This is a genomic window from Nocardia fusca NBRC 14340, from assembly GCF_001618425.1.
GTDB classification, from domain to species: Bacteria; Actinomycetota; Actinomycetes; order Mycobacteriales; family Mycobacteriaceae; genus Nocardia; species Nocardia fusca.
Genome location: NZ_BDCU01000038.1, coordinates 114,879 through 172,549, shown reverse-complemented (window position 1 = coordinate 172,549; position 57,671 = coordinate 114,879). Strand labels below are relative to the sequence as shown.

At 64.2% G+C, this 57,671-nt stretch carries 54 protein-coding genes and 2 pseudogenes (2 of these 56 cut by a window edge); 40 read left to right on the top strand and 16 right to left on the bottom strand.

Going from position 1 to position 57,671, the window contains the following annotated elements:
* The 3 genes in view from NF4_RS24905 to NF4_RS24895 are tightly spaced (at most 30 nt apart) and all read right to left on the bottom strand, a layout consistent with a single transcriptional unit that may run on beyond the window.
* On the bottom strand, positions 1-151 hold the 5' end (the start) of the coding sequence (locus tag NF4_RS24905) for a dihydrolipoyl dehydrogenase family protein (protein ID WP_063129792.1). Its footprint begins 1,262 nt before the window's first position; 151 of the gene's 1,413 nt are visible here — the first part of the coding sequence; its start codon is at positions 149-151; its stop codon lies off the left edge, out of view.
* Positions 151-726: a hypothetical protein gene (locus NF4_RS24900; RefSeq protein ID WP_063129791.1), complete on the bottom strand. Its 576-nt coding sequence runs from the start codon at positions 724-726 to the stop codon at positions 151-153. Before NF4_RS24900 ends, NF4_RS24905 begins: the two co-directional genes overlap by 1 nt.
* Before the next feature lie 30 nt (positions 727-756).
* Positions 757-1,188 carry an Ohr family peroxiredoxin gene (locus NF4_RS24895; RefSeq protein ID WP_063129790.1) on the bottom strand — a complete coding sequence of 144 codons (432 nt, stop codon included), beginning with the start codon at positions 1,186-1,188 and terminating at the stop codon, positions 757-759.
* Between the two features lie 130 nt (positions 1,189-1,318).
* Here NF4_RS24895 and NF4_RS24890 point away from each other — a divergent pair, with 130 nt between their 5' ends.
* Together NF4_RS24890 and NF4_RS24885 are read left to right on the top strand one after the other, a co-directional pair.
* A complete protein-coding gene (locus NF4_RS24890) occupies positions 1,319-1,957 on the top strand; it encodes a TetR/AcrR family transcriptional regulator (protein ID WP_084533431.1) in 639 nt (212 codons plus the stop codon).
* A 354-nt stretch (positions 1,958-2,311) separates the two neighbouring features.
* Positions 2,312-2,614 (top strand): helix-turn-helix domain-containing protein, encoded by a 303-nt coding sequence (locus NF4_RS24885; RefSeq protein ID WP_232330634.1) that lies wholly within the window; start codon positions 2,312-2,314, stop codon positions 2,612-2,614.
* Here the strand turns inward: NF4_RS24885 and NF4_RS24880 are convergent.
* On the bottom strand, positions 2,582-4,228 hold the full coding sequence (locus NF4_RS24880; RefSeq protein ID WP_084533437.1) for an IS1182 family transposase: 1,647 nt from the start codon (positions 4,226-4,228) through the stop codon (positions 2,582-2,584). The genes NF4_RS24885 and NF4_RS24880 overlap by 33 nt on opposite strands.
* Positions 4,229-4,266: 38 nt before the next feature.
* On the opposite strand from NF4_RS24880, the gene NF4_RS24875 reads away from it, so the two are divergent.
* Complete coding sequence (locus tag NF4_RS24875; protein WP_198165467.1) at positions 4,267-5,169, top strand: IS630 family transposase; 903 nt, start codon at positions 4,267-4,269, stop codon at positions 5,167-5,169.
* A gap of 7 nt (positions 5,170-5,176) precedes the next feature.
* Here NF4_RS24875 and NF4_RS24870 read toward each other — a convergent pair whose 3' ends face one another.
* Entirely contained in the window at positions 5,177-5,740 is a 564-nt protein-coding gene (locus tag NF4_RS24870) for a TetR/AcrR family transcriptional regulator (RefSeq protein WP_063129789.1), read from the bottom strand.
* Between the two features lie 139 nt (positions 5,741-5,879).
* Here NF4_RS24870 and NF4_RS24865 point away from each other — a divergent pair, with 139 nt between their 5' ends.
* The 8 genes and pseudogenes from NF4_RS24865 (at position 5,880) to NF4_RS24830 (ending at position 12,663) form a co-directional block, all read left to right on the top strand.
* Positions 5,880-6,605: an SDR family NAD(P)-dependent oxidoreductase gene (locus NF4_RS24865; protein WP_063129788.1), complete on the top strand. Its 726-nt coding sequence runs from the start codon at positions 5,880-5,882 to the stop codon at positions 6,603-6,605.
* Positions 6,606-6,673: 68 nt separating this feature from the next.
* The gene (locus tag NF4_RS24860; protein WP_063129787.1) at positions 6,674-7,738 is read left to right on the top strand and encodes an aldo/keto reductase; all 1,065 of its coding nucleotides are present in this window, start codon (positions 6,674-6,676) and stop codon (positions 7,736-7,738) included.
* Between the two features lie 174 nt (positions 7,739-7,912).
* Positions 7,913-9,079: an acyl-CoA dehydrogenase family protein gene (locus tag NF4_RS24855; protein WP_063129786.1), complete on the top strand. Its 1,167-nt coding sequence runs from the start codon at positions 7,913-7,915 to the stop codon at positions 9,077-9,079.
* Between the two features lie 139 nt (positions 9,080-9,218).
* Entirely contained in the window at positions 9,219-10,001 is a 783-nt protein-coding gene (locus NF4_RS24850; protein ID WP_063129815.1) for an SAM-dependent methyltransferase, read from the top strand.
* A gap of 85 nt (positions 10,002-10,086) precedes the next feature.
* Positions 10,087-10,317: a hypothetical protein gene (locus NF4_RS24845; protein WP_063129785.1), complete on the top strand. Its 231-nt coding sequence runs from the start codon at positions 10,087-10,089 to the stop codon at positions 10,315-10,317.
* A 169-nt stretch (positions 10,318-10,486) separates the two neighbouring features.
* The gene (locus NF4_RS24840) at positions 10,487-11,020 is read left to right on the top strand and encodes a chorismate mutase (RefSeq protein ID WP_198165466.1); all 534 of its coding nucleotides are present in this window, start codon (positions 10,487-10,489) and stop codon (positions 11,018-11,020) included.
* A 323-nt stretch (positions 11,021-11,343) separates the two neighbouring features.
* Positions 11,344-11,628 (top strand): annotated as a pseudogene (locus tag NF4_RS24835) (integrase core domain-containing protein); the annotation flags it as partial.
* 345 nt (positions 11,629-11,973) lie between these two features.
* Entirely contained in the window at positions 11,974-12,663 is a 690-nt protein-coding gene (locus tag NF4_RS24830) for an acyl-CoA dehydrogenase family protein (RefSeq protein ID WP_198165465.1), read from the top strand.
* Positions 12,664-12,941: 278 nt separating this feature from the next.
* Here NF4_RS24830 and NF4_RS24825 read toward each other — a convergent pair whose 3' ends face one another.
* The 3 genes from NF4_RS24825 to NF4_RS24815 all read right to left on the bottom strand — a co-directional run bounded on the left by NF4_RS24825 (position 12,942) and on the right by NF4_RS24815 (position 15,708).
* Complete coding sequence (locus tag NF4_RS24825) at positions 12,942-13,697, bottom strand: FadR/GntR family transcriptional regulator (RefSeq protein WP_063129783.1); 756 nt, start codon at positions 13,695-13,697, stop codon at positions 12,942-12,944.
* A gap of 62 nt (positions 13,698-13,759) precedes the next feature.
* Complete coding sequence (locus NF4_RS24820; protein WP_369690950.1) at positions 13,760-14,590, bottom strand: alpha/beta fold hydrolase; 831 nt, start codon at positions 14,588-14,590, stop codon at positions 13,760-13,762.
* Between the two features lie 203 nt (positions 14,591-14,793).
* Entirely contained in the window at positions 14,794-15,708 is a 915-nt protein-coding gene (locus tag NF4_RS24815) for a catechol 2,3-dioxygenase (RefSeq protein WP_063129782.1), read from the bottom strand.
* A 227-nt stretch (positions 15,709-15,935) separates the two neighbouring features.
* Here NF4_RS24815 and NF4_RS24810 point away from each other — a divergent pair, with 227 nt between their 5' ends.
* From NF4_RS24810 to NF4_RS24795, 4 genes are all read left to right on the top strand, one after another.
* Complete coding sequence (locus tag NF4_RS24810; protein WP_063129781.1) at positions 15,936-16,286, top strand: 2Fe-2S iron-sulfur cluster-binding protein; 351 nt, start codon at positions 15,936-15,938, stop codon at positions 16,284-16,286.
* Positions 16,287-16,334: 48 nt separating this feature from the next.
* The gene (locus NF4_RS24805) at positions 16,335-18,452 is read left to right on the top strand and encodes a hydantoinase/oxoprolinase family protein (RefSeq protein WP_063129780.1); all 2,118 of its coding nucleotides are present in this window, start codon (positions 16,335-16,337) and stop codon (positions 18,450-18,452) included.
* Positions 18,449-20,743, top strand: coding sequence for a hydantoinase B/oxoprolinase family protein (locus NF4_RS24800; protein ID WP_063129779.1), 2,295 nt, complete (start codon positions 18,449-18,451; stop codon positions 20,741-20,743). The genes NF4_RS24805 and NF4_RS24800 overlap by 4 nt, the downstream gene beginning before the upstream one ends.
* A gap of 188 nt (positions 20,744-20,931) precedes the next feature.
* Positions 20,932-22,608, top strand: a complete 1,677-nt coding sequence (locus tag NF4_RS24795; protein ID WP_063129778.1) for an FAD-dependent oxidoreductase — start codon at positions 20,932-20,934, stop codon at positions 22,606-22,608.
* Between the two features lie 634 nt (positions 22,609-23,242).
* On the opposite strand, the pseudogene NF4_RS24790 reads toward NF4_RS24795, so the two are convergent.
* From NF4_RS24790 to NF4_RS24775, 4 genes and pseudogenes are all read right to left on the bottom strand, one after another.
* Positions 23,243-24,156 (bottom strand): annotated as a pseudogene (locus NF4_RS24790) (glycerate kinase).
* Positions 24,157-24,166: 10 nt separating this feature from the next.
* The gene (locus NF4_RS24785; RefSeq protein WP_198165464.1) at positions 24,167-25,171 is read right to left on the bottom strand and encodes a 2-hydroxyacid dehydrogenase; all 1,005 of its coding nucleotides are present in this window, start codon (positions 25,169-25,171) and stop codon (positions 24,167-24,169) included.
* Positions 25,168-25,479 carry a beta/alpha barrel domain-containing protein gene (locus tag NF4_RS24780; protein ID WP_063129776.1) on the bottom strand — a complete coding sequence of 104 codons (312 nt, stop codon included), beginning with the start codon at positions 25,477-25,479 and terminating at the stop codon, positions 25,168-25,170. The genes NF4_RS24785 and NF4_RS24780 overlap by 4 nt, the downstream gene beginning before the upstream one ends.
* Positions 25,480-25,973: 494 nt before the next feature.
* Positions 25,974-27,149, bottom strand: a complete 1,176-nt coding sequence (locus NF4_RS24775; RefSeq protein ID WP_063129775.1) for an amidohydrolase family protein — start codon at positions 27,147-27,149, stop codon at positions 25,974-25,976.
* Positions 27,150-27,293: 144 nt separating this feature from the next.
* Here NF4_RS24775 and NF4_RS24770 point away from each other — a divergent pair, with 144 nt between their 5' ends.
* From NF4_RS24770 to NF4_RS24715, 12 genes are all read left to right on the top strand, one after another.
* Positions 27,294-27,605 (top strand): hypothetical protein, encoded by a 312-nt coding sequence (locus tag NF4_RS24770; RefSeq protein ID WP_157120561.1) that lies wholly within the window; start codon positions 27,294-27,296, stop codon positions 27,603-27,605.
* Between the two features lie 99 nt (positions 27,606-27,704).
* Positions 27,705-28,454 (top strand): crotonase/enoyl-CoA hydratase family protein, encoded by a 750-nt coding sequence (locus NF4_RS24765; RefSeq protein ID WP_198165463.1) that lies wholly within the window; start codon positions 27,705-27,707, stop codon positions 28,452-28,454.
* Positions 28,455-28,492: 38 nt separating this feature from the next.
* Entirely contained in the window at positions 28,493-29,257 is a 765-nt protein-coding gene (locus NF4_RS24760) for an SDR family NAD(P)-dependent oxidoreductase (protein ID WP_063129773.1), read from the top strand.
* Positions 29,258-29,265: 8 nt separating this feature from the next.
* Complete coding sequence (locus NF4_RS24755) at positions 29,266-30,411, top strand: acyl-CoA dehydrogenase family protein (RefSeq protein WP_063129772.1); 1,146 nt, start codon at positions 29,266-29,268, stop codon at positions 30,409-30,411.
* Positions 30,412-30,415: 4 nt separating this feature from the next.
* On the top strand, positions 30,416-31,465 hold the full coding sequence (locus tag NF4_RS24750) for an acyl-CoA dehydrogenase family protein (RefSeq protein ID WP_063129771.1): 1,050 nt from the start codon (positions 30,416-30,418) through the stop codon (positions 31,463-31,465).
* 241 nt (positions 31,466-31,706) lie between these two features.
* Positions 31,707-32,525 (top strand): mycofactocin-coupled SDR family oxidoreductase, encoded by an 819-nt coding sequence (locus tag NF4_RS24745; RefSeq protein ID WP_063129770.1) that lies wholly within the window; start codon positions 31,707-31,709, stop codon positions 32,523-32,525.
* A gap of 250 nt (positions 32,526-32,775) precedes the next feature.
* Positions 32,776-33,807 carry an LLM class F420-dependent oxidoreductase gene (locus tag NF4_RS24740; protein ID WP_063129769.1) on the top strand — a complete coding sequence of 344 codons (1,032 nt, stop codon included), beginning with the start codon at positions 32,776-32,778 and terminating at the stop codon, positions 33,805-33,807.
* 113 nt (positions 33,808-33,920) lie between these two features.
* Positions 33,921-34,670, top strand: a complete 750-nt coding sequence (locus tag NF4_RS24735) for a GntR family transcriptional regulator (RefSeq protein WP_063129768.1) — start codon at positions 33,921-33,923, stop codon at positions 34,668-34,670.
* A 205-nt stretch (positions 34,671-34,875) separates the two neighbouring features.
* Positions 34,876-35,748, top strand: a complete 873-nt coding sequence (locus NF4_RS24730; protein ID WP_063129767.1) for an enoyl-CoA hydratase — start codon at positions 34,876-34,878, stop codon at positions 35,746-35,748.
* 118 nt (positions 35,749-35,866) lie between these two features.
* Positions 35,867-36,175, top strand: a complete 309-nt coding sequence (locus NF4_RS24725; RefSeq protein ID WP_063129766.1) for a hypothetical protein — start codon at positions 35,867-35,869, stop codon at positions 36,173-36,175.
* Positions 36,176-36,190: 15 nt separating this feature from the next.
* Positions 36,191-37,696 carry a class I adenylate-forming enzyme family protein gene (locus NF4_RS24720; protein ID WP_063129765.1) on the top strand — a complete coding sequence of 502 codons (1,506 nt, stop codon included), beginning with the start codon at positions 36,191-36,193 and terminating at the stop codon, positions 37,694-37,696.
* Between the two features lie 171 nt (positions 37,697-37,867).
* Positions 37,868-39,073: a CaiB/BaiF CoA transferase family protein gene (locus NF4_RS24715; RefSeq protein WP_063129764.1), complete on the top strand. Its 1,206-nt coding sequence runs from the start codon at positions 37,868-37,870 to the stop codon at positions 39,071-39,073.
* A gap of 155 nt (positions 39,074-39,228) precedes the next feature.
* Here NF4_RS24715 and NF4_RS36830 read toward each other — a convergent pair whose 3' ends face one another.
* Complete coding sequence (locus NF4_RS36830; protein ID WP_198165462.1) at positions 39,229-39,792, bottom strand: TetR/AcrR family transcriptional regulator; 564 nt, start codon at positions 39,790-39,792, stop codon at positions 39,229-39,231.
* Positions 39,793-40,248: 456 nt separating this feature from the next.
* Between NF4_RS36830 and NF4_RS24705 the strand changes: the two genes are divergently transcribed.
* The 5 genes from NF4_RS24705 to ribA all read left to right on the top strand — a co-directional run bounded on the left by NF4_RS24705 (position 40,249) and on the right by ribA (position 45,200).
* The gene (locus tag NF4_RS24705; RefSeq protein ID WP_063129762.1) at positions 40,249-41,577 is read left to right on the top strand and encodes an LLM class flavin-dependent oxidoreductase; all 1,329 of its coding nucleotides are present in this window, start codon (positions 40,249-40,251) and stop codon (positions 41,575-41,577) included.
* A gap of 58 nt (positions 41,578-41,635) precedes the next feature.
* Positions 41,636-42,199: a cysteine hydrolase family protein gene (locus NF4_RS24700; RefSeq protein WP_063129761.1), complete on the top strand. Its 564-nt coding sequence runs from the start codon at positions 41,636-41,638 to the stop codon at positions 42,197-42,199.
* Between the two features lie 113 nt (positions 42,200-42,312).
* Positions 42,313-42,840, top strand: coding sequence for a flavin reductase family protein (locus NF4_RS24695; RefSeq protein WP_439956773.1), 528 nt, complete (start codon positions 42,313-42,315; stop codon positions 42,838-42,840).
* 63 nt (positions 42,841-42,903) lie between these two features.
* Positions 42,904-43,827, top strand: a complete 924-nt coding sequence (locus tag NF4_RS24690) for an isocitrate lyase/PEP mutase family protein (protein ID WP_084533424.1) — start codon at positions 42,904-42,906, stop codon at positions 43,825-43,827.
* A gap of 86 nt (positions 43,828-43,913) precedes the next feature.
* The gene (gene ribA / locus NF4_RS24685; RefSeq protein ID WP_084533423.1) at positions 43,914-45,200 is read left to right on the top strand and encodes a GTP cyclohydrolase II; all 1,287 of its coding nucleotides are present in this window, start codon (positions 43,914-43,916) and stop codon (positions 45,198-45,200) included.
* Between the two features lie 80 nt (positions 45,201-45,280).
* Here the strand turns inward: ribA and NF4_RS24680 are convergent, their stop codons facing one another.
* Both NF4_RS24680 and NF4_RS24675 read right to left on the bottom strand, forming a co-directional pair.
* Entirely contained in the window at positions 45,281-45,850 is a 570-nt protein-coding gene (locus tag NF4_RS24680; RefSeq protein ID WP_063129758.1) for a nuclear transport factor 2 family protein, read from the bottom strand.
* A 289-nt stretch (positions 45,851-46,139) separates the two neighbouring features.
* Positions 46,140-47,288 carry an acyl-CoA dehydrogenase family protein gene (locus NF4_RS24675; RefSeq protein ID WP_063129757.1) on the bottom strand — a complete coding sequence of 383 codons (1,149 nt, stop codon included), beginning with the start codon at positions 47,286-47,288 and terminating at the stop codon, positions 46,140-46,142.
* 320 nt (positions 47,289-47,608) lie between these two features.
* On the opposite strand from NF4_RS24675, the gene NF4_RS24670 reads away from it, so the two are divergent.
* The 4 genes from NF4_RS24670 (at position 47,609) to NF4_RS24655 (ending at position 52,358) form a co-directional block, all read left to right on the top strand.
* Positions 47,609-49,444, top strand: a complete 1,836-nt coding sequence (locus NF4_RS24670; RefSeq protein WP_063814697.1) for a flavin-containing monooxygenase — start codon at positions 47,609-47,611, stop codon at positions 49,442-49,444.
* 120 nt (positions 49,445-49,564) lie between these two features.
* The gene (locus NF4_RS24665) at positions 49,565-50,635 is read left to right on the top strand and encodes an ABC transporter substrate-binding protein (protein ID WP_084533422.1); all 1,071 of its coding nucleotides are present in this window, start codon (positions 49,565-49,567) and stop codon (positions 50,633-50,635) included.
* 116 nt (positions 50,636-50,751) lie between these two features.
* The gene (locus NF4_RS24660) at positions 50,752-51,477 is read left to right on the top strand and encodes an ABC transporter ATP-binding protein (protein ID WP_232330633.1); all 726 of its coding nucleotides are present in this window, start codon (positions 50,752-50,754) and stop codon (positions 51,475-51,477) included.
* The gene (locus tag NF4_RS24655) at positions 51,477-52,358 is read left to right on the top strand and encodes an ABC transporter permease (RefSeq protein WP_063129754.1); all 882 of its coding nucleotides are present in this window, start codon (positions 51,477-51,479) and stop codon (positions 52,356-52,358) included. The genes NF4_RS24660 and NF4_RS24655 overlap by 1 nt, the downstream gene beginning before the upstream one ends.
* Before the next feature lie 456 nt (positions 52,359-52,814).
* Here NF4_RS24655 and NF4_RS24650 read toward each other — a convergent pair whose 3' ends face one another.
* Positions 52,815-54,236 carry an aldehyde dehydrogenase family protein gene (locus NF4_RS24650; RefSeq protein WP_063129753.1) on the bottom strand — a complete coding sequence of 474 codons (1,422 nt, stop codon included), beginning with the start codon at positions 54,234-54,236 and terminating at the stop codon, positions 52,815-52,817.
* A 297-nt stretch (positions 54,237-54,533) separates the two neighbouring features.
* On the opposite strand from NF4_RS24650, the gene NF4_RS24645 reads away from it, so the two are divergent.
* The 4 genes in view from NF4_RS24645 to NF4_RS24630 are tightly spaced (each overlapping or abutting the next) and all read left to right on the top strand, a layout consistent with a single transcriptional unit that may run on beyond the window.
* Positions 54,534-55,445, top strand: coding sequence for a TIGR03619 family F420-dependent LLM class oxidoreductase (locus NF4_RS24645; RefSeq protein ID WP_063129752.1), 912 nt, complete (start codon positions 54,534-54,536; stop codon positions 55,443-55,445).
* Complete coding sequence (locus tag NF4_RS24640; protein ID WP_198165461.1) at positions 55,445-56,746, top strand: acyl-CoA dehydrogenase family protein; 1,302 nt, start codon at positions 55,445-55,447, stop codon at positions 56,744-56,746. Before NF4_RS24645 ends, NF4_RS24640 begins: the two co-directional genes overlap by 1 nt.
* A complete protein-coding gene (locus NF4_RS24635) occupies positions 56,743-57,516 on the top strand; it encodes an SDR family NAD(P)-dependent oxidoreductase (protein WP_063129751.1) in 774 nt (257 codons plus the stop codon). The genes NF4_RS24640 and NF4_RS24635 overlap by 4 nt, the downstream gene beginning before the upstream one ends.
* Positions 57,516-57,671, top strand: partial view of a phosphotransferase family protein gene (locus NF4_RS24630; protein ID WP_063129750.1) — the 5' end (the start) only. 879 nt of this gene lie beyond the right edge of the window; only the first 156 of its 1,035 coding nucleotides appear in the window; its start codon is at positions 57,516-57,518; the stop codon falls past the right edge of the window. Before NF4_RS24635 ends, NF4_RS24630 begins: the two co-directional genes overlap by 1 nt.

Here is a 57,671-nt window from a genome sequence, read left to right as displayed (position 1 = left end):
CCCAGTAGGAGCACTCGCCTCCGACGAGCTCGGCCTCGACGATCGCGGCCCGGACCCCGCGCTTGGTGGCGTAGTCGGCGACGTTCTCGCCGACGGGCCCGCCGCCGATGACGATCAGGTCGTAGTCGTATGTCGTGTTCTCCTCGGACATCAGACGGCCCGTTTCCGCAGCATGATGCTCAGCCGGATCGCCGAGACAAGGAAGAAGATCGCGCCGAGCGCCGCGTAGCCGGCCGCACCCGAGATCGCGCCGTTGCCCTGCAGCCCCTGGATCAGGAACCCGCTGCCGGCGAACACCGAGATGCCGCCCGACAGCATCTGTGCGACCTGGCCTCCGGACTTCCGGTTGCGGATGGCGGCGATGAGCTGCGGGATGCCGGAGATGATCGCCCAGACGCCCCAGACTGCGAGGGCTGCGGGGATCGCGATCGAGGAGGAGACGCCGACGGCGACGGCGACGGCGACGCTGACGACGACGTTGATCCATTCAGCGGTCTTGGAGCGCTGCTTGTCGGGGTCGGCGCGCAGCTGCCATAGCACTGCCCCGGCGTCGAAGAGGGGGTAGACGATCAGCAGAACCGTCAGGAGGGCGTTCGGTTCGGTCGCCTTTGCCGCTGCGGAGAACATGATCCCCACCCAGATGATGGCGAAGACGAATCGGACGAAGTAGAGGGTGCGCAGCGATCGGCTGTAGGTGAGTGCCGGGGTGGTTTCTGTGATGGGCATGGTGTCTCTCCGAGGTGATTCGTTCGACGGTCAGGCGACGGTGGTCGTGAGCGTGACGGGGACGTTGCCGCGGGTCGCGACCGAATAGGGGCATACGGTGTGCGCTGCGGCGACGAGGTTCTCGGCGGCCGCCTGATCGATGCCACCGCCGATATGCACGCGAAGTGCGCCGCCCAGTGCGAGGCCGCCGCTCTCGGTCTTGGTGATCCACACCTCGGCGGATACCGCGGAGTCTGTGAGCTTCGTCTTGCTCTGTGCGGCAACCATCTTCAGTGCGGAGTGGAAGCACGAGGACCAACCGGCGGCGAAGAGCTGCTCGGGGTTGGTCGCGCCGCCCGGTCCGCCCATCGAGCGCGGGATCGCCAGCGTCACATCGAGCAGGCCGTCGTCGGTGACGGCGCGACCTCCCGCGCGGCCGTCGCCGGTCGAGGTGGCGGTGGTGGTGTAGAGGGTGTCGGACATGAGAGTTCTCCCTTGGTGGGGCCGGTCTACGGACTGGCTGCTATGTGGGGGTACTAGTACGTCTACAAAGAGGAATGTAGACTAGTTAGTACACCAGCGCAAGTGGGTTGAATCGCGATTGAGAGGGAACATGGGTGACGACGGGGTGACAGGTATCCAGGCGAGCACGGGGCAGCAGGGTAGGGGCGGTGCGCAGACGCGCGCGCGCATCCTCGAAGCCGCGAGCGAGCTGTTCTATGCCGAGGGAATCCGGGCCGTCAGCGCCGACCGCATCATCGAGCGCGTCGGAATCACCAAGGTGACCTTCTACCGACACTTCCGTACCAAGAGCGACCTCGTCGTCGCCTACCTCGCGGTGCAGTCGGAGGCCGAGAAACAATGGGTGCGGAGCCGTCGGCGGCCGGGCGATCCCAGCGGTTCCCTGCGCGCGCTGGCCGACGACATCGGTGCTCACAGCTGCCGGCCCGGCTTCCGTGGGTGCGCCTTCATCAACGCCGCCGCAGAATTCTCCGACCCCGCTGACCCGGTCCGGGTCTCCGTCCATGCGCACCGGCAGTCGATGCTCGACGAGTTCGCCGCCATCGCAGAGGACGCCGGCGCAGCCGACGTCACGAGTGTGGCGAAGCAGCTGATGATCCTCCGCGACGGAGCGATGGTCAACGGCTACCTCGGCACGTCGGCCGACATCTCAGCCGCGCTCGGCGCCGCCTTCGACGGCGTCCTCGCGGCCTCCACGGCCCCGGAGGTCGGGGCCGTGCCTGCTCGCTGAGTCATCGCAGGATCCGGTCCTGCGCGGCTTCCCGGTTGCCGCCTCGTCCTGGGCGGCCTGGAATGGGCCGGCTTCGCGGCGCTCTTGCCGCGCCTCGGTGTGCGGGAGAGGCGCTCGAGGCCGGGCTATCCGGGTGATGGCACACTGCGGTCTGGTAACCGTCCTACCGGGTGGTGATGCGCCGTCCCGACGGCTGGTGGCCTATCCGCTCCAGTCGTTCCGCAGTCATACGGGCAACAATTCTCGACAGCTAGTGCCTCGTCCAGAAGAGTTGGCCGCGTAATCGGGCCAACGTGCGCGCCGGGTTGATCTGCGATCCGGGGCCAGCGATGCTGCTCGCGGAGGTGGTGTCGGGTGGCGAGAAAACCCGGAGTGTTCGTTCGGCCGGTGACCCCGGAAGAGGGGCGCAAGCTGGCAAGGATCGCCAAGACCAGCAAAGTGCCGGTGCGGATGCGGCGCGCGATCGTGGTGATGGCCTCGGCTCAACGCCAACCGGTCCCGTTGATAGCCAAGTTGATGCAGGTCAGCGAGGACTACGTGCGCGAGGTCATCCACGCATTCAACGAGAAGGGATTCGCGGCCCTGGACCCAAAATGGACACCGTTGGCGAATCCTGTAGGGCAGTCAGGCGACTGGTCTGAGCACACCGAAGTGTGATGTTCGGGTGGGAGCGAACGCTGCGGTCTCCCACCAGGCGTTGAGTCGGTTGAGGTTGAGTCCCGCGGAGGTGAGCACGTGCTGGAGACGAGTCTTGTCCAGCCCGCGGTAGCGGGATCGGCGCAGGCCGCAGGATCGGATGCCCTGGGCGATCGTGCCTTCGATTCCTGCGCGATGCCGATAGCGTTGTTGCCAGTGTTCGGTCTGCTGCTCGACCCGAGCGTGCTGGAGGGCCTCGTGCTGGTCGCGGTGACGCAAAGTGAGTCGTCGTCCTGCTCTGGAGCGGGTGCATTGCTCGCGGGCGAGACAGGACTGACATGCCGAGCTGGGGAACCGGACCCTGACGACCGGGATCCCGTCTTGGGATCGGTCGGCCTTCCACGATCGGGACTCGACACCTTGTGGGCAGGTGACCTGCTCATTGTCCCAGTCGATGGTGAAATCGGTCAAGGTGTAGCCATCTCCGGCAGTAGCTTGCCATCCGGTGGCGGCCTTGGCCGGGCCGAGTAGTTCGATCCCGTGGTCTCGGCCAGCAGCGATGAGCAGGTCGGCATCGACGTAACCGGCATCGACGAGATGGATGTCGGGCAGCAGATCCCGCTCGGCCAGGCTGGTGTGGATTGAGGCGGTCATCGCCATGTCCGGAACCGGGGCAGGGGTGGTGGCGACCTGAGTGATCAGGTGCGGAGCGTCGGGCTCGCAGGTTTCGGTGAGATGGACCTTGTAACCGTTCCAGGAAGCGTCGCGTTTGGTGCCGGTGCGAGCCTGGTCGTCATAGGGCGAGCAGTACCGAATCGCTGCAGGTGGTAGATCCTTCTTGTCTCTCCAGTTCACCACGCCATCAGTGACCTGATACTGCTGAATCCAGATCTTTCGCAGCAATTCCACCGCGGGTAGTTCCCGCAGCCACGACGGCGCACCGGTAGCGGTGGCCTCGGTCAGCACGGTCATTCCGTCGGCACCGATCTGGTTCGCATGGGTCGTGCGGGCCGCCCAGCGGCTGGGGAACCGGGTATCTTCCGAGCGGGCGCTATAACGGTCGAACCACTCGGGTTCAGCGACGCCAGCCAACCATTCCGGCGCCGCAGCAGCAAGCATGTTCAGTGCGGCTCGCAGCGTCTCGGTGACGAACTGCAACCGGTTCAGATCCCGCACCGCCGCCAGCACATGCGTGGCATCGGTGCGCTGCCGCCCACCAGCCTTCAGCAGCCCAGCCTGACGTATCGCATCCAACATCGCATCCAACACGCGGTGTTCCAGGCCGCCGGTGATCAGCCGGGACCGGAACTCGCTGAGCACCGAGTAGTCGAACCCGGGATCGGTCAGTTCCAGCCCCAGCGCATACTTCCAATCGATGCGAGCACGAACCGCTTGCGCCGCTTGACGGTCAGAAAGACCCTCCGCGTATTGCAGCACCGACACCAACGCCAGCAAGGCTGGCGAGATTGCCGGCTGACCACGCCGGGAGAACATGTCCGCGAACTCGGCATCGGTAAAGATCGGTCCCAGAACATCCCGCATCCGTACTGCCGGGCAACCGTCCGGGAACACTACCCGGGCGACCCGTTCCGTCTCAGCCGGAACCACTACCCACCCGCGCGGACGCAACGACACAGCAACTCCCATCAACACCCATACCCAGAACACCAGCGTTGATCTTGCCGAACCGCCTCCCCTTCAACCGAATTCGCCAACGGTGTCCAAAATGGAGCGGGGGCAGGCCGAGCAAGACTGATCGGGGCACGCGTGAACGGATCGCCCAGATCGCTCGGTGCTGCCCCCGCAACCTGGGCTGGCCGTTCTCGACCTGGAGTTTGTCGAAACTTCAGGAAGTGTTGCGCACCAACGGTATTGCTGATCTGAGCCGGGAAACGATACGGCAGATCTCGAAGGCCGCGGGGGTGTCGTGGCAAGCGACCAAGACGTGGAAGGCCAGCAACGACCCCGAGTTCGCCGAGAAGATGGCCCGGATCCTCGATCTCTACGACAATCCGCCCGCCGATGGTCGGGTGATCTGCGCTGATGAGTTCGGGCCGTTGAACTTGCTTCCTCGTGCGGGTCGGGGATGGTTCCCCGCACGCCGTCCGAGACGGTTGCGGGCCACCTATAACCGCACCCAGGGTGTGCGGCACATGTTCGGTGCGCTGGATCTGGCTACCGGCCAGATGCACTACCGGATCCGAGACCGGAAGCGGTGGACGGAATTTCTCGCGTTCCTCAAGTCGCTGCGCGCACGCTGGCCAGGGCAGAAACTGTATGTGATCGTGGATAACTACTCGGTCCACAAGCGTCGCGAGGTGCGGAAATGGGCTGCCGACAACGCCGTTGAACTGGTGTTCACTCCGACCTGTTCATCGTGGTTGAACTGGATCGAGTCCGAGTTCGCGGCGCTGCGCTACTTCGCGCTCAACGGCACCGATCACCGCAGCCATGGTGGGCAAGACGCCGCGATGGCGCTTACATCCGCTGGCGCAACCAGCACGCCGAGCCCCAAACGCGAGTTCGCCGTCAACTCCAAGATCCGGCTACCCGATTACCTGGCCAACGTTGCCTGACGAGGCACTAGCGCGCCCTCAGGCCATCGACGACGACGGTGAGCATGCGGTCGAGTTGGTCGCGTTGCTCGCGCGCGCCGGCTACGGAGAGCACGCCTGCGAGGATGCCGCCGATGTCGACCGGGTCGATATCGCTGCGCAGTACCCCTTCTTCGGCCCCGGCCTCGAGCATCATGCCCAGGATCTGCTGGACCTCATCGCAGACCGGTCCGGTGCCGAAGCGTCCGGAAGCGCTCATGGCGACCAGGGCTTCGCAGATGCCGCGCCGCTCACTCGCCCACTCGGCGAAGCGGCACATCCACATATGGAGAGCTCGTGCGGGTCGCTCGGCGGCCAGGAGGGCCTGTGCGTCCTCGCGCAAAGGGCGGATCTGGTCGCGGTAGACCTCCTCGACCAGGTCCTCCCGGGTGGGGAAATGTCGATAGAGGGTGCCGCTTCCCACGCCCGCGCGCTTGGCGATCGTATCGAACGAGATCGCTCGCCCGGAGGTGAAAGCCTCGGTGGCCGTGACGATCAGGCGTTCGCGGTTGCGTTGGGCATCGGCGCGCAGGCCGTTCCGTGGAGGTGTCATGGTCTTCGCGATCGGGAGTGTCGGGGGCGAGGTAGGGAAGGAATCGGGGATGTCTCCGGTTAGTGTACCTTGGCGAAAGCGGCGACCTCTCCGGTTACCGGTGTAGCCCCGATCCTCCCCGTTCGACGAAAGGCCCCCAATGCCCGCAGCGCTCATCACCGGCGGCACGACCGGAATCGGCAGAGCGACCGCCGAACTGCTGCACGCCTGTGGATACCGGGTCGCTGTCACCGGACAGAACCCGGATTCCCTCGCGCGGGCACGGCTCGAACTTCCCGACGACGTACTGGCCGTCCGGTCCGATCTTCGAGTTCCGGCCGATACCGACGCTCTGTTGGCGACGGTGTCCGAACGTTTCGGATCGCTCGACCTGCTGTTCCTCAACGCCGGAATCTTCCGCCCTGCACCGATTGCCGATGTGACGGAGGAGGCGTTCGATGAGCAGGTCGACATCAACTTCAAGGGCCAGTACTTCACCCTCCAGAAGGCCCTTCCGCTCATGAACGACAGCGGATCGATCGTCTTCACCGTGGGCGTCGGATCCCGTCGCGGCAGCCCTGGCGCCACGCTGGGGGCAGCGACGCGCGGTGCACTACTGGCAATGCTGCCCTCGCTCGCGCTCGAACTGGCTCCGCGCGGAATCCGTGTCAATGCCGTTAGTCCCGGGCCGATCGAAACCCCGCTGTTCGACAAGCTGGGAGTTCCCGGGAGCGGTCGGGATGCCATGCGCGCGAAGATCCCGTTCGAGCGCTTCGGATCCAGTCGAGAGGTCGCGGAAGTCGTCGCCTTCCTCGCCTCGGACGCCGCCGGTTACGTCACCGGACAGGACATCGCCGTGGCCGGCGGCTACGGGCTCGGCGTCTGAAACCCGGGCGAGCCGGCCACCGATTCGCGCCCACGAGTACTACGAACCACAACCACAGGAGAAACACGATGTCACTCACTCTCGACACCTACCGGCAACTCGGGCGTTCCGGCCTGCGGGTCTCGCCGCTCGCGCTCGGGACGGCCACCTTCGGCAACGACTGGGGCTGGGGCGCGGAGCAGGACGAGGCGCGCAAGTTGTTCGACCAGTACGTCGAACGCGGCGGGAACTTCATCGACACAGCGGTCACCTACACCAACGGCACATCGGAGCGCATGCTCGGTGAGTTCGCCCGGGACAGACGAGACAGCTTGGTCCTGGCCACGAAGTACACGACCCTGCGCCGGCCCGGCGACCCCAACTCCGGTGGCGCGAGCCGAAAAAGCCTCTTCGGGGCGGTCGAGACCAGCCTGCGGCAGTTGAACACCGACTACATCGACCTGCTCTACCTGCACGTGTGGGACCCCACCACCCCTGTGGAGGAGATCCTTCGCGGTCTGGACGACCTCGTTCGGCAGGGCAAGGTCCTCTACGTGGCCATCTCCAACACCCCGGCCTGGCAGATCTCACGCATGCAGACGATCGCCGACCTGCGCGGCTGGTCACCGCTGGTGGCACTCCAGCTGGAGTACAACCTGATCGAGCGCACCGGAGAGCGTGACCTCATCCCGATGGCGAACGAGCTGGGCCTGGGAACCGTCTTGTGGTCACCGCTGGCGGGAGGGGTGCTCACCGGCAAGTACAGCCGACAGGACCTGAACACGCCGCCCTCCGGCCAGAGCGAGAGCGTCCGCAAGAGCTTCAACGTGGCCCTCGGCGGAGTAACCGAACGCGCCCTCGCCATCGTGGACGTAGTCAAGGAGGTCGCCGACGAGCTGGGCCACACACCGGCCCAGGTGGGGCTCGCCTGGACCCTGCAGAACCCAGGGGTGACAGCGCCGATCATCGGGGCTCGAACCGCCGAGCAACTGCAGGAGAACCTGGGAGCCCTGGAGGTCGACCTCACTCCGTCCCACCTGGCGCGTCTTGACGAGGTCAGCGAGATCGACCTCGGATTCCCCCACGCACTACTCGCGAGCGACCACATCCGCGTCCAGACCCGCGGCGACCTGAAGATCCAGGCCCGCCGCTGACGACGCGGCGGCCGCCGCGCCGACCCATCATCGAGCGAACCGATGGGTCAACCCGGATGCAGGGACCGTGACATGCGACATATTTGCTTGCCGTGGTCGACCCCGTGGTGGGACAGTACGCTGATATGTAGACGTACTAGTTCGTATACCAAGAGGTGGAGCGAAAGGATATTTATGACCACGACGGAGATCCAGCCCGCCGACGTCGAGAACCTGGTGGCGGCGGCCCGGTCGGCGGTGCCGGTACTCGCCGCGAACGCGGGCCGCGCCGAGCGCGACCGGCGGCTGCCCGCCGGGAGCACCGCGGCGCTGCGGGATGCGGGTGCGTTCGCGCTGGCCACACCCGCCCGGTTCGGTGGTCTCGACGCCGACCTCCCGACCACCGTTCGCGTGATCTCCGAGCTGGGCCGCGGTTGCTCGTCGTCGGCCTGGCTGGTCGCGGTGAGCGCCGAGGCGCAGCGGGCCTTCGCTCCGCTCATGTCCGAGGAGGTGCTCGCGGAGTTCTACGCCGACCTCGACACGCGGCTGTGCGGTGCCGGCAAACCCCCCGGCAGGGCACGGCGGGTCGCCAAGGGGCTCCATATCTCCGGACGTTGGCCCTACGCCTCGGGCTGCGAGGACGCGCCGTGGGCCATCATCCCGGCCATGGTGGGCGATGGTGACGGGCCTGCTGAGTTCGTCCTCGTGCTCGCGCCGACCTCGGATCTGGATATCGAGCGCACCTGGGACACGGCCGGAATGCGCGGCACCGGTAGCCATACGCTGGTGGCCGACGACGTGTTCGTGCCCCGCGCCCGCGTACTGTCCGTGCCCACGGGTCCGAACGGTGCACCGGACTTGTTCTCCGGCCGGCCTGCCGGCCAGCTCGGCGGTGGTGTGACGCTGCTCGCCTCGCTGGTCGGAGCCGCTCGTGGAGCCCTGGATGTGGTCGGTTCCACGCTCCATGAGCGCAAGCCCCCGATGACGCAGTACGACAGTCTCGCAGCCTCGCCCGGCGCCCGGCACTGGTTCGCCCAAGCCACCCACCTGATCGAGAGCGCCCAGCGTGACCTGGTCGTGCTCGCGGCCGAGATCGACCAGCTCGCGGCCGAGCCGGCACTCGCCGACCGGGACGGCACGGCGCTGCGCATGCGACTGAACTCGGTCGTACAGCGGTGCCAAGAAGGGGTGAACCTGCTGCTGGACCTGCACGGAGCCGCCGGATTCGCCGCCGGCAACGCACTGCAGCGGTTCTGGCGTGACCTGCACGTCGGCAGCCGGCACGTGCAGTTCAACACTTACCTCGCAGTGGAGAACCACGCCGGCATCCTCGCGACCACCCCTGACTCGCAGGAGACATGATGATCGAGAAGCGATAACGGGCCATCTCGGGCCCGCGGCTCGTCGCCGTTCCCGCCACCGACGGATGCCGACCGTGGGCGGCGGTACTCGAGGGGTGACGAACACGGCGCCCGAAATTCACAACAGGAAGGAGTTTCCGGTGCTTACCGGTGATTCCCGTGTCGACATCGACACCAGCAAGCCCCACCCCGCACGTGTATACGACTGGCTGCTGGGCGGTAGCACCAATTACCCGGTCGACGAGAAGGTCGGCGCGGCACTTCCCGAGGAAACGCGCGGCAACGCGGCCCGGAACCGGGCGTTCATCCACCGGGCCACCGGCTGGCTGGCGAAGAACGGCATTGCCCAGTATCTCGACATCGGCACCGGAATCCCCACCGAGCCCAATATCCACCAGGTCGTGCAGGCCATCGCGCCCGACGCCCGGGTCGTCTACGCGGACAACGATCCGATCGTCCTGCAGCACTCGGAAGCGCTGCTGACCAGTACCCGTGAGGGCGTCACCCGTTTCCTGCACGCGGACGTGCGACAGCCGGCGTCGATCCTGGAACATGCCGGTGAGGTATTGGACTTCGACCGCCCCGTCGCGCTATCGCTGTTCGCTCTTCTGCACTTCTTGCCGGACGACGAGGCATACGGCATCGTGCGAGCACTCGTGGAAGCCCTTCCATCGGGCAGCTTCCTGCTGCTTTCGCACGGGACGGTCGACGAGCATCCCGAGTGGGAGGGAAAGGTCGAGGCCGCGTACGAGCAGGCCGCGATCCCGCTGCGGTTGCGCACTCGTAGTGAAGTCGTGCCTTTCTTCAAGGGGCTGGAACTCGTTGCTCCGGGGCTGGTGTCCGCCACCGAGTGGTACCAGGAGGATCCGGCACCGGCACTCGAGCGCAGCGGATTTCATGTCGGCGTCGCCCAGGTCCCGTAGTGGCTACGGCCCCACCGGTCCGTCTCGGCCGGCGACTGTGCGACCCGGTCCCCGTACAAGTGGACATCTGTCCTGGCCGGTTGCGATGCCGTCGTTCACGCGGCCCGATATCGCCTACAGCCGCGTCGAACTCGCCACCGAACAGGCACTACTGCCGCGGGATACACCCACGATGCACACCGTGATACTGCGCCCGCCGTTCGTCTGGGGCGCCGGGACGACCACAACGATCGAGATGGCCGAGCTTGCGCGATCCGGCGGATGGACCTGGATCGATCGAGGTCGCCACATCATGTACGTCATTGAACCTGAATAGGGGCTCACCGAAATGACTCCCGCACACAAATCGCACGGCTCTCCCATGGAAGCGAGGTCAGCAGTTGAGCACGAGCAAGAGGGTGGCGCGCGGAATCGCAGCCACCGCTGTAACGGTGGCCGGCACGATGTCACTGGCAACCCCTATGGCCGTGGCCACCCCTTCCCCCGTGACGTCCGATTCGCCGAGTGCCGCGGTCACGGCGAACGCGTCGTTCGGCAGGCTCGGCGGGCTGATCGACCTCGCCGTGGAGCGCCTCCGCGTCAGCAACGACGTCGCAGCGTCCAAGTTCGGCACCGGCTCAGCTGTCGACGACCCCGTCCGCGAACAACAGGTGCTCGACCGAGTACGGAGCCAGGCCGCCGCGATCGGGCTGGACCCGAATACGGCCGCGGCCTTCTTCCAGGACCAGATCACCGCGAGCAAGGTCGTACAGAACGGACTACTTGCCCACTGGAAGGCACATCCGGACCAAGCTCCCGATACGCGCCCGGACCTGGCCCGGATCCGCGTACAGCTCGACCAGCTGACCGGCTCCCTGCTCGAACAACTCAGGGCCACTGTGGATGTGCGCACCACGCCCGCCTGGTGCGCCATCGAACTCCCCCTGGCCGCCGGATCAGCGGCACTCCTGGATGGACTGGACATCCTGCACCAGCAGGCGCTCGGCACGGCGGTGCGCTCCGTGTGCAGCACAGGCTGAAACCCGGTTCGATGACTACAGGTCCGCTTTCCGGACATTGCCCGGAAAGCGGGCTCGTCCACGGACACGCAGAGCCCGGGAGAGCAGCGTTCATCGACGCCGGGGCGGAATTCGCCGATCCCGGCGATCCTGCGCGAAAGACCGTTACCGAGCATCGCCGCTGGATGCACGGGCAATTCGCCGAGATCGCCACGGAGGCAGGGGTCGGCGATATCCGTTCGACCGCAAGGCAGCTGATGGTTCTCCACGATGGAGCGATGGTGAACGGGGTACCTCGGAGACCCGGCGCCGGTCGCTGATTCTTGCCACCGGTTGAACCTGAGCAATTTCGTTCTCGGAAGTTCGTGAACGCGCTGTCGGTCAAAGGGTTACGAGGCTCGATGGGCAGGGGCGGAGCCTGTGGTGACAACGCGGCGATGGAGTCGTTCTTCGAGCTGCTGCAGAAGAACGTGCTCGACCGGAAACGGTGGGCGACCCGCGACGAGTTCCGCCTGGCGATCGTGGTGTGGATCGAGAAAACCTACCACCGCATCCGCCGGCAACGCCGACTCGGCCGGCTCACCCCGATCGAGTTCGAGGCAATGAACCGGCCCGCACTCGCGGCCTGAAAGACCAAACCCGCGAGTCAACCGAACTCGGGGCAGTCCCATCTACATCGCCATGATCGCCACGCTTTCGAGACGACTCACCCGCAAGTGACCCGGAGTTCTCAGACGCGCTCTTAGCACTGCGGACACCGAGTGAGTATGGCGGCGGGTGGGCGAGCACGGAAACGGTCTCCCGATGCCTGACCCGTCTGGGCCGAGCGTGTCCGTCCACCGCGTGGGTGGCCGGGACGTGCTCGACCGCCAAGAACATCGCCGTGCGGTGCCACCTGGAGTCCGTGGACCTCTCCTCGGACCCGGACTGGATCGGGAATTCCGGGGGGACGGGGTGAACGAGGGCCCGGTGGGGTGCGGATCAGCGATCGCTGGCCGAACGTGTCCGGATGCGAGGACGCCCTCTGGGCGGTGCTTGGCCTGGTGGTGGACGGCGTGTACTCGTTCGCCGTCATCCTCGTGGCCGATCTCGGCATCGAGGGGACCTGGCACATGGCCGGCATGCGCGGCACGGGCAGCCGGACCGTGGTCGCCGACGATGTCCTGGTGCCGGCCGGGCGGGTCGCGGCGACATCGCCCTTCACGACCGCGGACCGGATGTTGTACTCGATGACGGTACTGAGCCCGGTGGTGGGCGCGGCGCTGGGCGCGCTGGACGCGGTCGGCGCGATGTTCGCGTCGGACCGGAAGCCGTTCATGACCACGTACAACCGGATGGGTGAGTCCGCAGGTGTCCGACAGTGGCTGGCGGAGGCTACTCAACTGGTGCACCGCGCCGAGACAACCATGCTTGCGGTCGCCCACGAGGCCTATACGACCGAAGTATCGGAGAACGAGGGTCCTCGCCTGCACATGGATCTCGCCGACGCTGCCCGTGACTGCCGGTCTGCCCTGGAACGCATGCTCGACCTGCACGGCGCGAGCGGCGTCAACACCGCAAACGTCCTGCAGCGGAACTGGCGGGACGTCGCTGTCGGCAGCCGGCATCCCCACCTGAATCCGTACTTCGCGGTCGAGCGGTACGGCACGGTCCTGGCCGGTTGATATTGCAGGGGGCCACCGGGACCCGGTGCGAGGCATGACGTCGGGCATGCCTCGCGTCGCGGTCGGAGATGACGCGGTCGGGTGACTTCAGTGGGTCGCGCCGCGCGTCCCGCACCATCGAGCCGACGAGTTCCCGCGCTGCGGCCAGACCTCGAACATGTTGGGGCGCGGCGTGCTCGGCGCGGAGCAGCGTGTGAAGTGCTGCACGATGGTCCGGTTCTCTGCCCGGTTGCCAGGGGATCGGGATGCAGAGCGCGGTCCTTGGATGAGCGGACCGCTCACAGTGGTTGTTCCGCTTCCTGCGTGGCGAGCTTCAGTTGCTCGTCGTTTTCAGGTGTGTGCGGGGCGAGGTGGGTTTCTCGTAGTTCCATTTCGTTGTGAACACGGCAAGCTCGCCGAAGGGCATCAGGGTCCCTGGACTTGATGGCCTCGAGCAGACGCCCGTGCACAACGACACTTTGGTCCGCTGGGCGTTCGTGGTCTTCGATGAAGCGGGCTTTGACGATGGTGTTGGCGAGAAGAGTGGACAGCGTCGCGTACAAATCGGACACGTAGGGTATCCGGGCAGCTCTGGCGATCGCGATATGGAAGCGCAAGATGGCGCCGAAGAACAGTTTGGGATCATCTCGGGAACCGTGTAGTTCGTCGAGTGCCCACGCCATCATTTGAACGTCTTCGGGTGTTGCCCGGTGAAGGGCGGTCTCGCTGAGCAGGTCCTCGAGTGATCGCCGTGCCTCGAACAGGTGGCGAGCATCGGCCAAACCGTCGAACCAGATGTCCACTACGCCGATACGCAGCTGGGGCGGGATGTCATTGACGAAAATACCACCGGTGGCACCTCGTTTGACGAGGACCCGGCCCCGCTCCCGCAAGATTTGCAGCGCCTCGTTCATCACACTGGGGCTGACGCCGTACCGCTCGATCAGCTCGGTCCGGAAGCCCAGGCGTTCGCCCGGCTGCGGCCGGGTGTCGAGGATGTCCCGTTCGATCTCGGTGGCAAGCTGCTCGGCTCTGGAATTCGGGGTCCTGGGCACGTACCACTCCTCTGTAGGCATTCGAGCTGCGGCACCGTTCGCCGCAGCATGCCTCGAGTGTGTCATTGGTGGAGGACGCTGTCGGCGACTCCGGTGTGGTGTGAAGGCGTCGGGGCTCCACCGGTAACTGCGGCGGATGAAGTGTCCGTGAGGTCGGTGCCAAGGAAGTCGGATACGAGTGTGCGGAACTCGTCGGCCTTCTCGATCTGCACCCAGTGACCACATTCGGAAATGATGTGCAGCCGAGCGTGTGGCAGGAGCTCGGCCAGCCGACGTGACACATCGACCGGGACGATCCGGTCGTCCCACCCGTGGATGAGCAGAGTTTCGCAGGTGATATTGCCGAACGCGGTCTCGGGCAGGGCCAAAGCGTCGATCGAGTGTTGCCTGGGCGGCGGGAACATCGCCGAATAGGCCTCCTGTACCCCTGGCCGCATCGATGCCTGGTAGCGGTCTTCGACGAGCTCGTCACCCACGAGGTCGTTGCGGAACGCGAACAGGCGCAGCATCTCTCGCATCGCGTCACGGGACGGTTCATAGCCCCATACCGCGTCCAGGCCCGGCGTGAGCGGGAAGGAGATGCCGGAGCTGCCCATCAATACGACGCGCCGTACCCGTTCGGGTTGACGAGCCGTCAGGTGCAGCGCGACGGCGCCGCCGAAACTGTTGCCGACGATCGCGCACTCTTCGATGTCGAGTGCGTCGAGGAAACCGGTGAGATGCGACAGCCAGGTGTCCATGGTGAACGTCATATCGTCGGGTATGGCGGTATACCCGAATCCGAGCATGTCCGGCGCGATGACCCGGAAGTTCTGGCTCAGCGCTGGAAAGATGGGCCGCCAGTTTGCGTGCGCGGTGACTCCGGGACCGGAACCATGGATAAGCAGAACCACCGGTCCGTTGCCGGCGTCATGGTAGTGAGTGGGTATTCCGTGAACGTCAACGGTTCGGCCGGTTTCGCTCATCTCTTTCATAGTCTCCCTCTCGTGTCGGGCACTGCTCGATCACAGGTCCCGATGTGCGCATGTGGCGTGTGGAATGCCATCAATCGGCCGGTGAAAGCCGGGCGGCGGGTGAAAGCCGGGCGGCGGCGCGGTCAGGTGACGGTATTGAGGAACCGCTCGCTCAATTCGTTTCCGACGTAGAAAACGCCCTTGGTCAGCTGGTCCGAAGTCCAGGTGATGGTCTTGAAATCCGGAAAAGTGGCGTAGCCGCCCGCGAAGACCTCATTCCGATTGCCGGCCGGGTCGAACATGTAGATCGTCATGCCGCGGGTGATGCCGTGCTGCTTGGGACCTTCGTCGATCGGTACGTCGTAGTCACCGAGGACCTGCCCGGCGCGCAAGATTGCCGACCAGTCTTCGAGGTGGAATGCGAAGTGGTGCAGTTTTCCGTTGGGGCCGGGCATGATCGCGATGTCGTGGGGGGAGTTCCCGCAGAACATGAACGAGCCGATCAGGTTCTGATCCTCGACGTTGTCGATGATTCGCTCGGATGCGTGGAAACCCAGACACTCGGCGAAGAGTCGTTCGACCGTGGCGGCGTCGGTCGTCGTGATCACGGCATGTTCGAGCCGGGGAACCGATGCGCCGATCGGGTGGCGTGGCGCCACCGCGGGATTGAGCAACCCCAGCTCGTTGCCGACGTACTCGGCCTCCGAGTAGAGTTCGAGGACATGTTCCGACGGTAGTACGACGCGGACTCCGTCACCGATGCCGGCGTTGTCTCCGGCGCTCATTCGCTCCATGGTGCAGCCGAACTGCGTGAGCCGCTTTTCGAAGACCGCGAGATCGTCGGATGTTGCGCACTTGTAGCCGAGCTTCACCAGCCCGACGCCCCCGTCCTCCAGCACCACCGAGTGATGGTCGTACTCGTCCCACGCTTTCAGATAGACGCGGCCCTGCTCGTCTGTGTGCATGACCTTCATCCCGAGTGTGTCGGTGTAGTACTCCACCCCCTTCGCCAGATCGGTCTGCCGCGCATGGACGTACCCCAGACGCATCACACCCATAGCCAACTCTTCTCAGTTGATGCGGTTTCCCGCATGTTTGAATCTGTTTCTACACACAATATGACTGTAGGGATGAGCTGTCAATTGGCACCTGTAAGTGCATATACGTCCATTTTTCAGCGGAGATGGTTCTTAAAAATTTCTAAACTGCTTGATTCTTACTGAACTTTGCTGCAGTCTGTGTGAGGGGCGAAGTGATGGACATCACGCGACGAAGGTGACGAACAATGATCCGAGTACTGCCGGAGAACGTGGTGTTTGCCGCGCGGCCCGACGAGCGCGTGGTCGACGCGGTTCGCCGCGCTGGGTATCGGCTGCCGTATACGTGTCGCAGGGGAGGTTGCGGGGCTTGTCTGGCATGGCTGGAAGCCGGCGCGGTCGACTACCCCAGCGCTGTCGCCGAGGAACTGCTCGACACCGCGCACTCGGGGCCCGGTAGCACCGGCCGCCCCTGTCTGCCCTGCCAGGCGGTGCCGCGCGGGGATGTCACGATCCGGCTCGGCGCGGGCGGCCGACTCGTTCGCATCTTCGGCGGTGGCACCGGTTCGGCGGCGAGCGGCGGAACCGATGGTTACTAGGTTTCGCCCGATTTCAACCATGTGGATTCAACGGAGAAAGGCACAGGCATGTCCTACGTGATCGGTATCGACGTAGGAGGGACATTCACGGATGCGGTGGCCGCGCGAGACGACGGCGCCATGTTTTCGACGAAGACCCCCTCTACCCCACCGAACTACGCCGAAGGCGTGATGCAGGTCCTGCAGGAGCTCGCCGCGCATATCGGCATCACCCGCGAGGGCATGCTCGCAGAGACCTCGCATATCGCCCATGGCACGACCTCCGCGTTGAACGCGCTGGTCATCGGTGATGTCGGGGAGGTCGGCTGGCTCACCACGATCGGCCACCGTGACTCGATCTACATCATGAACGTGGCCGGGCGATATGCCGGGAACAGTCCCGAACAGATTCAGAACATCTTGACGACGCGCAAGCCGGCGCCGTTGGTCCCCAAGCGGCGCGCGCTGGAGATCGTGGAGCGGATCGACTACAAGGGCGCGGTTGTGGTGCCGCTCGACGAGGATCAGGCGCGCAACGCCATCACACGGCTACTCGAGCAGGATGTCGAAGCGATCGCGGTGTCGCTGCTGTGGTCGTTCCGCAATCCGGCGCACGAACTGCGCCTGCGGGAGCTGATCCACGAACAGGCCCCGGACATGTACGTGACCCTGTCGAGCGAACTGTCACCGCGCATCCGTGAATTCTCACGCAACGCCACCACGATCATGAGCACTCAGGTCGGGCCGACGCTGGCGCGATACCTGGAGCCACTCGAGCGCGACCTTCGCGATCACGGCCTGCGCGGGCCGTTGCTGATCATGCAGGGCGCCGGCACCACCGTGGCCGCAAGTCAGGCGCCGAATGCCGCGATCACCACGGTCGGCTCGGTGCTGTCCGGCGGTGTCGCGGGAGCGGGCCGGCTCGCCGAGCAGCTCGGGCATCGCAACGTCATCTGCACCGATGTGGGCGGCACCACCTTCCTGGTCGGCATCATCATCGACGGCAAGCCGGTCGAAGCCACAAGGGCGATCATCAACCAGCACGAGATCGACGTGCCGATGCTGAAAGTGCAGATCATCGGCAGCGGCGGTGGCGCGATCGCGCATATCGACCCGGGCGGAAATCTCCGGGTGGGCCCACGCAGTGCCCAAGCCGTCCCTGGACCGGCCTGCTATGACCAGGGCGGTTCCGAGCCGACGGTCACCGATGCCGATCTCGTATTGGGAATCCTGAATCCCGGAAACTTCCTGGGCGGCCGCAAGAAACTCTCGCTGGAGCGCGCACGGGAGGCCATCAAGGAGAAGATCGCCGACCCCCTCGGCATGACCGTCGAGGACGCGGCCGCGGCGATTTTCGCCGTGCAGAACGCACAAACCGCGGACCTCGTGCGCAAGGTCGTCATCGAATCCGGCGAAGACCCACGGGATTTCGTGGTCTACGCCTTCGGCGGCGCTGGACCGGTGCACTGCTTCGCCTACGGCGCCGACTTGGGCGTGCAGTCCACCGTGGTGCCGCTCGGGCCGTCGGCGGCGGCGTTCTCGGCGTACGGATTGGCGTCCAGCAATGTCGGCACCGTCAAGGAATTGTCCGACCCGGCAACGTATCCGGTTCCCGCTGAGCACGTCGCGAAGATTTTCGACACGCTGGAGGACTCCGCTCGGACAGCGCTGCAAGACCAAGAGGTCGATCTGATCGATATCGTGATCCGGCGCGAGATCGACATCCGCTACAGCATGCAACTGGCCGAACTCCCCACCCCGGTTCCCGCGGGCGCGATCATCGACGAAACCCTGGCCGAGGCTGTCGCGGACTTCGAACACCGCTACAGCCGAATGTTCGGAGAAGGGACCGGTTACGCGGACGCCGGCTTCCAATTCATCACCTACCGTGTCCATGCCACCGGTGTCCTGCCCTCGCAGGTCACTCTCCCCGAAATGGCTGGAGGCACCTGTGACTCCGTCGATGCCGCCATTACCGAGCACCGCCCGGTGCTCCTCGATCCGCGTCGCGGTTTCGAGAACACACCGATCTACGACTATCGCAGGCTCGTGCCCGGCCATACCCTCCATGGTCCCGCTGTGGTCGAGGTGCCGACGACCACCGTCGCGGTGGGCCCCACCGACTCCGCGGAGATCGACCGGCTCGGCAATCTCGTCATTCATCACAACCCAGAGGAGCGACCGTGAGTCCGATTCCTGGCGCCGACGTGTTCAACAGCCGGCCCGTCGACCCTGAAACATTGCGAGCAGGTGTGCCGGAAGGGTTGCGCCTGCACACAGTCGGCGACGACGTGATCGAAAATCTCGATCCCCTCACCTACGAGGTAGTCCGTCACCGGCTGGCATCGATCACCGACGAGATGGGCGAAACGCTCAAGCGGATGTCGGGGTCCATCGTTGTCACCGAAGCCAACGACTTCGACTTCGCCCTGTGCGACGAACTCGGTCAGGAAGTGCAGATCGGTCTCTACAACACCTTCCTCGCCGCATCCCTCGACCTCGCCGTCTACTGGACCTTGCAGAACCGCGCGGAGAATCCGGGTATCTGCGAGGGTGACATGTTCCTGTGCAACGACCCGTGGGTGGGCGGGGGCCTGCACCAGAACGATGCCACCGTTTTCGCGCCCTTCTTCTTCGAAGGGCAGCTGTTCGGATGGTCCTCCGCCGTAGCTCACGAACTCGACCTCGGTGGTGTCGCCCCGGGCTCGTGGACACCCCGGGCACAGGACGTGTTCTGGGAATCGCTGCCCACCCCGCCGGTGAAAGTGGTGCGCGACAGTGTGCTCCAACGCGATATCGCCGATCTCTGGATTCGGCGGTCGCGGACACCCAGGCAGGTCGAACTCGACCTGCGCGCGAAGATCGGTGCCAACTTCACTGCTCAGACCCGGATGCGCCGCCTGCTCGAGGCCTACGGCATGGACACGGTCAAGGCGGTCATGAAGCGGATGATGTCCGATGCCGAGCAACGACTGCGCGCCAAGCTGCGCGAGCTGCCCGACGGCACCTGGCACGCCACCGGCTACCAGGAACACTCCGGGCAGGACGACCGCGGCCTCTACCGGATCACTCTCGCCATGACCAAGCGCGAGGATCACCTCGTATTCGATTTCCGCGGCACCGCTGAACAGACCGGCATGATCAACTGCCCCTATTCCGGGGTGCGCGCGGGCATCATGTCGTCGTTGCTCCCCGTGCTTGCCGGTGATATCCCCTGGGCCGCAGGCGGACTCATGCGCTGCTTCGAGATCATCGTCGAAGAGGGGAGCATGATCAACGCGCAATTCCCCGCCGCCGTCGGCAAAGGCCCGGTCGGACCGGCGTGGGCGGTCGGCAACCTCGTCAACGAGTGTTTCGCGAAGATGCTCGACTTGCGGCCTGCGCACCGCCAATCAGTGCAGTCGGTCTGTGGCGGCACCTTCGACATGGTTGCCCTGGCGGGTATCGATCAACGTCAAGATCCATTCGTGGCATTGGTAATGGACACGATGGCGGGGGGTTACGGTGCCGGAGTAGATCGCGACGGTGTGGACACGGGCGGGATGTTCGTCATCCCGATGGGTCGTGCGCCCGATGCGGAGATGACCGAGTTCACTTCGCCGGTGATGCTGCTGTGGCGGCGCGAGGAGACCGACTCCGGCGGCCCCGGCCGCCAGCGTGGAGGTCTGAGCGGATCGGTCTGCCTGATTCCGCACGACACTGGCACACCGCTGGCTTCGGTGTTCTCCGGGTCGGGCAAGGCGACATCCATGAATGCCGGTCTCGCTGGCGGGTATCCGGGCAATACCCAGCTCGATATCGTCCTGCGTGGGGCCGAGGTGAAAGCAACACTGGCCTCCGGACGGATTCCCCAAAGCCTCGCGGAGGTCGGTGGTGAGCAGGACGTGATGGCCAGCGAGGTCGAAACCGTTATCGGACTCGGTGATGCGGTCTTTGTGCATTGGCAGAGCGGCGGTGGCTACGGCGACCCGCTACTTCGTGACCCGGGCGAGGTGGCCGAAGATGTGCGGGAGACGAAGGTCTCCGCATCGGCTGCCAGAGATTTGTACGGCGTCGTGCTGGACTCCGAGGGCAACCCCGATTCGGGCGCCACAGAACGCCGGCGCGAGCAGTTGCGATCCGAACGCCGGGCCGTTGCGGGTATTTCGCCTGCTGATCCGCCCGGTCCCGTCACTGCGGGTGAGCCCCTCGACGACAACACGATCATTGTTGGGGAGTCGGCGGTGTCGTGCAGACATTGCGGCACAGAGCTGGGCACGCTCGGCGAACCGTATCTTTCCGCGCTGCCCCGAATCGAGACAGACCCTGCGGCAGCGGGCCCTCACGTCTGGGCTGATCCGGCGACCTATGTCGACGAACCCGTCGTCTTCCGGCAAGTCCTCTGTCCGGGATGTGCGACAGCGCTGATCAGCCAGGTCGTACCAGCCGACCATCCGATCAGGGCCGACGCCCTCGTCAACACGCACAGCCACGGCTGACGGCATCGGGTAGGTCGTTCAGCCGCCCACCGCCTCCGAGTGGTGCGGGCAACCTTCCCGCCCACTCGGGGGTAACGGACATGGGGCTCCCATCGTCCGCAGCAGCACCACCCGATGCGCTACTCGCATCACCACGATCGGTCTCGGACTCCGGGAGGGGCCGGACAGCGAAAGGAACGTATACCGTCATGACGGTCGAGAAGCAGACCACTGCACACGGCGACGTATTGATTATCGGTGCCGGTCCTGTCGGCATGACGCTCGCACTTGACCTGGCACGCCGTGGCATCGACGTGATCATCGTCGAAAAGCAGCGCGCCGACGCGGCACCCCGGACACGATGCAACCACATTTCGGCACGCTCGCTCGAGTACTATCGAAGTCTGGGCATCGCCACAGAGATCCGCAATGCCGGATTGCCCAGGAGTCATCCTCACGATGTCGCATACGTGACGTCGCTGACCGGTCACGAACTCACGCGGATTCGTATCCCGGCGAGCGAAAATACTTATGGCAGTGTCGGTTACGCCGACTCCGGTTGGCCGACACCGGAACCGCCGCACCGATGCAATCAGCTCTACTGGGAACCGATTCTTCGCGAACACCTGCGCACTACTCCCAATATCCGGACTTTCTACGGCACCGAGATCACCGATATCGAGCAGGACCTGGCTCAGGTCACCGCACGAGGCGTGAACGGCGCCGGTGAGTCTGTACAGTTCAACGCCACCTATCTCGTGGGATGCGACGGCGGCACCTCACGCGTCCGCAAGTCGATCGGCGCGGAATTCGAAGGAACAGAGGTGATCTCCGGAACACGAGGCGTGTACGTCCGTTCACGCGACCTTGCTGTGAAACGTCGCGTCGACCCCGCGTGGATGACCTGGTTTCTCAATGAATACTCCTACGGCTGCGTCGTGGCTCTCGACGGCACCGAATTGTGGTCCATTCAATTCTTCCTTCCTGCCGGTCGCACAGATTTCGACAGCATCGACCCTCATGAGGGCATCAAGGCCGCGGTCGGCGCCGAGATCGACTACGAAATCATCTCCGTCGACGACTGGTACGGGCGGCGGTTGGTCGCCGACCGGTTCCGTGACCGACGAGTCTTCATCTGCGGCGACGCCGGTCATCTCTGGATCCCGATGGCCGGATACGGCATGAACGCAGGTATCGCCTCCGCGATGACCTTGTCGTGGCAACTCGCCGGCGTCCTGAGTGGTTGGGCAGAGCCCGGTCTGCTCGATGCCTACGAAGCCGAACGCAAACCGGTCACAGACCAGGTATCCGAACATGCAATGGCTCTCGGCCTGGCAAATCTCGACACCGACCTCGTGCGCAATGTACCGCCCATGCTGCTCGCCGAAGGATCCGAGGCCGACGCCTTCCGCGCCGAAGTCGGCCGGGAGCTATACGACGTGAACCTCGGACAATTCGCGTGCGCCGGACTCAATTTCGGCTCCTACTACGACGCCTCGCCGGTCATCTCCTATGACACCGAATCGGCGCCTGCGTACGACCTCGCGACGTACACTCCGTCGACGGTTCCCGGCTGCCGAACCCCACATATCTGGTTGAACGACGGCCGTTCGCTGTACGACGCGATGGAAACCGGTTTCACACTGCTGCGAATGGACCCAGCTCTTGATGTATCCGACCTTTGTCTGGCGGCAGGAAAGCACAACGTGCCGCTGCAGGTAATCGATCTCAGCGTCGCCGAGGCCGGTGATATCTACCAGCACAAGCTTGTGCTTTCCCGCCCCGACCAACATGTCGCTTGGCGCGGCAACACGCCGCCTGAAGACGCCTCTGCGCTCATCGACCTCATACGCGGCGCCGGCAACCTGTCAGCAGAGCGACAGTGACGGGAGGTGCGGTTTCCCGAGTGGCGATAACGACGATCGATCGATGAGGTCTTCGGTCACCGGAATCGATCGGTAAGCTACTCGCCGCCACCGGCGCCCACCATGCCCTTTGGCATCGAGATAGCCAACTGGCTCACCAGGTTGCCGTAATGCCGAAAGGATCCCGCATGACCGGCTATCCACCGGACATCGCTGTGCGTGGGAACATACAGGCCAGCGTGCCCGAGGTCCCGCTGACACGGCCAGCGCGGTGACCTCGATGCCGCCCGCGCGTCCTTCGGGCACGCGCTCACCCTGCTCGAACCGCTGCCATTGCGCTACGACCGCGCGCGAGTGCACTTCGCCTTCGGTCAGGCCTTGCGCCGGGCCGGGCGCCGCGCAGAGGCGGACGCGGTGATCTCGACAGCCCGGGACGCCTATCTCGCGCTCGGGGCCTAACCAAGCGGCATTGGCACTAACCCCCGGTTTGAACGGGAAACGATGGGAACCAACCGGAAGCGACGGGACGGACTGCCGCCGCCGCGTTCCCGCAGTTCACGGGATGTTTCGGGAAGCAATGGGAACCACGAGGCATTTGGAACCCCTGAGTAGGGGTCAGGGGTTCGAGTCCCCTTAGCTCCACAGAAATAGCAGGTCAGGTCCGGTCTATGACCTCGGCGAATTGCGAGCGGTAGTCACCCAGGTCCGCGCCCACCGACCCGACCACCGCGTACACCGGCGTGCTACCTGCCCGCGCGAGAATCGCGGAGATGATCTTCCCGTCCCGGGTCTGCCCGTCGACCCGGCCCTCGCCGACCACGACTGCCGCCGCCTGCGCGGCCAGCGCGTCGAACCCGGCCGCATCCAGCACATGCTCCGCTCCAGACCGCAATTCGGCGCCGTACTGTGCCCACATTCCACCGGAGAACCCACCGGCCGCGCCGTTGCCATCCACGCTGGCGGGGTCGCGTGGCAGGTGGCGCGCGGTCTCGGCCAACCGCCGGGTCAGCTTGTCGACAGTGGCTGGATCGGCGCCCTTCTGTGGCGCGAAAACGCGGGCCGCATCGACGTAACGCGTGGTGACATCGGTGAGTACGGTGATCGACGCATCGCCCAGCCCGCCGCCGTCCTCGATCGCCGAAATCGCACCGAGTCCGCCGTCGGTGGTGGCCGAGCCACCGGCCGCGACCACGATCCGCCGCGCTCCGCGCCGGACGGCCGCGGCGATGAGCATGCCGGTGCCGTAGGTATCGGCGGTCACTGGATCGCGCGGGCCGTCGTGTGGTGTGGTGATTCCGCTGGCGGCGGCGATCTCCACGACGGCGATTCCGTCGTCGGAGAGCCCGAATGTCGCCGCATACGGCAGGCCCCAGGGGTTGCTGCTTCGGCTGTCTCGAGGCGCAGGCCAAGCGGTTCTACGAGTACGTCCAGGGTGCCTTCACCGCTGTCGGCGACCGGCCGCCGCACCGCGCGGCCCCCGGCCTCCTCCGCACCCCGCCCGATCGCCTCGGCAACCTCCGTCGCGCTGTAGGTTCCTTTGAAGCTGTCTGGGGCGACGAGCACCGTCATGGTCGCCATATTATCGGGCTGCTGTGCGCGGTGCCTCGGGGTTGACCGGGTACGGCGGCAATTCACCACGTGCCATCGCGATCGCGTTCTCCGCACAGCGGCGAGCCATTTCGGCGCGCACCGGCACGGTTGCACTGCCGACATGGGGTAGCAGCACGGTATTCGGCAGTTCGGCCAGCCCGGGGGCGAGTCGCGGCTCGTCCTCGAATACGTCGAGTCCGGCACCGGCGATGGTTCCGTCCCGCAGGGCTGTCACCAGTGCGCGCTCGTCGACGATCGGCCCGCGGGCGGTGTTGATCAGGATCGCTGAGGGTTTCATCGCCTTCAGGACGGCGGCGTCCACGAGGTGACGGGTCTGGTCGTTCAGCGGTACGTGCACGGAAAGGTAGTCACTGGCCGCGACCAGTTCGGTCCAGGAGACGTGGCGGACCCGGCCGGCGAATTCGCCCAGCTCTTCCTCGCTCACCTCGCGATCACTCGGCGGCCGCGGGCAGAACGCGACCGTCATCCCGAACGCGAGGGCCCGCCGAGCGGTGGCGCGGGCGATGCGGCCGAAACCGGCCAGGCCCAGCGTTTTCCCGCTCACATCGTGGCCCAGCAGCAATTCCGGCTCCCAGCCGTGGAATTTTCCGGCGCGGACGAATGCATCGGCCTCGACACATCGGCGCGCGACCGCCAGCATCAGCAGTACGGCGATATCCGCGGTGGCGTCGGTGAGCACCCCGGGGGTGTTGCCGACGAGGACGGAGTTCGCGGTGGCTGCCGTGACGTCGATATTGTTGTACCCCACGGCGAAATTGCTGATCCCGGCGATTTTCGCGCGGTCCAGCAGGGCAGCGTCGAACTCGTCGCGCAATTGCGCCACGACCACGGTGTAGTTGCCCGAGGCACACGCGTCCGCCAATTCGGCGTGCGTCATCCCGTTTTCGGCCACCGTCACTGTTCCAGCGGCCTCGAGCAGTTGCATACCGGGAGCGGGCAGCGGGGTGGTGACGAAGAAATCGATAGCGGTCACGCGATCACCCATTCGAAGGCGCGGGCTTCCGAACGTGCGCCCTGAGCGGTTTCGGACCGGTGAGGTTCGCTGATGACTACGCGCGAATCGGCTATTCCCAACCCCCGGGTGCCATGGCACTTGTAGGCGTTGCGCCGATCCGGGGTAGTGGTAGCGACCGCCTGGATCAGGTGCCGGACCTGTGCCGGAACGGCCTGGTCCAGGGTGTTGCCGATGACGATTTCGGCAGCGCTGTGGGTACGCTGGTCGCTGGCGATGTCCAAGACATGCGCGGGGACGTCGCACAGCGTCGTGTAGGTGAAAGTCATACCGTGACCTCTGTATAGGAAGTGCCTGTGAGAGTGTCGGTTTCGTCGTCGGCGCGACCCGCAATCGACGCAACTACCTCGCGCGTGTGTTCGCCCGGCTCCGGACCGGGTGTACGGATATGCAACGAGGCGCCACCGATTACCGGGACCATGCCGGGAGCAGACGGTGGTAGGTCCGGCGGCGCCGGCATCCACAGGGAACCGCTGGATGATGTTGCTGTACTGTTCGCCGACGCAATATCGGCGGCGGTGCAGATCGGGCCTGATGGAACTTCCCGGCCGCGTCGAGGATCTTCGAGGCTTCCGCGCGGGTGTGTTGGCCGGTCCGCTCGAGGATCGCCGCATCGAGTTGCTTGCCCCGGTACCGACTACCGAACGGGCGTGCTGAGAAAACCGTGATGCTGAAGACGGATTCCGAGTATGGATAGGTTCGGTTCGACGAGCGCATCCGCTGACGGATCGCTCGTCGATCCGGTAATCGAATACGCCAGACCTCAGACCCGCGGAAAGCGGTACAGCCGACGTGCGTTGTCCTCGACTATCGCGCGGGCCTCGACATCAGGAACCGCATGGAACATCTCGGTCACAACTTTTCGGGTGTTGGGCCAGAAAGAATCCGAATGTGGATAGTCGCATTCCCACGTGATGTTGTCGAGACCAATATGGTGTCGGTTGTCCACACCGTATTGGTCGGTAATGAAGCAGCCGTAGATGTGCTTGGCGAACAATTCTGATGGGCGCACAGTCTGATTGATGTTCTGGTAGAACCGGTGACGTTCCCACGTGGTGTCGGCCCGTTCGAGAAGCCACGGCACCCAACCGATCCCGCCTTCGGCAACCGAGACCTTCAGATTTGGGTGCCGGTGGAAGGTGGGAGAAAACAGCAGGTCGCCGACACTCCGCATGGAGTTCAGGCCCATCAGTGAGATGAACACGGCCATCGGGGCCTCGGGTGCGGTCGGGATGACCTGCCCGGAGGTGCCGAAATGCATCGCCACCACGATTTGGCGCTCCTCGAACACGTCGAAGAGCCGGTCCCAGTGATCGGTGTGAAAAGACGGGAAACCCAGCGGGACAGGGTTCTCGGGGAAGGAGACTGCCCGGATGTCTCGATCGTGCAATCGGTCCAATTCGGCCAGTGATGCATCGACGTCCCAGTACGGCAGGATGATCATCGGGATGAATCGACCGGGATAGGCGTCGCACCACTCGTCGAGTACGTAGTCGTTCCATGCCGATGTGCACAGGCGGGCCAGTTCCTTGTCCTGCACGTTCTGGAACATGGTGCCGGCAAACTTCGGGAACGACGGGAAGAGTGTCTCGGTCTGGACACCATCGATGTCCATATCCTTCACCCGTGCTGCTGGATCGTAGCAGCCGGGGATCATATCGGTGAATCGCAGCGGTTCGGTGCCCAGCTCCTCGGGCTTCTTTCCGGCGACGGCGTTGAGTCCGAGCTGACCGTAAACCTTTCCGTCCAGTTGCCAGACCTGACTTCCCTTGGGCACTTTCTGCCCAAAACCATACTGATCAGTTTCGTTTCCGGTTGCTTCGATGATGCGAGGCCCGGCCTCGAGGTACTTACGGGGCAGTCGTGACTGCCAGACCGACGGCGTCTCTATCAAATGATCGTCGACCGAAACCAGCTGCATATCCGCTGTTAGTGGCATCCTTCTTCGTCTCCATCTGTACCTGGACTCACATTCGTATCCAGGATACACTCGCACCCGTTGCGGTCAACGGGCTCCGGAAGATCGGGGTGTGGCGAGGTAGGTGACCAGCGGTCGCCGGGAATTAGGCGTGGAGGTTATGTGGTGGACCGGGTAGTCGAGATAATCGGCGAGAGCGACTGGGAAGACCAGGATTTATTGACCCACGACGAGGCCGGGGAGCGGCTACGCGCGGAGGTCGCCGACAGTGAAGCGCGGATCGCGGCGCTCGAGAATGCGGACGCCGTCGATACTGCTGAACTGGAGCGCGAACGGGTGCGCCTGGATCTGATCAAGTCTCGGCTCGGGGAGATCGACGAAGCCCTGGCCGCGGCCGGCCGGAAGCAGAGCGGCTCCGGCGATATCGAATCGGAGAGCGCGATGCACGTGGGCGAGTTCGACCATCGGGGTCGGTGAGCGATTGCCGGCAGCAGTGTGACCGAGTTTCGTCGCACTCCAGATTTTCCGCGCGGCGGTGTCGCGCGGCCACCGAGGAGGAATCCCATCACCGACGAAGTGACGACGGAGGAGGCCGGCGGCGTCCTCACGATTACCCTCTTCCGTCCCGAGGCCAAGAACGCGATGACGCACAGTGCCGCTGAACAGATCGCGGCGGCTGTGGATGAGTTGGACCGACGCGAAGATCTCGTCGTGGGCATCATTACAGGCGGGGGCGGAACATTCTGCTCTGGAATGGATCTCAAAGATTTCGTGCGCGGGTCGCTGCCGGTTGTCCCAGGGCGAGGATTCGCCGGAGTTACCGAACGACCGCCGAGTAAACCATTCATCGCTGCTGTCGAGGGCTGGGCGCTGGCCGGTGGATGTGAGCTGGCGCTCGCCGCGGACATCGTCGTTGCCGCACGGACTGCGCGCTTCGGGCTGCCGGAGGTGAAGCGTGGCCTTGTTGCCGCGGCGGGGGGATTACTGCGGCTGCCGTCGGCGGTCGGGTACTCGCGGGCCATGCTGATGGCATTGACCGGGGATCCCGTCACCGCCGAGGATGCTGCGCGCGATGGCTTGGTGACTGTGCTGACCCAGGAGGGGCAGGCATTGCCCGAGGCGATGTCGATCGCGCAGCGAATCGCTGGGAACGGGCCGTTGGCCGTTCGTGCGACGAAGCAGGTGATGGCGGCCCGGCTCGGCATCGATTCCGCAGCCTTCCGGGCCCAGCGGGTCATCACAGACCCGGTTATCACGTCCCGCGATGCCACCGAAGGGGCACGTGCCTTCGCGGAAAAGCGGGCCCCTGCGTGGTCCGCGCGCTGAGTCGCGCTGAGCAAACCGAAAGGACGGAGAAACTGCGAATGACACTGCGGAATCAAGCCATTCTCATTACCGGTGGAGCATCCGGGCTCGGCTTGGCCACTGCCAGGGCGGCAGTTGAGGCAGGCGCCTATGTCACAGTGGCGGATCTGCCACGAGACGACATGGCGAAGGTCCTCGCGGCGCTCGGTGACAATGTACAGTTCGTCGTTGCCGATGTTACCGACGCTGCGGCCGTGCTCGCTGCGGCGGAGAAGGCCGCCGAACCGGCGGCGTTGCGTTCGGTTGTGCACACGGCCGGCCGCGGAGGGCCGGTGCGGTTCATCGACCGCGACGGCAAACCGGGTGATTCATTGCTGTTCGAGCGGGTTGTTCGCACCAATCTGGTAGGAACCTTCAATGTCATCGGGGCCACGGCGTCGGTGATGGCCCGGAACGAGGTTGTCGAGGGCGAGCGCGGATCGATCGTTCTGACCGGTTCGGTTGCCGCATTCGAGGGGCAGATCGGGCAGACCGGGTACGCGGCCTCGAAGGCGGGTGTGGTCGGTCTGACTCTGGTCGCTGCGCGGGATCTGGCATCGAAAGGTATCCGTGTCAATTGCGTTGCACCCGGGATCATGGATACCCCGATGCTCGGGCGAGTGGCGGGTGAGGCACGGCGTCGGCTCGAGGACACGGTCACCTTCCCGAAGCGGCTCGGCCATCCGGACGAGTTCGCCTCCCTGGCAGTCGCGTTGCTCGAGAATCGCTATCTCAACGGGGAGACCATCCGGTTGGACGGTGCGATCCGGATGGCACCGCGGTAGGAGCACCCATGGATCTCATACATGACGAGGAGCATGAGCGTTTCCGGACGGAAGTCCGAAACTGGCTCGATGCCAACAAACCGCCGTTGCCTATGCCGCACGGGGAATCACCGGAAGGCATAGATGAACACAAACGGTGGGAAAGGCTGCTTTTCGAGGCCGGTTTCGCCGCTGTCACCTGGCCGCGGGAGTACGGCGGCCGGGAACTGGATCTGTGGCATTGGCTGATATTCGAGGAGGAATTCTTTCGTGCGGGATTGCCGCAACGACTCAGCACCAATGGAATGAGCCTGCTGGCGCCTGCGCTCATCGAATACGGTACCTCGGACCAGAAAGACCGTTACCTCCGTCGGATGGCATCCCTGGAGGACATGTGGTGTCAGGGATGGTCCGAGCCCGAAGCAGGTAGCGATCTGGCGTCCCTGCGATCTGTGGCACGGCGTGACGACGAGGCGGCCGGATGGCGTTTGCACGGACGGAAGACGTGGTCGACACGCGGTGTCTTCGCCAATAGACTTTTCGGCTTGTTCCGAACCGGGGATGCCGATGGTCGCCACCGTGGATTGACGTACTTTCTGGTCGATCTCGACCAGCCGGGAGTGACCGTGAGCGCGGTCGGCAAGATGGATGGACAGCCGGGGTTTTCGGAGATCACCTTCGACGGTGCCTTCGTATCGGATGCCGATGTTCTCGGTGGAGTCGGCGCGGGATGGCAGGTGGCGATGATGACGGCGGGCAACGAGCGAAGCCTGTCGCTACGCAGCCCAGGACGGTTCACCGCTGCTGCCGAACGTCTTGTGGGCCTGCATCACGAAGCACCGGAGTGGATCCGGCAGGACCGTACGATCCAGCAGCGTGTTGTCGATGTCTGGATGCGTGCGCGCGAGTACGCACTGAGCACCGACATGGCAGTGACGGGAATCCTGCAGGGGCACAAGATCGGTGCCGAGTCCAGTCTGAGCAAAGTGTTCTGGTCCGAGCTGGATATCGAACTCCACGAGACCGCGATGGTGATATTGGACGGCAGGGCGGATCGGGAGAGTCGCTGGACCGAGGACTATCAGTTCTCGCTCGCGGGACCGATCTATGCGGGGACCAACGAGATCCAACGCACGATCATCGCCGAGCGAGTGCTGGGTCTACCGAGAAAGTGAAGACATGAATTTCGGATTCAGCGACACCCAATTCGAACTCGCGGGAGCGCTCGACGAAGTCCTGGCCGACATCTGTGGTCCGGGCGTGCTGCGTGCCGAATGGGAGAACCCGGGCAGTCGGCTGCCCGCGATCTGGACATCGCTCGGTGAACTGGGCCTCCTCGGTCTTGTTGTACCTGAGGATGCCGGCGGCCAGGGTGCGGCATGCGTCGATGTCGCGCTGATGTTCGAGAGGTGCGGTCGGCACGCGGTTCCCGGACCACTCGTCGAACACATTGTCGTTGTCGCACCGGCGGTGGGGGGCGAGGATCCAGCCGCCTTGTTGCCCGGCCTACTGGCCGGGACGACGATCGCCACCGCGGCCGAGCCCGGGCGTGACGAGGTCCGCTGGGCTGTGGAAAGTTCGGCCGTCCTCATGCCCGGAGCGGCGGGGTGGGTTTTGGCTGAGCGTCCGGAGGCACTCCCGGCGCAGCGTAGCGTCGATCGATCGGTCACCTACGGCACAATCACCCTCGGAGAGGCCGGGGTCACTCCGCTCGACGGCTACACGTTTTCGCCCGCGATTGAACGTGCGGCCGCCGTGGCGGTGTCCGCTCAGTTGATCGGAATCGCGGGCCACCTCATCCGATCCACGGTCGCCTATGTGAGGCAACGACATCAGTTCGGCGTTCCGATCGGTACCCAGCAGGCAGTAAAACACAAACTGGCCGATGCGGTCATTGCCCTCGAACACGCCCGCCCGGCCGTATACGCCGCAGCCTGGCAGGTGGATCATGATGGCGCCACGGCGCGGCGTGACGTCAGCCATGCCCGCGTGACGGCCGCGGAGGCGGCGTATCTGGCTGCGCGGACGGCGCTTCAATGTCACGGTGCAATTGGCTATACCTGGGAACATGATCTGCACCTGTGGTTCAAGCGAGTTCTCGCCTTGTCGACGGCCTGGGGAAGTATGAAGTTCCATCGGGATATTCTGTTGCGCGAAATCCTCGGGCAGGAGGCCTCGGCAACCTCGGCCTCCCCGCCAATGGCAAATGGACAGTCGCACGGTCGGTGATGTCGGCCTGCTCCGGATAGCAGTATGGGCGAGCCGGCCACACGTATGTGTATTGTCTCGCCTCTGGCCTTTCGTACCCGCGCACAGTATCCTGGATTCACACCGCGCGGCGCTGATCATGTTCATATGCCGGGGGCGAATACGTCAGCACGTGCGATGTGAGCAGCCGCCGAGGATTCGACGGATACGGTCGCGTTCGCAGTATGGGCGGGCGCCCCGACAGGCGTGAGGAGAGGTCGGAATGGGAAAACTCGACGGAAAGGTGGCATTGATCACCGGTGCAGCGCGAGGCCAAGGGCGCTCGCACGCCGAACGTCTCGCTGAGGAGGGCGCCGACATAATCGGTGTCGATATCTGCGAGCAGATCGACACTGTTACCTATCCGATGGCCACGTCGGAAGATCTCGAGGAGACGGTACGTCTGGTCGAGCAGCGCGGGCGTCGTATGGTCGCACAGGCCGTCGATGTCAGGAATGCCCCGGCGTTGAAATCCGCGGTCGCGGCAGGGGTCGCGCAGCTGGGCCGGCTCGATATCGTTCTGGCGAACGCGGGCATCATGTTCCAGGGGCTGTCTCCCGGTCGTGATGACGAGGCATTCCGCGACGCGGTCGAAGTGATGCTGGTGGGTGTGTGGAACACCATCCAGGCGGCGCTGCCTACGCTCGAACGGCAGGGCGAGGGCGGTTCGATTGTCATCACCAGCTCTGTGAATGGGTTGAAGGGGATGGTGGCCGGCACTAATGGCGGAAACTTCGGGTACGCGGCGGCGAAACACGGAGTCGTAGGACTTATGCGGATGTACGCCAATTACCTTGCACCACAAAGTATTCGGGTTAATACTATCCATCCGACCGGTGTGGATACCCCGATGCTCGCGGGTTTCGCCGAGTCGATGGCGACAGCCAATCCCGCACTTGCTGGAGGATTGGGTAATCCACTTCCCGTCCAATTGATCGAGTCTCGGGATGTGAGCAATGCGATCGCTTGGCTGGTCTCGGACGAGGCTCGTTATGTCACGGGTGTCACGCTTCCGGTGGACGCCGGAGCCTGCGTGAAGTAGATGTTTGTCGCGGTGCATCCGCCGTTGTCTGCACGTGGTTCGGGTGCCGGTTCGAATATTGCGCCGGCGTCTCCGTAGGAATGAGGGTGCTCGGTCTCGCGTGGGACGCGGACTTTCCGGCGAATGCGAGAGTCTCACGCGACAAATGCCGCATCGTGCCGTCTGCTGCTGGTCAGGTACATAGTATCCAGGATTCAATTATTGCGGAAACTCTTGACGGGCGCACATGATGACGGTTAAGCATGACGCTATGAAGCTCTCCGCGCAGCTGCGCTACATCCATCATCCCTTGGAAAACGCCAGGATCGCACTGGAACTCGAACAAGCGGGGGTGGACGTGGTCTGGGTGCCCGAGGCGTACAGCTTCGATTCGGTGAGTCTGCTCGGGTTCATGGCTGCGCGGACCGAGCGGATCGAGATCGCATCCGGGATCCTGCCGGTGTTCGGCCGGAGTCCGGCCGTCATCGCACAGACAGCGGCGGGCTTGGATGCGCTGTCCGGGGGGCGGTTCGTACTCGGGCTGGGCGCTTCGGGCCCGCAGGTGGTGGAAGGGTGGCACGGCGTTGCGTACGACCGCCCACTCGGCCGTACCCGCGACGTGGTCCAGATCTGCCGGAAGGTCTGGAGTCGTGAGGTCCTGGTGCACGAGGGGATCTACCGGATGCCGCTGCCCGTGGGCGAGGGCACGGGACTCGGCAAGCCGCTCAAGCTCATCAATCATCCCGAGCGGGAGCGAATCCCGATCTGGCTCGCGGCGCTGGGGGACAAGAACGTCGAGCTCGCCGCGGAGGTCGCAGAGGGCTGGCGCCCCCACATTTTTCTGCCCGAGAAAGTGGGCGAGATCTGGGGTGCCTCGCTCGCGGCGGGCCGGGCCAAGCGTGCTGCGGATCTGGGGCAGTTGCAGATCGCTGCCGGTGGCGTCCTCGCCATCGAAGAGGAGATGTACGAGGCCGCATGGCGTCAGGCCAGGGGGACCACGGCGCTCTACGTGGGCGGCATGGGCGCCAAAGGCAAGAACTTCTACAACGCTATGGTTGTGCGCTATGGGTTCGCGGAGGCTGCGGCTTCGGTGCAGGACCTCTACCTGAGCGGTCGAAAGGCCGAGGCGGAGGCAGCGCTGCCGGCCGATCTGATGCAGCGAACCAACCTGATCGGCTCTCCGGGGTTCGTGCGTGAACGCATCGCGGCGTTGCGCGAGGTCGGCGTGACGCATCTGCACGTAAATGTCGTGGCGACGGACACTGGCAAGGTGCTCGAGACCGTGAAGGAATGGATCTCGTGACAGGTGGTTCGCCGGCCGGTTTTGTAGCGGGCGCGCGGACAAACGTCTATGCTGTCGGCCATCGGGTGAGTGCTGATGAGCCATAAGAAGCTCGCATAGCATATCCTGGATACATGTCGGTCAGTCGTAGCCCGAAAAGGCGTGGCAAGCTCAGCCCACCGGGGAGCGGAAGCAATTCGGGTCGGATCGTCGACCGGATCACCCAGGATCTGCGCGAACTGATTCTGGAACACAAGATCGCCCCGGGGACGGTGCTCATCCAGACCGAATGGGCCGAGAAACTTCGGGTGAGCAGGACTCCGCTCCGGGAAGCGTTCCGGATACTCGAGCAGGACGGCTTGGTTCGTGTTTCCAACGGGAACCGGACGGTTCAGGTAGTCCAGTTCTCGGATCGGGAACTGAGGGACGTATACGAGGTGCGTGAAGTTGTCGATGGACTGGCGGCGCGTCTGCTCGCCATCGAGGGGTTGACCCCCGATCTCGACGTCGAACTCGCCGGTCTGCTGGAAACGATGGAGTCCTCGGCCGCTCCCTTCGATCCTGTTGTCTGGTTCTCGGCACACACGGCCTTCCATCTCCGCATCGCGGAGTCGTGTGGGAGCACGCGGGTGCGTCAGCAAGCGAGCTTGATCAAGATGACAAGCTTCTCATTGCATTCCTTCCTCGCGGAGTTGCCGCCGGTGGGCGGGAAACTTCAGCACATCCTCGAGGTCGCCGGCCGTCAACACCGTGCAATCTTCGACGCGCTGCGCAGTGGCAGCGGAGATCTCGCCGAGATGGCGGCCTGCGGCCATATTCGAACCACCTTGCAATCCGATCTCATTGCCGGCGCGACCGCCCGGGCGGATGCGCAAGTGGTTTGACGGTGCTCGGACCTGGAGCATCCCGAATGCCGACTGTGCGGCAGCCATTCGACGTGGCGATTTCGGCATGCTTCCAGTGCTTCTGAATGTCCGCAAGTGACGGTGAGTTCGAAGAAGCAGTAAGACCGGCAGCCGCGACCACGTAGGTTTCGCTCCCGCGTAACCGCCGGGGTGTTTCCAGCCGAACAGGTTGTATCCTGGATTCATGACTGAAGAGAATTCGCCCGGTGCCGAGACCGGCGGTGTACGGTACGACGTTGTCGACGGTGGGGTCGCGCTGGTTCGGATGAGTCGTCCGGAGTATCGGAACGCGCAGAACAGCGCTATGACGTACGCGCTCGATGACGCCTTCTATCGGGCTGCCGCGGATGACCGAGTGAAGGTGATTGTGCTGGCCGGCGATGGCAAGCATTTCTCGGCGGGCCACGATATCGGCACGCCGGATCGAGATATCGACAAACCTTTCGATCGTCGCGCAACGCTGTGGTGGGATCACAGTGACAAAAAGGGGGTAGCGAGCCGCTATGCCCGGGAGTCGGAGGTGTACCTCGGAATGTGTCGCCGCTGGCGCGAGATTCCGAAACCGACGATCGCGATGGTGCAGGGCGCGTGTGTTGCGGGGGCGCTCATGCTGGCTTGGTCTTGCGATCTGGTCATTGCCTCGGACGACGCGTTCTTCGCCGACCCCACGGTGCGGATGGGCATTCCCGGCGTCGAATACTTTGCGCACCCATGGCAGATGGGCCCTCGATTCGCCAAGGAGTTCCTGTTCCTGGGGGAGCGGGTCGATGCCGCGGCGGCGCAGCGGCTGGGAATGATCAACAGGGTCGTGCCGCGTGCCGAACTCGAGTCGAGCGTGCTGGACATGGCCAAGCGTATTGCCGCGATGCCGCAGCTGGGACTCGCGCTCGCCAAGCGGGCCGTCAATCAGTGTGAGGATTTGATGGGACTGCGCGACGGAATGGATTCGGTGTTCGGATTGCACCACGTTGCGCATGCGCACAACGCGGAGATGGGCCTGGATTCGCTCGCCGGCCATGATGCGCGCAGCATGCGAGACGCGGCCGGCCGGCGGTAGGGCATTCGTCCGCGCATGCCCGGGCGGACGATCTCGCTTCGGCCGGCGGGATGGTATCCTGGATGCAGAATGCTCGTGGTTGTCGGTCCGCGGCCTGTGCCGAACTTGGAGGAACGTCATGCAGTTACGTGTCGGATCGCGGTGGCGGAGTGCCGTGGACGAGACCCAGGTGGTTGTCATCCGTGCACCCGAAGGTGAGGTCGAGGTCACCTGTGGTGGCTACTCACTGGTCGCTGTGGATGCGGAGATCACCCCGGGGCTCTCCATTGCCGAGGGGCACGGGGGTGGGACGGTGCTGGGCAAGCGTTACATCGATCCGGAAACCGGCGTGGAATTGCTCTGCAGCAAGGCGGGTGCCGGTGCACTCTTCGTGAACGGGGAGAAGCTTCAGCTCAAATCCGCCAAGCCGCTCCCGGCGTCCGACTGAACAAGGGGCAATGTCATGAATATCGCGATGCTGGTCGACATCGCCGCCGAGACGGGTGGAGACCGGGTCGTCCTCGGGGACCCCGAGGACGGAACAACCTATGCCCAGCTGCGCGACCGCGTCCGTCGAGCCGGGGGGTTCCTGGCTCGGCGGCGGGTCGGCACCGTGGTGATGATCGGTGTGAACTCCGAGCTTCTCCCGATCGCATTGTTCGGGTCTGCGGTGGCAGGCTGCTCGTTCAGTCCGCTGAACTACCGCTGGTCGGACGCCGGCTTGCTCGCGGCGGTCCGCAGGTTGACCCCAGCGGTCGTCCTCGTCGACGACGATATGATGCCGCGCTTCGAATCGTTGCTCGGCGAGGACGGGGTCGAACTGATCGCCCGCTCGAGGTTCCTGGCCGAGGTCGTCACCGCGGAGCCGGTCGAGGCTACGGGTGAGCCGGAGTGCCCCGCTGTCCTGCTGTTCACGAGTGGCACGTCGGGTACGCCGAAGGTCGCGGTCCTGACACATCACAATCTGAGCTCCTACATCTTCGGGAGCGTCGAGCTCATGTCGGCGGGGGAGGGGGACGCTCAGCTCAGTTGTCTGCCGCCCTATCATGTCGGCGGGATCGTGAATCTGCTCAGCACACTGTTCAGCGGCCGCCGGATCGTGCAGCTCCCCGCTTTCGATCCCCGCACCTGGATCGACACCGTACGCAGCCTGAAGGTCACCCACGCCACCGTCGTCCCCACGATGGTCTCGCGGATCGTGGAACTTCTCGCCGTGGACGGTGGTGGGCTGCCCAGCCTGCGCAATCTCTCCTACGGCGGCGGTCGTATGCCCCGGCCGGTCCTCGAGCGTGTAATGGCCTTGCTCCCGGAGACGGGTTTCGTGAACGGCTATGGCCTTACCGAGACGAGTTCCACGATCACGGTGCTGGGCCCGGAGGATCATCGTCTCGCGCAAACGTCGGAGGACCCGGCGGTCCGCGCGCGGTTGGGATCGGTCGGCCGGGCGCTACCGACGGTCGAGTTGTCGGTGCGCGACCCCGACGGCAGACCCGTGCCGGAGGGCACGACGGGCGAGCTGTGGGTCCGGGGCGAGCAGGTCTCCGGGCGCTACGTCGACAATGACTTGCCCGGCGATGACGGCTGGTTCCATACCAATGACGCGGCGTGGATGGACGCGGAGGGCTACGTGTTCGTCGAGGGCAGGCTCGACGACGTGATCGTGCGTGGTGGCGAGAACATTTCTCCCGGTGAGGTCGAGGACGTATTGCTCGATCATCCGGAGGTCGCGGACGCGGGTGTGATCGGACTCCCGGACGACGACTGGGGTGAGCGGGTAGTGGCCGCTGTGGTGCCGGTCCAGGGGCGGACGCCGGATCCCGCCTCGCTGCAGGACTGGGTACGCGAACGGCTGCGCTCCAGTAAGACGCCGTCGACGATCGCTCTCGTGGATTGCCTGCCGTACAACGACAACGGCAAGCTCATGCGGCGCTCGCTCAAGAGCGGTCTCGCGGAGACCGCCGACAGCTGAACTCGGGCGGACTCCGTCGGGAGCCGCACGCGTCCCCATGCCTCGAAAGCGCTGGGGTATCCGCGTCGACAGGAAGAACAGGGCACCCAGAAGAATTGTATCCTGGATGTATTTTACGGAGGTGGAGACTGCTATGCGTACAGACGGCAATCCGGACGGGGGAAGTCGACGATGAAAGTCCTGGACGGTGTCCGTGTGGTCGAGATGGCCTCGTACCTGTTCGTTCCCGCCGCCGGCGCAATCCTTGCGGAGTGGGGCGCGGACGTGGTCAAGATCGAACATCCCGAACGTCCCGATCCGCAGCGGAGCTTGGTGATCGCCGATATGAGCGTCGGAGACGAGCCTTTCGAGCCGCTGATGCAGCAGACCAACCGCGGCAAGCGCAGCGTCGGGCTCGACGGTGGCACGCCGGCGGGCTACGAGGTCCTCCGCAAGCTGGTGAGCGGGGCGGACGTATTTCTCACCAACCTGCTGCCCGAGAGCCGTCGCAGGCTGGGGGTGGATGTCGACGACATCAGAGCGATGAACCCGGATATCGTCTACGTGCGGGGGAGCGGCTACGGTCCCGTCGGTGCGGACAGCGTGATGCCCGGCTTCGACGGAACCACCTTCTGGGCGCGCGGCGGCGCGGCGGACAACCTCACACCGGGCGGGGCGCTACAGCCGACACCGATGCGGCCCGCGCTCGGTGATCTGCCCGGCGCCACATCGGTGGCCGGTGCGGTCGCGGCGGCGCTGTTTCACCGCGAGCGTACCGGCGAGCCCCCGCTTGTCGACGTATCTCTGTTGAACGTCGCGGTCTGGGGCAACTCTCCGGCGATCATTGCCTCCGCGGTCCGCGGCGAACAGATCCCCAAAACGGCGCGCGAGGATAATTCCAACCCGTTGTCGCTGGCGTACCGCACGAAGGACGACCGCTTCGTCAAGCTTTCACTGTTCCAGTCGGACCGCTACTTCGAGAAGCTGTGCGAGGGCCTAGGCGCACCCGGGATTGCTTCGGATGCAAGGTTCGCCGACTCGGCGGCGCGCGCCGCGAACCGGCAGGCGTGCACCGCGGCGTTCGACGCCGTATTCGGCAGCATGCCCCTCGCCGAGATCGAATCGCGGCTGGCGGACCTCGGCGGGCCGTGGTCGCGAGTACAGAACACCTACGAGGTCGGCCGGGATCCGCAGGTCCTGGCAAACGGCTACCTGACCGAGGTCGATGTGGACGGCCGGAAGATTCCGGTCGCGGCTTCCCCGTGGCAGTTCGGCGAGACCCGGTACCCGCTCCGCGCCGCACCCGGCCACGGGGAGCACACGGACGAAGTCCTGCTCGAGTTGGGATTGGAGTACGAGGAGATTCTCGAGCTGAAGGTCTCCGGCAGCGTCATGTAGTCGATCATCCCGGGCAAAGACCCAGTTCCGTCTCGACGTCCGGGTGATCACCTCGTGCATATCCCGGAGATCGTCCGCACCGACGGGCGCCACCTCGACCGGCGGTCGCTCACAGTGCGAACGAGTCCCTGCGGCGAATCGGCCCTCGAACCCGGTCAACCACCGATTGTGCCGTCGTTCGTTGTTCCGAGTCCGCGTAGGATCACATCGACCATCCGGCGAAGCATCGGCTCCCGGCGGGCGTCGGTCGGTAACGCCCTGTAGACAGCCACTGTGAGGCGCGCGAGCAGATCCGAGTCGACGTCAGGCGCCAGAATGCCCTCTTCCTTGCCTGCGGCGATGAGCTGATCCAACTTCGTCAGTGCGCGATGGAGAGCATCTGTTATCGCACCGGGAGGGGTCGAGTACACCATAACCAAACTCGCTGCGGCTGCGGACAAATCAGGATCGATCATTACCCGAAGCAACGTCTCCCGGGCCGAACACCCGGACTGCTGAGCGCATTCGATCTGCGAAACCGTTCGATCGTAGTGCCATACGACCATCGCTTCGAGTAAGGCGGCGCGTGTTGGATATGACTTGTATACGGTCCCCTTGCTCACCCCGGCCAGCTTGGCTACGTCATCCATAGTCGTTGCAGCACCGAGGCGCTGAAAAGCCTCGCGTGCTGCTCGTTGTACGCGCTCCCTGTTGGCTCTCGCGATTTCGCCTTGCGTCATCGTCACCTCCCCGACCGAAACTACCGTAGCAACACACCGGGTCGATCGACAGTTGCGCCGATCTTCTGTCCGGGTAAAACCGCGGGTCCGGAATTCCGGCGGCGGCGGGCGCAGCCGGCCGGCGGTCGGGTCTCTGCTCTGTCGAGCCGACCCGCGCACAGCCCGGTTTCCGATCATTCGCCGGATGGCGGTTCACCGCCACCGCGGCGAAACCGTACCGGAAATCGATTCCGCAGGTGGATTCCGGAACACACTTCGGCGGTATCCGGTGAACCGGTTCGCCGACCGCGTGGCCCCAGTCCACCCCGGGTGGCGACCTGCACAAACTCATAGTTGACGCACAGCGTCAACTATGGTTGTGTGTTGCAGGACACACACATTTGTGGCAGACGGGTAGCGCGCCTATCGCAGCCGAGTCATGACTCCGCGCCCGTCGTACTCGAGGAAGAATCATCCGTGAAAAAGCAATTACATCTCGCAGGTTTCGTCGAGGCATCTCACCTGTCGCACAGCCAAGCGACGTGGAAGAATCCGCGAACGTCCAGAGATTTTCTACGCCCGGAGTACTACCAGCATCTCGGTCGAGTCCTCGAGCAGGGCAAGTTCGACCTCATGTTCTTCGGTGACAGCCTGAGTGTCCCGTCTCGCTATGCGGGCAGTATCGAGGCTGCACTTCGCTATGGCATCTCCGGTGCTGTGGATCTGGATCCACGAGTCGTGCTGCCCATGGTTGCCGCTGTCACCGACAAACTGGGTTTGGTTGCGACCTCCTCGACAACATATTTTCACCCCTTCGATGTAGCTCGGCTGTTCGCCACTCTCGACCATTTGACGGCCGGACGAGTCGGGTGGAACGTGGTCACATCGGTGGGCAAGTCCGAGGCGGCCAACTTCGGGTTCGAACAACATTTGGAGCACGACGAACGCTACCGGCGGGCGGACGAGTTCATCAGCGTCGCATACAAATTGTGGACCAGTTGGCAGCCCGGCGCACTGTGGTACGACCGGGAACGTTCCATATTCGCGGACCCTGAGGGGGTCGCGCCCATCGATCACGACGGCGACTATTTCAAAGTCGAGGGACCGCTGACGGTTCCGCGGTCGCCCCAGGGCCGCCCCGTGATTCTGCAGGCCGGAGCGTCGCCGAGCGGACGTGCGTTTGCGGCACGATGGTCGGAGGTCATCTTCACCGTGAACCCGGACGCAGCGGGGCGTCGTCAGTTCTACGATGACATGAAAACGCGTGTATCGAACTTCGATCGAGACCCCTCGCAGGTCCAGGTTCTTCCCGCTTTCATGCCGATCGTGGGTGAAACCGAAGCCATCGCGATCGAGCGCATGCAGCATCACAACTCGCTTCTCGACCCCGAAGCGGGATTGGTCATGATGTCGTTCCTGCTCGACTACGACTTCTCGAAACATGACCTCGACCAGCCGGTGGGCGATATCGACGTGCCCGGTATCCAGGGTTTGTTCCAAGTCGTACAGCAGCTGTCGTCGACCAAGAACAACACGTTGCGTGACGTGGCCAAAAGTTTTGGCGCATCCCAGCTGTGCCCACTTCTGGTGGGAACAGGGGCGCAAATCGCCGATGAAATCGAGCAGATGCTCGCCAATGGCGAACTGGACGGGATGATGATCGTTCCACCGCAGATTCCGGGAGGGTTCGAGGACTTCGTCGCTCTGGTTGTTCCGGAGCTGCAGCGCCGCGGTATCTTCCGCACCGAATACACCGGATCGACACTGCGTGACCATCTGGGGCTCGGGCCGGCGGCCTTCCTGTGAACCCCATCCGCAAATCGCACTCAGGACACTCGCACTCAGGATAACCAGAGGTACCTCCATGAACCCGTCACAAGCCCTTCTCGTCATGCACGCGCAACCTCCTTTGACGGACCTCGCTCCCGATCGCGATTGGCTCGACAATATTGGAGCCGCTATCGAGGCGGCTCGCGCGAGTGACGTATTGACGATATTCGTCGCCGTCGGCTTTCGGTCCGGGTATCCCGAGATGGCCCTCGGCAATCCACGGCGACAAATGTTGGAACCAGGTCAGCTGCTGTTGCGGGGTATCTCCAACTCCTTCGACGCCCAGATCGCGCCGGGGGCCGACGACATCATTGTCGAGACGACTCGGCTCAATGCGTTCGTCGGAACAGATCTCTCGGAGATCCTTCGCTCCCATGGAATCCGGCACTTGACTCTCGCTGGGATATCGACCGGCGGCGTTGTCCTGGCCACTCTGGTCCACGCCTTCGATCATGACTTCGCGACCACTGTCCTCAGTGATGCCTGCGCCGATTCCGACCGTGACACCCACGACACACTACTGAAGCACTTCAGCTCGAACGCGCCGCTCGACGCCACCGTTGTCACCACAGCGGAGTGGACGAACTCGCTCAGGTGACTACCCCGGGACTCGACCGCCGGCGCCTCTGTACGGCCAAGTCCCGGCACTGCCGTCACAACTGGATACCCATCTATTCCTGAATCGACTCTCATATGACGCATGAAACCGAAGTGACCGAGACAGTATCGACGACATCCGACTCGACATCGGTGAATGGTCTGAATCCGTCATCGCTGCGGACTGCGTTCTCGCATATTCCTTTCGCAGTGGTGGCGATCGGCGCGGACACCGGCCTCGAGCGGTTGGTGATGGCGGCCAGTACATTCGTTCCCGTCTCATTGGACCCGCCGCTTGTCTCATTCTGTGTACAGAACGAATCCCGGACATGGCGCGCGCTGGGCGTCCTACCACACCTGGGGATCAGCGTTCTCACCACCGCGCACGACAACGCGGCGCGCACGTTGGCCTCCAAACACGGTGATCGCTTCGTCGACGTGACCACTACGGCACACACGAACGGAGCTCTCTTCATCGACGGATGTGAGCTCTACCTGGATGCCACGGTCGACAATGAAGTCGCCGCCGGCGACCACATGATCGTAGTCCTGCGGGTGAATTCACTCGACTGCGCCGGGCAGGCCGTGAAGAACCATCCGCTGATATTCCACGGAAGCCGGTTTCGGAAGCTCGCTCTGTGACCGACGCCGGGCACAGCACGTACCGGTTTCTTCCGGAACCGCCACATAAGAGGGAGAAATGAGATGACAAGTAGTGGAAAACTACGGGCGCTCCTCGAAGCCGGTCCCGTCCGCGCCGCAAGTTGTTTCGATGCGTTATCCGCTCGACTTGCGGAACTTGCCGGTTTTCAATCGATCCACCTCACGGGATTCGGCGTCGAAGCAACCCAGATCGGTGCCCCGGATATGGGTTTGACTTCCCTGGGCGAGTTGGCGAATCATGCCGGTCGCATTGCGCAGGCTGTATCAGCGCCGATAGTGGCGGACATCGACACTGGCTTCGGCGGCGCCAACAACATCGCCAGGACCATTCGAACAATGGAAGCTTCCGGAGTTGCGGGAGTTCATATCGAGGATCAGGTCTTCCCCAAGCGTTGCCCCACGCTCGATGGACGGGTTGTTGTCTCTTCTGGAGAAGGGGCAGCCCGAATCAGGACTGCTGTCGATGCGCGCGGTAACGAGGATTTCGTCATCATCGCCCGGTCGGATGCCGATATCGAGTCCATCGATGCGGTAATCGAGCGGTGCAACCTCTATCTCGCCGCGGGCGCGGATATGGCGATGCCGACCTTCCTGAATGTTGATGGGACCTCGTACTTCAGCCTCGCGCCGGACGAACAGATGGAGGTTCTCGTTCGCCTCAACGAAGGTATCGAGGGCAAGGTCATGAGCCTCGGCGTCGAGCCACCCAAGGGATACACCATCGCAGATATGGAGAAAGCCGGCTTCGCATTCACCATGTGCGTCGGTCCGCCTCTCGCCGCAGTCGCCAATGCGTTGTCCGATTTATTCTACGAGCTGCAATCCACCGGTTCCGATTCCGGCTACTTCGACCGGAATCCCGGCAAGTATCAGGATACTGTGGCGATAATGCAGGCACTCAAGTTGGACGACTTCATCCAGACGGACGAACGTTACGCTCGCGCGTTCGGAGATGGTCTCACCTGAGCGCATGGAGGCATGATGTCTACGGAATTTCTCGACGGCACCGCGCCTCGCCCTGCTTTCGGGCGCGTCGGCACGGCGGTGGTGTCGTGAGCCGGATTGCCGCCGCGATAGCGGCCATGCGGGCGGGCCGGCCGGTACTGGTAACCGACGACGCGGATCGGGAGAACGAGGGCGATGTCATTATCCCCGCCCACGATGTGACCGCGGAATGGATCGGGTGGACGGTCCGGCACACGTCCGGTCTGCTGTGCGCGCCGTTGACGGGGGCGCGCGCGGACGCGCTCGAGTTGCGGGCGATGGTCGCCGACAATCAAGATCCAAAGCAGACCGCCTATACCGTCACCGTGGATGCGGCGCACGGCATCAGCACCGGCATCAGTGCTGCCGACCGGGCGACCACGCTGCGAACACTGGCCGCGCCCGCGACGACAGCGCACGACCTGATCCGGCCGGGACATGTGCTGCCGCTACGCGCGCGGCCGGGCGGTGTACTGGAACGGCCCGGCCACACCGAGGCCGCTGTCGATCTCTGCACACTGGCGGGGCTTCCGCCGGTCGGGGTCATCGCCGAACTGGTCGCCGATGACGGCTCGATGCTCAGGATGCCGGGTATCGAAGCGCTGGGGGCACAGTACGACCTCCCGGTGCTGACGGTCGCCGAACTGATCGCCTATCGCACGACGCATCCGACGAGGGCTCCGGCCGCAATGCCGCAACGCGTGATTCGTGTCGACGAGTCGGCGATGCCGACCAGGTTCGGGACGTTCCGGGCCATTGGGTATGCGGATCAGCACACCGGGGCCGAACATATCGCGCTGGTCTCGCCTGGCGAACTCGGCCGCCCCGCCCTGGTTCGAGTGCACTCGGAATGCCTCACCGGCGAATCCTTCGCCTCGTTGCGCTGCGAGTGCGGCCCGCAACTCGACGCCGCCCTCCGGCAGATCGCGCGGGCCGGCGGCGCTGTGGTGTACCTGCGTGGGCACGAGGGGCGCGGTATCGGGTTGTTGAAGAAGCTGGCCGCCTACCGGCTCCAGGACGTCGGTTTCGATACCGTGCAGGCGAACCTGGAACTGGACGAACCGGCGGACGGCCGGGAATACGGTGCCGCGGCGGCGATCCTGCATGATCTGGGTGTCGACGCGGTACGGCTGCTTACCAACAACCCGGCCAAGATCGCCGGCCTCGAGGAGTTCGGGATCTCGGTCGTCGAACGTCTCGCACTGCATGCGGGTGTCACATCGGCGAATGTGCGGTACCTCGAAGCCAAGCGGGTTCATATGGGTCATCTGCTGCCGACCGCTGCCGAGACCGCCCGCCCTGATGTGGCAGCGGCCACAGTCCGGGGCCCCGGACTGCGGCCGGCCTCCTCGTGACACGGGGTGCGCGTTATCGCGCAATATTCGCGGACAACATGTCTACAAGCGGCAGCGACCCCCCGTCGGGCTGATTCGGGTTACGCCGCGCCACCGGACTGCGAAGTCGCGGCGATGTCACCCAGGAAGCTATACATCAAATCGTCCGGGCGACGGGCGCTGATCGGCGCTTTGGCCGACCCGAGCACGCCGTTGTCGTAGTTGTAGGACTCCGCACTCTGCGTCACCCAGTCGATCATCACGATCCGGTCGATGATTCGCCATTCCTGACCGCGTTTCTCCAGTTTATCGAGATACCGACCACCCTGGATCAGGTCATAGGGAGAGCCGTTGCCATTGCGTACAGTGTGAAAATTTTGCGAATAGGTTTCCACATCGGCGTGATTGCTGTCGACGAACCGAATCAAACTACCGCCGAGGAAGTGCTGTGTGCGAATAGTGTGCTCCCGCAGGTACGGGATGATCTTCTCGAATACGTCGTAGGCGTTCCCTTCGAAATCGCCATGCCAGTCATGAGCGTCGGGCCAGTAGACAGTTTCGAGTAAGCCTGAATCGAGTCGATCGATGGACTGCGCATAGCGCATCATGCAGTCTCGTATTTTCTCGCGGTCCAACAACTCGGTGAGCAGGTCGTTTGTATTCTGCGTCATGGTGCCATGACCTCCTGGGGCCGAGTAGGGGGCGTACGACTTGGTGTTCTTTGCGGTACCAACCTTGTGCGGGAGTACCGGATCCAGGATACATCTTCCGGAATTTATGCGTCGGTGAATGAGGTTGCTGAATATGGGAATAGGAATGAGCTCATCGCTCAGCGCTCGCGGCGGCTGCCAGCGCGAGTTTGCGCCCAACGAGCGGGCCGAGTTCTGGATGGGCGAGGACGGCCGGATCGGGATGCTCTCGCGCGGCTGGAGACTCGTGACGAACCCTGCGAGCCGCCGGCTAGAGCCCGAGCGACTTGGCGATGATGGTCTTCATGATCTCGCTGGACCCTCCGTAGATACGGCTGATCCGGGAGTCGGCGTACATGCGGGCGATCGGGTACTCCGTCATATAGCCGTAGCCTCCGAAGAGCTGGAGGCACGAATCGACGATTCGGCCCTGCATTTCGCTGCAGAACAGCTTGACTCTCGCGGCGTCGTCCCCGGACAGCTTGCCGGCGTCGAGTTCGATCACGGCCCGTTCCAGCATCGACTCTGCTGCCGTCACCTCTGCGGATGCGGTGGCAATCTGGAACTTCGTGTTCTGGAAGGACGAGAGCGCCTTGCCGAAGACCTGACGTTCCCGCACGTAGCGCACGGTCTCGGTGATGGCGGCCTGTGCCGTGGCAACGGATCCGAGGGCCACGCTCAGTCGTTCCTGGGCCAGGTTGGCGGTGAGGTAGCCGAAGGCGGCCCCCTCCTCGCCCAGGCGGTTCTGCACCGGGACGTGCACGTTGTCGAAGAACAGCTCGGCGGTGTCGGCGTACTTCATCCCGATCTTCTCGAGGTTGCGTCCGATGGAGTAGCCGTCCATTCCCGCCTCGACGACCAGCAGGGTGAGCCCGCTGCGCCGGTCGGCCTCCGTCCGCGAGGTCCGTGCGACGACGATGATCAGGCCGGCATTGATCCCGCCCGTGATGAATGTCTTCGCGCCGTTGAGAACATAGTGGTCGCCGTCGAGGACGGCCGAGGTCGAGATGCCGCTGAGGTCGGAACCGGTGCCGGGCTCGGACATCGCGATCGCCGTCATCTTCTCACCGGACGCGATGGCGGGCAGCCACCGTTCGGCCTGCTGGGTGTCCGAACAGCTGAGGAAATAGGGGAGTACGACGTCGGTGTGCACCCGCATGGGGGACATCTGAAGATGGGCGGCGATCATCTCCTGCGCGACGACCATGTTGTAGGTGAAGCTGGTCTGTCCGCCCCCGCCGAACTTTTCGGGCACCTGGAGGCCGAGCAGTCCGAGCCGGCCGGCCTCACGGTAGAACTCGGGGTCGATCCGACGCTGCTTCTCCCACTTCTCGACCTGAGGCTTCGCCCGGCTCTCCAGGAAGTCGGACACCATGATCCGCAGCGATTCGTGATCGGGGCCGTAGATGGTCGAGCGCATGGGTTTCCCTCCGACTGTTTGCAGCTGTCGCAGCAACGGTAATGGCTCTACATCCTGGATACAATATGCTTCGCATTGCTGATTTTTCGCTGGTGCGTGCGGCCGTCGTGTGCCGACGAGAGGCTACAAGCTTCGGGTGGACCGCAAAGGATTGTGTAAGAGAATCCTGGATGCAATACTGACTTCAACGCGTCGACTGTGAGGCGGATCACGAAGGTGACCGGATCGAGCTCTCGAGCCACACGCCCGGTATTCGTCCCGTCCGACCCGTTCATTTTCTGATGAAGTTCGATGTCGTTCTGACAGAGATGGAGTGCAACATGGCCGACCCAATCGCCACTGGTGTCGACAAGGCGGAACTCGCCAAGAAGTATGCCGAGGAGCGTGCCAAGCGAATCCGGACCGACGGCGTCAAGCAGTACAAGGAGATCGAGGTCGGTTCGGAGCTCGAGGTCGACCCATTCACGGAAGTTGCACCGCGTGACCCCATCTCGAAGGATGTCGAGGTCGCCATCGTCGGTGCCGGGTGGTCGGGCCAGCTTTCCGCGGTTCGCCTGCGTCAGGAAGGCATCGATGACATCGCCATCATCGACAAGGCCGCGGACTTCGGCGGGACCTGGTACTGGAACCGGTATCCCGGCATTGCGTGCGACTGCGACTCGTATGTGTATCTGCCTCTCCTCGAAGAGACCGGTTACATGCCGACGGTGAAGTACGCGCCCGGTTCGGAGATCCTCGATCACGCGCGTGCAGTCGGCCGGATGTACGACCTCTACAAGAACGCGATCTTCCAGACGTACGTCACCGATGTGACCTGGGACCGCAAACTCTCGCGCTGGATTGTGACGACCAATCGTGGCGACGCGATCCGGGCTCGTTTCGTGATCACCGGCACCGGCGGAGTTCTGCACCGGCCGAAGCTGCCGGGCATCCCGGGCATCGAGAAGTTCGAGGGTCACTCCTTCCACTCGAGCCGTTGGGATTACGAGTACACCGGCGGAGACTCGTTCGGGAACCTCGACAAACTCGCAGACAAGCGAGTCGCCGTGATCGGTACGGGACCGACTTCGTTGCAGGCGTTTCCGCACATTGCCGAGAGTGCGAAGGAGGCGTATCTGGTGCAGCGGACGCCGACCATCGTCGGTGTGCGAGACAATGGGCCGACGGACCCGGCGTGGTATTCCGCTCAGCAGCCGGGGTGGCAGCAGGCTCGAATGGATAATTTCGAGGCGCAGATGGCGGGAATCCCGGTCGAGGAGAAGATCGTCACCGACGATTGGACCCGCGTGTGGGGCATTCCGCCGCTGAAGATTCCGGCTGACGGCTCCGCCCCCGACCTCGCCGCGTATATGGCCGAGCTCGAAGAGAACGACATCGTGCAGATGGAGCGAATTCGCGCCCGAGTGGACGAGTTGATCGATGATCCGGAGTTGGCCGAGCGGCTCAAGCCGTGGTACGCCACCCACTGCAAGCGCCCGGGCTTCCACGACAGCTACCTGCAGTCGTTCAACAAGCCGAACGTGCACTTGATCGATACCGAGGGGAAGGGCGTCGACAAGATCACCGCCAAAGGGCTGGTGGTCGATGGCAAGGAGTATGAAGTCGACCTGATCATCTATGCCACGGGCTTCGAGTCTGCGGTGTCGCCCGGACGGTCCGGCGGCTTCGAGATCACCGGCGTCGACGGTCTGACTCTGGCCAAGGCTTGGGAGCAGCGAGTCAGGACGGTCCACGGTATCCAAGCCGCCGGGTTCCCGAATATGTTCCACATCGGGGCGCTTCGGCAGGCTGCGGTGTCGGTGAACCTGCTCTACGTCTACGACGAGCAGGCCAAGCACGTGGCCAAGCACATCAAGCAGCTGGTCGAGGACGGCGTGGTGAAGCTGGATGTCACCGAGACAGCCGTACAGGAGTGGTGCGACACGATGGACTCCAAAAACGGCCTGGTCTTCAATGCCGAGCAGGTTGCGCTGTGTACACCGGGCTACTTCAACAACGAAGGCGACTTCGACACGGCGGGCACGTTCGAGCACGGCCGACCGATCTGGGCGGATGCGTACGGTGGCGGGGCGTTCGAGTACACCCAGGTGCTCGCGGCATGGCGCGAGTCCAAGGAGTACGAGAGCAGGGCGATCATCGAGCGTGCCGGCGCCTGAGATCTGGGACGAACTCGCGCGAGGGGTGGCACCGTGGTGTGTCACCCCTCGACGGATGGTGTCGTTCTTGTGTTGCACGCCTTTTGTGCGAAGTACTGACGTTCAAATTCGAGGAGTCAGATGTCTGTTCGCAAATGCTTGGTAGGGGTTTTTGCGGTTCTCGTGTCATTGCTGGCTGTTGTGGCTTGCGCCGCTCCGCGGGCGGACGAGGCTGCGACAAACAGTGCGGGGCAAACGGTGGTGCATTATCTCGATTACGGACCTTCACTTACCAATCTCAGCGTGTACCAGGCTCAGGCCAAAGATTATTTCGCGGACGAGGGCGTCGCATTGGAGTCGTCGACCGGGCTGTACTCGGCCGCCCAGTTGACTCAGACACTCTTGCAGGGGGAAGTGGACATCATCGTGTCCGGGTCCACAGCGCCGCTCCCTCTCGTTGCCCAGGGACGTGACGTGGTGGTCGTCGGTACGGTCTTGGCGCCAGCGCCGTTCCAGCTGACTGTCAACGAGAAGTCTCTCGCGGCGCTGGACGCTATCGGAGTTACCCCTTCCTCGCCGATCGACGAGAAGCTGGCCGCACTGAAGGGCATGACTCTGGGGTCGGCGGCCGCCGGCTCCACAACAGACCTGATGTTGCGCTACGTCTTGACGGAGTCGGGTCTCGATCCGGCACACGATGTAGTCATCAAGCCGATCGCTGACGCACCCGCGCTGGTCGCGGCCGCCAAGGAGGAGGCGGTCGATGGTTTCGTCAGTTTCCCCCCGCAGACGCTGCAGCCGGTGACCGACGGCTGGGGCACTGTCTTTATCGATTTCCTCGAAGAAGCGCCAGACATGGTCGATATTCCGGTGATCGACGTCGTGACAACGAGAGCGTTCCTCGAGAAGAACCGCGATGCCGTTGTCGGTTTCCTCCGGGCGCTGAGCCGCGCCCAGGAAGACATCGCTGTAGGCCTGTCGGAAGCGGACGCCGAAAACCTCCACGACAAGTTCTACCCGAAGACGGACGTAGAAGTGTTCGCAAGCTCGATAGCGGCTGTTTCCCCGGCCCTTGACACTGGGTTGGTGCCTTCCCCGGGGCGGTTCGATCTGCTCACCGAGGTGGCGTCGGCAGGTACGAACTCGCCTATCGATGTTGCATTCGAACAGGTGGTCGACACTGAAGCCGCAGAGGAGGTAATCGAACGATGACCGTTATGCGAAACCCGCTCCGAGCGGATCGAAGATCGGGCAGTTCACAAGATTCCACGTCCGATTTGCGAGTCAGATTCATCGATGTTGCAAGGCGATTCGATACAGAGAAGTCCGTGTTCACTGCCGTTGAGCACATAGATCTCGCCGTCGCGCAGGGAGAAATCGTCACGCTCGTAGGACCGAGTGGTTGCGGCAAGTCGACGCTGCTCAATATGGCCGCAGGACTGATGCCGGCGAGTGAGGGCGTCGTCGAGTACGACGGTCGACGAGTGCAGGGCGTGAATACCCAGGTAGGGTATGTCACTCAAAAGGACCTGCTACTTCCCTGGCGCACTGTCGAATACAACGTCGGTCTCGCTTTGGAGATTCAGAAGGTCCCCAAGGCCGAGCGGCGTGAACGAGTCACGCGAGTTCTCGAGTTGGTCGGTCTCGGCGGGTTCGCTGACCGCTACCCGTCACAGCTCTCCGGGGGGATGCTCAAGCGGGCAAGTCTGGCTCAGACCCTGGTTTACGAGCCCACAACCATCCTGATGGACGAGCCGTTCGGGGCGCTGGACGCGCAACTTCGGCTCGCTCTACAGCAAGAATTGCTGTCCATTTGCGGTGCATACGGCACTACAATAATATTCGTCACACATGACTTGGAAGAAGCGATTCTTCTGGCTGACCGTGTCGTCGTCTTCGGCAAATCTCCTGGGCGCATTGTCCACGTGGAGCCGGTCAACTTCGAGCGACCCCGCGACCTGACGAAACTCCGTAGCCTAGACGAATTTCGCCAGGTGTGGGATGAGCTGTGGGAGCGCCTCGCACAGCAACTGCAGGAAACGGGAGTTGCCTGATGGCCAGTACTGTCGAGCTGCAATTTTCGGACATCGACAAAGCCTCGTCGAGCACGCAGTCCAGGCGCTCGTTCAAGGCACGGTGGAAAGAATCTCGCGGAATCCTCCTGGGCACGCAAGTGGCGATCCTCTGTGCATTGACAGCCTTGTGGGAGTTTGTTTCGGGTAACCCGGGTGAACCTCATGTGCTCATCGACAAGTTCTATGTCAGCCAACCCACAGAGATTTGGGCGGCATTGGTCGACTGGGCGAAGGACGGGATTCTTCTTCCCAGCGTCGCAGTGACATTGGAAGAGGCACTCCTTGGTTTTTTTGCTGGTGCGGTGATCGGTTTACTCGGAGGAATTCTTCTCGGGATCAACCAGTATCTGGCGAAAATATTCACGCCTTTCGTCAATGCGATCTACAGCATTCCCCGGACGGCACTCGTTCCGCTCTTCATGCTGTGGTTCGGCATCGGCCTGATGTCGAAAGTCGCATTGGTGGCCGCTGTGGTGGCATTTCTGGTGTTCTTCTCCACCTTCGCGGGAGTCCGGGATGTCGACCGTGAATTGATCGACAAGCTTCGTTTGATGCGGGCATCGACTTGGCAGGTGCACACCAAGGTGACGGTGCCGTCCGCAATGACCTTCATAATCAGCGGACTCAATATCTCTGCCCCTTACGCGTTGGTAATGGCTGTGACCGCGGAGATGCTGGGATCCAACCGAGGTATGGGGTATTTGCTCATCAACTCCACTGGTCAGTTCTACACGGCGGGCGTCTTTGCCGCGCTGGTGATGATGATGGGGGTCGGAGTCGTCTTCATGTTCGGCATTCAGTTGCTTTCCAACCGACTGCTGAAGTGGAAGAACGCCCGCGCGATCCGTGAGGAGTTCTGACAGTGCGGCCAGAGTGGAGATGACAGCTGCCGCTGCCCCGAACAGCGAAACAACCCCCAAACCCCGATCGGACCTGGCCGGAACCGTCAGCGCAACTCACGAAAAATCGAGGCTGATCGGCAGTCCGGTGGCGCGACAGCATGCAGCTGCCGAGTGTGGGTGACCGGCTTGATGCGAACCGACGATCAGGCTGCCGATATTTCGGCGTTCCAAAGGGCATGTGCACGCCGGCTCCCGGAGCCATAGCCGACGCCACAGCACGGCCCCGCCTCGGACGGCGCGTTCTCTGTGACCGGGCAGGCTGCCGCCGTCGATGCAGGACACACAGTCCTGCGGGTTTCGATCCCGCGCCTGTGGACCGATGGGGTCGCAGGCATGCGCAGGCAGCGCTCGACTCGATTGCCCGACCGCGACGACCCGAACGACCAGGGTGAGGTCGTCCGGGTGCTCAGGGCCTCAGAAAGGGAGTGCGTAGACCTTGGACTCGAGGTAGGCGTCGATACCCTCGGGTCCCCATTCGCGCCCCAGGCCGGATAGTTTGCGTCCGCCGAACGGGGCGTGGTCCTCCAGGGTGAAGCAGTTGATCGATACTGTTCCGGATTCGAGTCGCTGTGCCACCTTCTCCGCCTGGTCCTGGTCGCCGAGCACAGCCCCGGAAAGGCCGTAGTCACTGTCGTTCGCTTGTGCCACGGCGTCGTCGACAGTCGTGTACGGGATGGCGACCGTCACGGGACCGAAGACTTCGTTGCGGGCGATCTCCATGTGGTTGTGCACATCACGCAGTAGCGTGGGCTGGTACCACGAACCGCGATCGAATGCCTCGACCCGCGAGCCGCCAGTGACGATGCGGGCGCCTTCGGTGAGTGCCCGGGTTACGAAGCCCTCGATGCGTTCGAGCTGCGCCGGGGTGGTGATAGGACCGAAAGTGGACGAGGGGTCCATCGGGTTCAGCGGACGAATCCGGTCGATCGCCGCGCCGAGCAACTCGACGAACCGTTCGTAGTCGTCCTGCTGGATCAGGAGCCGGGTCCACGCCACGCAAGCCTGCCCGGTGTTGAACATCGAGCCCTTGACCACCTGGTCCGCGGCAGCGGCGAGGTCGGCCCCCGGCAGCACGACACACGCCGACTTCCCGCCGAGTTCGAGGGTGAGTCGCTTCAACCGGTCGGAGGCGGAGCGCATGATCGCCTGGCCCCCGGCCACACTCCCCGTCATCGCGATCTTCTGGACATCGGGATGCTCGACAAGCAGCTCCCCGGCGCTGCGTCCACCGGTGACGATGTTCAGTACGCCCGCGGGAAGACCGCTGCGCTGCGCAGCATCCGCGATGAACATCGAGGCCAGAGGCGTTTCCAGTGGGGGTTTGAGCACGACTGTGCAGCCTGCAAGGAGGGCCGGGGCGATCTTGGTGAGCGCCGAGGCGTAGGCCCCGTTCCAGGGGGTGAGCAAAGCGGCGACACCGACCGGCTCCTGCACGATCCGGGCCCTGGCGGCCTTGCCCAGTCGTTCCTCGACCCGGCTCACTCGCCCGGCATGCTCTGCGTAGTAGCGCAGCCGGTCGGTGGCGTTGCGCTGCATGCTGCGCGAGATGGAAATGGGTGTCCCGCTCTCCCGGGTCACTACCTCGGAGATCTGCTCGAGGTCCGTCAACAGCTCATCCCGGAGACTCAGGAGGTGTTTGGCGCGACTCGCCGCGGGAAGAGCTCGCCAGCCGTCGAAAGCTGTCCGGGCCGCCGAGACGGCGGCGTCGACATCCGCTGTGCCGGCATCGACTGTCTCGCCCACTTTCTGTTCGTCGGCCGGGGACAGCACGTCGACAACGGTGCCGGCCGACGGCCGCCACGCCCCGTCGACGAATATGTTGGTCCGAATCTCCATCGATCCTCCATCAGTGGGGTGTCGGCGCCGTACCCGGCCGCGCCGCACTGTGCTGACGGCTCGAAATCGACCCGAACGAAAATTCTTGATCCCGCAAGGCGTCACCTTGTTTGTGTCAAGGCTTTTGGTCAGCGGCTATTGCCGCAACGCTCGGATCCAGGATGCATCATATTTTTACTTGCGCCTGCGCGCAAGGGGTACGTCGTGGCACGTCCAGCATCTCCGTAGCCCTTCGGGGCGTTCGGCAGTGGGTGTCACCTTGTCCTGTATCCAGGATTCAACTAGCATGGCGGTGTGATGGAACTATCCCTGTTCTGCCGCGCCCAACAGCTGCCCGGCGGCGACATCTCCCGGTTCGCGGAGGTGGCGCAGATGGCGGACGAAGCCGGCTTCCGCTCCATACACCTGGGCGAGCATGTGCTGATGGGCGACAATACGGAGGCCTATCCGTTCGGCCGGTTCGAACCCGATCCTGATGCGGCATGGCCGGATCCCCTCGTAACGCTCGCCAGCGCGATCGCAGTGACTACGCGAATTCGGTTCTCCACCGGCGTCCTGCTCGCCCCACTGCGCCCGGGCCCGGTTCTCGCGAAGGAAATCGCGACTTTGGATGCCCTGTCCGGGGGGCGCGCGGAGCCCGGCCTCGGCATCGGCTGGCAGCGGGAGGAATTCCAAGCCTGCGGGGTGTCCTGGGAAGACCGTTACAAGACCTTCGACGAGGTAGTCCGCACCTGCCGGGCGCTCTGGGAGTCGGCGCAGGCGACGGTTCCCGGCCAGGTCGGTGCGGTATCCCCGGTTCGCGCGCTGCCCCGGCCCGCGCAACGCCGGATCCCGTTGCTGATGGGCTTGGCCCCGACCCCGCGAAACGCCCGGCGCATCGCCGAGTACGGCGACGGGTGGTGTCCTGTCCGCTACACCCCGGAGAAGGTCCGCGAAGGTCTCGCGGTAATCCGTCCGGTCATGGCCGAGGCCGGGCGCGACGCGGACGAGCTGATCGTGCGGGTACAGGCTCCGCTGGTCCTGGATCGGGTGGGGCGGATCGATGTGCCGGCCACCGTTTCCGTCATCCCGGAGTACCAGGCCGCAGGGGCCACGGTGTTGGCCGTCGGCCCCACCGTGGGGTGCGCGAGCCTCCGCGAGGTCGAACGGCTCATCACCGAGATAGCCGAAGAGTCCGGCAAGTTCGGGGCCGAGAGGAGCAATGCCTGATGTGGAGTTTTGCGACAGATCCGGAGTATCAGAAGAAGCTGGACTGGGCCGCGGAATTCGTAGAGCGACAGATTGCGCCGGTCGACGCGGTCCTGGGGCACCCCGCCGACGTCCGGGACCCGCTGCGCCGCGAAGTGATCCCGCCACTGCAGGCCGCGGTGCGCGAGCAGGGCCTCTGGGCCTGCCATCTCGGTCCCGCGCTGGGTGGGCCGGGTTACGGCCAGCTCGAGCTCGGCCTGCTCAACGAGATACTGGGCACCTCGCGGTGCGCCCCGACGATCTTCGGCTGCCAGGCCCCGGACTCGGGTAACAGCGAGCTGCTGGCGCTGTTCGCCACCGATGCGCAGAAGGAGCGGTACCTGGCACCGCTCATCGATGGGCAGATCATGTCTTGCTTCTCGATGACAGAGCCGCACGGCGGCGCCGACCCGACCGGCATCACCACTTGCGCGGTACGCCACGGCAATGGCTGGGTGCTGAACGGCGAGAAGTGGTTCGCCTCCAACGCACGCTACGCGGACTTGATCATCATTGTCGCGGTCAGCGAACCGGACGCACCGGCGCACCAGCGGTCTTCGATGTTCCTCGTCCCACGCGACACACCGGGCCTCGAGATCGTGCGGAACGTGGCGAGTGCCGGTCAGCCCGCAGGCGACGGCTCACACGGCTATCTGCGGCTCACCGACGTCCGGCTGGGGGATGAGCAACTGCTCGGCACCCGAGGCGAGGCATTTGCCATGGCCCAGGCCCGCCTCGGCGGCGGCAGAATCCACCACGCAATGCGCACAATCGGCGCTGCCCGCAAGGCCTTCGACATGATGTGCGAGCGCGCACTGTCCCGGACCACGCGGGGCACCCGGCTCTCCGACCTGCAGCTCGTCCAGCAGGCCATCGCCGAATCCTGGCTGGACCTCGAGCAGTTCCGGCTGCTGGTGCTCCGGACGGCCTGGCTGATCGACGAGAAGGGCGACTACCGTGCCCTGCGCAAGGACATTTCCGCGGTGAAGGCCGCCATGCCACGAGTCCTGCACGACATCGCCGCCCGGGCGCTGCAGATCCACGGTTCTCTCGGAGTCACCGACGAGGTGCCGTTCGCGCGTTTGGTCATGGAGTCCTTTCAGATGGGCCTGGCCGACGGGCCTACCGAGGTGCACCAGATCACCCTTGCGCGCCAGGTGCTGAGCGGGTATTCGGGCTCGGACGCGTTGTTCCCGGACTACCACCTGCCCACCGTTCGCACGCGTGCCGAGCAGCGTTTCGCCGATCTGCTGGACGGCCGTATCGAGGAGGCCTGGGTATGAGCACCGGCGAACAGGACGATCTTTCCCCGAACAAGATCTTCGGGCTGGAGGGAAAGGTTGCTCTCGTCACCGGTGGCAGCCGGGGGCTCGGCCGTCAGATGGCGCTCGGGTTCGCCGCGGCGGGCGCTGCCGTCGTTGTGTGCAGCCGCGACCTCGCGTCCTGTGAACTCGTGGTCGGGGAACTGCGCGCGGCCGGCGCGCAGGCAACCGCGATAGCAGCGCATGTCGGCCGGTGGGACGGCCTCGATGCGCTGGTCGAGGGGGCGCGCGAGGCATTCGGCTCGATCGACATCCTTGTCAACAACGCCGGCATGTCGCCGCGCTACGACCAGCCCTCCTCGGTCGGCGAGGAACTGTTCGACAAGACCATCGCGGTCAATCTGAAGGGGCCCTTCAGGCTGTGCGCCCTGGTGGGCGAGTACATGGCCGAGCACGATGGCGGCTCGATCATCAACATCGGCAGCACCGGGTCGATGCGTCCGAACAAGAACATCATCCCCTACGCCGCCGCGAAGGCGGGCCTGGTCGCGATGACACAGGGCTTTGCGGACGCGTTCGGGCCCACGGTTCGGGTCAACGCTCTGTTGCCCGGGCGGTTCCGCACGGACGTCACACATGGCTGGAGCCAGGATATGCTCAGCAACAAGGGATCACGATTGCAGCGGATCGGGGAGCCTCGGGAAATCGTCGGCGCCGCGCTGTATCTCGCCTCCAACGCCTCGGCCTACGCCACCGGCACGGTGAGCGTCGTCGACGGCGGAATGTTCTGATGACCGGCTGCGCCATACCCGATCTCGGGATCGAACTCGCGCCTGTCGTGGATTGGCTCGTAGATGCCGAACTGGGTGTGGGGCCGTTGCGGGATGTGCAGGCCCTGTCGGGCGGGACACAGAACATCCTGCTCCGGCTCGCCTATGGTGATGCC

Bases quoted from the DNA above. Each gene is read 5' to 3' on its own strand.
- NF4_RS24745 (WP_063129770.1), top strand. From the start codon at position 31,707: ATGGGAAAACTCGACGGAAAGGTGGCATTGATCACCGGTGCAGCGCGA.
- NF4_RS24680 (WP_063129758.1), bottom strand. From the start codon at position 45,850: ATGACGCAGAATACAAACGACCTGCTCACCGAGTTGTTGGACCGCGAG.
- NF4_RS24640 (WP_198165461.1), top strand. From the start codon at position 55,445: ATGTGGAGTTTTGCGACAGATCCGGAGTATCAGAAGAAGCTGGACTGG.
- NF4_RS24780 (WP_063129776.1), bottom strand. From the start codon at position 25,479: ATGACTTTCACCTACACGACGCTGTGCGACGTCCCCGCGCATGTCTTG.
- NF4_RS24740 (WP_063129769.1), top strand. From the start codon at position 32,776: ATGAAGCTCTCCGCGCAGCTGCGCTACATCCATCATCCCTTGGAAAAC.
- NF4_RS24700 (WP_063129761.1), top strand. From the start codon at position 41,636: ATGAACCCGTCACAAGCCCTTCTCGTCATGCACGCGCAACCTCCTTTG.
- NF4_RS24735 (WP_063129768.1), top strand. From the start codon at position 33,921: ATGTCGGTCAGTCGTAGCCCGAAAAGGCGTGGCAAGCTCAGCCCACCG.
- NF4_RS24870 (WP_063129789.1), bottom strand. From the start codon at position 5,740: ATGACACCTCCACGGAACGGCCTGCGCGCCGATGCCCAACGCAACCGC.
- NF4_RS24750 (WP_063129771.1), top strand. From the start codon at position 30,416: ATGAATTTCGGATTCAGCGACACCCAATTCGAACTCGCGGGAGCGCTC.
- NF4_RS24900 (WP_063129791.1), bottom strand. From the start codon at position 726: ATGCCCATCACAGAAACCACCCCGGCACTCACCTACAGCCGATCGCTG.
- NF4_RS24670 (WP_063814697.1), top strand. From the start codon at position 47,609: ATGGCCGACCCAATCGCCACTGGTGTCGACAAGGCGGAACTCGCCAAG.
- NF4_RS24815 (WP_063129782.1), bottom strand. From the start codon at position 15,708: ATGGGTGTGATGCGTCTGGGGTACGTCCATGCGCGGCAGACCGATCTG.
- NF4_RS24650 (WP_063129753.1), bottom strand. From the start codon at position 54,236: ATGGAGATTCGGACCAACATATTCGTCGACGGGGCGTGGCGGCCGTCG.
- NF4_RS24725 (WP_063129766.1), top strand. From the start codon at position 35,867: ATGCAGTTACGTGTCGGATCGCGGTGGCGGAGTGCCGTGGACGAGACC.
- NF4_RS24655 (WP_063129754.1), top strand. From the start codon at position 51,477: ATGGCCAGTACTGTCGAGCTGCAATTTTCGGACATCGACAAAGCCTCG.
- NF4_RS24795 (WP_063129778.1), top strand. From the start codon at position 20,932: ATGACGGTCGAGAAGCAGACCACTGCACACGGCGACGTATTGATTATC.
- NF4_RS24635 (WP_063129751.1), top strand. From the start codon at position 56,743: ATGAGCACCGGCGAACAGGACGATCTTTCCCCGAACAAGATCTTCGGG.
- NF4_RS24760 (WP_063129773.1), top strand. From the start codon at position 28,493: ATGACACTGCGGAATCAAGCCATTCTCATTACCGGTGGAGCATCCGGG.
- NF4_RS24755 (WP_063129772.1), top strand. From the start codon at position 29,266: ATGGATCTCATACATGACGAGGAGCATGAGCGTTTCCGGACGGAAGTC.
- NF4_RS24860 (WP_063129787.1), top strand. From the start codon at position 6,674: ATGTCACTCACTCTCGACACCTACCGGCAACTCGGGCGTTCCGGCCTG.
- NF4_RS24775 (WP_063129775.1), bottom strand. From the start codon at position 27,149: ATGCCACTAACAGCGGATATGCAGCTGGTTTCGGTCGACGATCATTTG.
- NF4_RS24715 (WP_063129764.1), top strand. From the start codon at position 37,868: ATGAAAGTCCTGGACGGTGTCCGTGTGGTCGAGATGGCCTCGTACCTG.
- NF4_RS24845 (WP_063129785.1), top strand. From the start codon at position 10,087: ATGCCGTCGTTCACGCGGCCCGATATCGCCTACAGCCGCGTCGAACTC.
- NF4_RS24675 (WP_063129757.1), bottom strand. From the start codon at position 47,288: ATGCGCTCGACCATCTACGGCCCCGATCACGAATCGCTGCGGATCATG.
- NF4_RS24855 (WP_063129786.1), top strand. From the start codon at position 7,913: ATGACCACGACGGAGATCCAGCCCGCCGACGTCGAGAACCTGGTGGCG.
- NF4_RS36830 (WP_198165462.1), bottom strand. From the start codon at position 39,792: ATGACGCAAGGCGAAATCGCGAGAGCCAACAGGGAGCGCGTACAACGA.
- NF4_RS24810 (WP_063129781.1), top strand. From the start codon at position 15,936: ATGATCCGAGTACTGCCGGAGAACGTGGTGTTTGCCGCGCGGCCCGAC.
- NF4_RS24720 (WP_063129765.1), top strand. From the start codon at position 36,191: ATGAATATCGCGATGCTGGTCGACATCGCCGCCGAGACGGGTGGAGAC.
- NF4_RS24690 (WP_084533424.1), top strand. From the start codon at position 42,904: ATGACAAGTAGTGGAAAACTACGGGCGCTCCTCGAAGCCGGTCCCGTC.
- NF4_RS24890 (WP_084533431.1), top strand. From the start codon at position 1,319: ATGGGTGACGACGGGGTGACAGGTATCCAGGCGAGCACGGGGCAGCAG.
- NF4_RS24665 (WP_084533422.1), top strand. From the start codon at position 49,565: ATGTCTGTTCGCAAATGCTTGGTAGGGGTTTTTGCGGTTCTCGTGTCA.
- NF4_RS24645 (WP_063129752.1), top strand. From the start codon at position 54,534: ATGGAACTATCCCTGTTCTGCCGCGCCCAACAGCTGCCCGGCGGCGAC.
- NF4_RS24895 (WP_063129790.1), bottom strand. From the start codon at position 1,188: ATGTCCGACACCCTCTACACCACCACCGCCACCTCGACCGGCGACGGC.
- NF4_RS24730 (WP_063129767.1), top strand. From the start codon at position 34,876: ATGACTGAAGAGAATTCGCCCGGTGCCGAGACCGGCGGTGTACGGTAC.
- NF4_RS24805 (WP_063129780.1), top strand. From the start codon at position 16,335: ATGTCCTACGTGATCGGTATCGACGTAGGAGGGACATTCACGGATGCG.
- NF4_RS24865 (WP_063129788.1), top strand. From the start codon at position 5,880: ATGCCCGCAGCGCTCATCACCGGCGGCACGACCGGAATCGGCAGAGCG.